The sequence below is a fragment of the Thauera sp. 63 genome, assembly GCF_000310165.2.
In the GTDB taxonomy this organism is placed as follows: domain Bacteria; phylum Pseudomonadota; class Gammaproteobacteria; order Burkholderiales; family Rhodocyclaceae; genus Thauera; species Thauera humireducens.
This window is the reverse complement of sequence record NZ_AMXC01000004.1, coordinates 169,431-224,858: the sequence shown is the minus strand read 5'-3', so window position 1 is coordinate 224,858 and position 55,428 is coordinate 169,431. Positions and strand designations below refer to the sequence as shown.

At 64.4% G+C, this 55,428-nt stretch carries 60 protein-coding genes (2 of these 60 running past the window's edge); 49 read left to right on the top strand and 11 right to left on the bottom strand.

The genetic code is table 11. The features are described 5' to 3' along the window. Nucleotides 1-353, top strand: partial view of a hypothetical protein gene (locus tag C664_RS06125; protein WP_004255176.1) — the 3' portion only. Its footprint begins 319 nt before the window's first position; only the last 353 of its 672 coding nucleotides appear in the window; its start codon lies beyond the left edge, outside the window; the stop codon is at nucleotides 351-353. 3 nt (nucleotides 354-356) lie between these two features. Then, the gene (locus C664_RS06120; protein WP_004255169.1) at nucleotides 357-779 is read left to right on the top strand and encodes a hypothetical protein; all 423 of its coding nucleotides are present in this window, start codon (nucleotides 357-359) and stop codon (nucleotides 777-779) included. A 177-nt stretch (nucleotides 780-956) separates the two neighbouring features. Here the strand turns inward: C664_RS06120 and C664_RS06115 are convergent, their stop codons facing one another. The 4 genes from C664_RS06115 to C664_RS06100 all read right to left on the bottom strand — a co-directional run bounded on the left by C664_RS06115 (nucleotide 957) and on the right by C664_RS06100 (nucleotide 5,236). Further along, the gene (locus tag C664_RS06115) at nucleotides 957-1,853 is read right to left on the bottom strand and encodes a LysR family transcriptional regulator (protein ID WP_443080598.1); all 897 of its coding nucleotides are present in this window, start codon (nucleotides 1,851-1,853) and stop codon (nucleotides 957-959) included. Between the two features lie 297 nt (nucleotides 1,854-2,150). Continuing rightward, nucleotides 2,151-2,897: an acetoacetyl-CoA reductase gene (phbB, locus tag C664_RS06110; RefSeq protein ID WP_004255163.1), complete on the bottom strand. Its 747-nt coding sequence runs from the start codon at nucleotides 2,895-2,897 to the stop codon at nucleotides 2,151-2,153. 10 nt (nucleotides 2,898-2,907) lie between these two features. Next, nucleotides 2,908-3,351 (bottom strand): phasin family protein, encoded by a 444-nt coding sequence (locus tag C664_RS06105; RefSeq protein WP_004255160.1) that lies wholly within the window; start codon nucleotides 3,349-3,351, stop codon nucleotides 2,908-2,910. Nucleotides 3,352-3,475: 124 nt separating this feature from the next. Next, a complete protein-coding gene (locus C664_RS06100) occupies nucleotides 3,476-5,236 on the bottom strand; it encodes a PHA/PHB synthase family protein (RefSeq protein WP_038011051.1) in 1,761 nt (586 codons plus the stop codon). A gap of 336 nt (nucleotides 5,237-5,572) precedes the next feature. Here C664_RS06100 and C664_RS06095 point away from each other — a divergent pair, with 336 nt between their 5' ends. The 15 genes from C664_RS06095 to C664_RS06025 all read left to right on the top strand — a co-directional run bounded on the left by C664_RS06095 (nucleotide 5,573) and on the right by C664_RS06025 (nucleotide 17,847). Next, nucleotides 5,573-6,181 (top strand): TetR/AcrR family transcriptional regulator, encoded by a 609-nt coding sequence (locus C664_RS06095; RefSeq protein ID WP_004255154.1) that lies wholly within the window; start codon nucleotides 5,573-5,575, stop codon nucleotides 6,179-6,181. Between the two features lie 187 nt (nucleotides 6,182-6,368). Beyond that, a complete protein-coding gene (locus C664_RS06090; RefSeq protein ID WP_004255152.1) occupies nucleotides 6,369-6,794 on the top strand; it encodes a hypothetical protein in 426 nt (141 codons plus the stop codon). 27 nt (nucleotides 6,795-6,821) lie between these two features. Next, nucleotides 6,822-7,859 (top strand): secretion protein HlyD, encoded by a 1,038-nt coding sequence (hlyD, locus tag C664_RS06085; protein WP_038011049.1) that lies wholly within the window; start codon nucleotides 6,822-6,824, stop codon nucleotides 7,857-7,859. Between the two features lies 1 nt (nucleotide 7,860). Beyond that, nucleotides 7,861-9,633, top strand: a complete 1,773-nt coding sequence (locus C664_RS06080; protein ID WP_004255148.1) for an ATP-binding cassette domain-containing protein — start codon at nucleotides 7,861-7,863, stop codon at nucleotides 9,631-9,633. Between the two features lie 47 nt (nucleotides 9,634-9,680). Next, complete coding sequence (locus tag C664_RS06075) at nucleotides 9,681-10,799, top strand: ABC transporter permease (RefSeq protein WP_443080597.1); 1,119 nt, start codon at nucleotides 9,681-9,683, stop codon at nucleotides 10,797-10,799. Between the two features lie 4 nt (nucleotides 10,800-10,803). After that, the gene (locus C664_RS06070) at nucleotides 10,804-11,922 is read left to right on the top strand and encodes an ABC transporter permease (protein WP_004255143.1); all 1,119 of its coding nucleotides are present in this window, start codon (nucleotides 10,804-10,806) and stop codon (nucleotides 11,920-11,922) included. Next, nucleotides 11,919-13,457, top strand: a complete 1,539-nt coding sequence (locus C664_RS06065) for an efflux transporter outer membrane subunit (RefSeq protein WP_004255142.1) — start codon at nucleotides 11,919-11,921, stop codon at nucleotides 13,455-13,457. The genes C664_RS06070 and C664_RS06065 overlap by 4 nt, the downstream gene beginning before the upstream one ends. A 20-nt stretch (nucleotides 13,458-13,477) precedes the next feature. Next, entirely contained in the window at nucleotides 13,478-13,687 is a 210-nt protein-coding gene (locus C664_RS06060) for a YgaP family membrane protein (RefSeq protein ID WP_004255140.1), read from the top strand. A gap of 7 nt (nucleotides 13,688-13,694) precedes the next feature. Then, nucleotides 13,695-14,210, top strand: coding sequence for an ATP-binding cassette domain-containing protein (locus C664_RS06055; protein WP_004255139.1), 516 nt, complete (start codon nucleotides 13,695-13,697; stop codon nucleotides 14,208-14,210). A gap of 25 nt (nucleotides 14,211-14,235) precedes the next feature. Beyond that, nucleotides 14,236-14,820, top strand: a complete 585-nt coding sequence (locus tag C664_RS06050; RefSeq protein WP_004255136.1) for a hypothetical protein — start codon at nucleotides 14,236-14,238, stop codon at nucleotides 14,818-14,820. A 78-nt stretch (nucleotides 14,821-14,898) separates the two neighbouring features. After that, a complete protein-coding gene (locus tag C664_RS06045; RefSeq protein WP_231570663.1) occupies nucleotides 14,899-15,288 on the top strand; it encodes a hypothetical protein in 390 nt (129 codons plus the stop codon). Beyond that, on the top strand, nucleotides 15,285-15,692 hold the full coding sequence (locus C664_RS06040) for a hypothetical protein (RefSeq protein WP_004255133.1): 408 nt from the start codon (nucleotides 15,285-15,287) through the stop codon (nucleotides 15,690-15,692). The genes C664_RS06045 and C664_RS06040 overlap by 4 nt, the downstream gene beginning before the upstream one ends. Further along, a complete protein-coding gene (locus tag C664_RS06035; RefSeq protein ID WP_004255131.1) occupies nucleotides 15,689-16,132 on the top strand; it encodes an LOG family protein in 444 nt (147 codons plus the stop codon). Before C664_RS06040 ends, C664_RS06035 begins: the two co-directional genes overlap by 4 nt. Beyond that, nucleotides 16,129-17,325, top strand: coding sequence for a lipid A deacylase LpxR family protein (locus tag C664_RS06030; RefSeq protein WP_004255129.1), 1,197 nt, complete (start codon nucleotides 16,129-16,131; stop codon nucleotides 17,323-17,325). The genes C664_RS06035 and C664_RS06030 overlap by 4 nt, the downstream gene beginning before the upstream one ends. 60 nt (nucleotides 17,326-17,385) lie before the next feature. Beyond that, nucleotides 17,386-17,847 (top strand): cytochrome c, encoded by a 462-nt coding sequence (locus C664_RS06025; RefSeq protein WP_023443928.1) that lies wholly within the window; start codon nucleotides 17,386-17,388, stop codon nucleotides 17,845-17,847. A 111-nt stretch (nucleotides 17,848-17,958) separates the two neighbouring features. Here C664_RS06025 and C664_RS21245 read toward each other — a convergent pair whose 3' ends face one another. Beyond that, nucleotides 17,959-18,147, bottom strand: a complete 189-nt coding sequence (locus C664_RS21245; RefSeq protein ID WP_443080596.1) for a LysR substrate-binding domain-containing protein — start codon at nucleotides 18,145-18,147, stop codon at nucleotides 17,959-17,961. A gap of 713 nt (nucleotides 18,148-18,860) precedes the next feature. On the opposite strand from C664_RS21245, the gene C664_RS06010 reads away from it, so the two are divergent. The 25 genes from C664_RS06010 (at nucleotide 18,861) to C664_RS05890 (ending at nucleotide 41,806) form a co-directional block, all read left to right on the top strand. Next, a complete protein-coding gene (locus C664_RS06010) occupies nucleotides 18,861-19,772 on the top strand; it encodes a LysR family transcriptional regulator (protein ID WP_038011046.1) in 912 nt (303 codons plus the stop codon). Nucleotides 19,773-20,326: 554 nt separating this feature from the next. After that, on the top strand, nucleotides 20,327-21,082 hold the full coding sequence (locus C664_RS06005) for a hypothetical protein (protein ID WP_004255103.1): 756 nt from the start codon (nucleotides 20,327-20,329) through the stop codon (nucleotides 21,080-21,082). Nucleotides 21,083-21,206: 124 nt separating this feature from the next. After that, nucleotides 21,207-21,425, top strand: a complete 219-nt coding sequence (locus tag C664_RS06000; protein WP_004255100.1) for an AlpA family transcriptional regulator — start codon at nucleotides 21,207-21,209, stop codon at nucleotides 21,423-21,425. 40 nt (nucleotides 21,426-21,465) lie between these two features. Continuing rightward, complete coding sequence (locus tag C664_RS05995) at nucleotides 21,466-22,332, top strand: ParA family protein (RefSeq protein WP_004255095.1); 867 nt, start codon at nucleotides 21,466-21,468, stop codon at nucleotides 22,330-22,332. Further along, nucleotides 22,316-22,552 (top strand): hypothetical protein, encoded by a 237-nt coding sequence (locus tag C664_RS05990; protein WP_004255092.1) that lies wholly within the window; start codon nucleotides 22,316-22,318, stop codon nucleotides 22,550-22,552. The genes C664_RS05995 and C664_RS05990 overlap by 17 nt, the downstream gene beginning before the upstream one ends. Continuing rightward, on the top strand, nucleotides 22,545-24,203 hold the full coding sequence (locus C664_RS05985; protein ID WP_004255089.1) for a ParB family protein: 1,659 nt from the start codon (nucleotides 22,545-22,547) through the stop codon (nucleotides 24,201-24,203). The genes C664_RS05990 and C664_RS05985 overlap by 8 nt, the downstream gene beginning before the upstream one ends. A gap of 17 nt (nucleotides 24,204-24,220) precedes the next feature. Further along, nucleotides 24,221-24,781, top strand: a complete 561-nt coding sequence (locus tag C664_RS05980) for a DUF2857 domain-containing protein (protein WP_004255086.1) — start codon at nucleotides 24,221-24,223, stop codon at nucleotides 24,779-24,781. Nucleotides 24,782-24,783: 2 nt separating this feature from the next. Next, nucleotides 24,784-25,977: an STY4528 family pathogenicity island replication protein gene (locus tag C664_RS05975; protein WP_004255084.1), complete on the top strand. Its 1,194-nt coding sequence runs from the start codon at nucleotides 24,784-24,786 to the stop codon at nucleotides 25,975-25,977. A 238-nt stretch (nucleotides 25,978-26,215) separates the two neighbouring features. Continuing rightward, nucleotides 26,216-26,968 carry an OST-HTH/LOTUS domain-containing protein gene (locus tag C664_RS05970; protein WP_004255081.1) on the top strand — a complete coding sequence of 251 codons (753 nt, stop codon included), beginning with the start codon at nucleotides 26,216-26,218 and terminating at the stop codon, nucleotides 26,966-26,968. Nucleotides 26,969-27,156: 188 nt separating this feature from the next. Continuing rightward, entirely contained in the window at nucleotides 27,157-27,945 is a 789-nt protein-coding gene (locus C664_RS05965) for a PFL_4669 family integrating conjugative element protein (RefSeq protein WP_004255078.1), read from the top strand. Further along, nucleotides 27,942-28,490: a DUF3158 family protein gene (locus C664_RS05960; protein ID WP_004255075.1), complete on the top strand. Its 549-nt coding sequence runs from the start codon at nucleotides 27,942-27,944 to the stop codon at nucleotides 28,488-28,490. Before C664_RS05965 ends, C664_RS05960 begins: the two co-directional genes overlap by 4 nt. Next, on the top strand, nucleotides 28,487-28,870 hold the full coding sequence (locus C664_RS05955) for a single-stranded DNA-binding protein (RefSeq protein WP_004255072.1): 384 nt from the start codon (nucleotides 28,487-28,489) through the stop codon (nucleotides 28,868-28,870). Before C664_RS05960 ends, C664_RS05955 begins: the two co-directional genes overlap by 4 nt. Before the next feature lie 294 nt (nucleotides 28,871-29,164). Further along, nucleotides 29,165-31,180, top strand: coding sequence for a DNA topoisomerase III (locus tag C664_RS05950; protein WP_004255068.1), 2,016 nt, complete (start codon nucleotides 29,165-29,167; stop codon nucleotides 31,178-31,180). A gap of 780 nt (nucleotides 31,181-31,960) precedes the next feature. After that, nucleotides 31,961-32,197: a hypothetical protein gene (locus tag C664_RS05945; protein ID WP_004255066.1), complete on the top strand. Its 237-nt coding sequence runs from the start codon at nucleotides 31,961-31,963 to the stop codon at nucleotides 32,195-32,197. Nucleotides 32,198-32,223: 26 nt separating this feature from the next. After that, nucleotides 32,224-32,616: a hypothetical protein gene (locus tag C664_RS05940; protein ID WP_004255064.1), complete on the top strand. Its 393-nt coding sequence runs from the start codon at nucleotides 32,224-32,226 to the stop codon at nucleotides 32,614-32,616. A gap of 250 nt (nucleotides 32,617-32,866) precedes the next feature. Next, nucleotides 32,867-33,583, top strand: a complete 717-nt coding sequence (locus C664_RS05935; RefSeq protein ID WP_004255060.1) for a DUF5983 family protein — start codon at nucleotides 32,867-32,869, stop codon at nucleotides 33,581-33,583. A gap of 290 nt (nucleotides 33,584-33,873) precedes the next feature. After that, nucleotides 33,874-34,671, top strand: a complete 798-nt coding sequence (locus C664_RS05930) for a hypothetical protein (protein ID WP_004255057.1) — start codon at nucleotides 33,874-33,876, stop codon at nucleotides 34,669-34,671. Nucleotides 34,672-34,737: 66 nt separating this feature from the next. Continuing rightward, a complete protein-coding gene (locus C664_RS05925; RefSeq protein WP_004255055.1) occupies nucleotides 34,738-35,103 on the top strand; it encodes a DUF3085 domain-containing protein in 366 nt (121 codons plus the stop codon). Between the two features lie 344 nt (nucleotides 35,104-35,447). Then, nucleotides 35,448-35,999 carry an STY4534 family ICE replication protein gene (locus tag C664_RS05920; RefSeq protein WP_004255052.1) on the top strand — a complete coding sequence of 184 codons (552 nt, stop codon included), beginning with the start codon at nucleotides 35,448-35,450 and terminating at the stop codon, nucleotides 35,997-35,999. 54 nt (nucleotides 36,000-36,053) lie between these two features. Then, the gene (locus tag C664_RS05915; protein WP_004255049.1) at nucleotides 36,054-36,665 is read left to right on the top strand and encodes a DUF3275 family protein; all 612 of its coding nucleotides are present in this window, start codon (nucleotides 36,054-36,056) and stop codon (nucleotides 36,663-36,665) included. An 89-nt stretch (nucleotides 36,666-36,754) separates the two neighbouring features. After that, nucleotides 36,755-37,120, top strand: a complete 366-nt coding sequence (locus C664_RS05910) for a hypothetical protein (RefSeq protein ID WP_004255046.1) — start codon at nucleotides 36,755-36,757, stop codon at nucleotides 37,118-37,120. Nucleotides 37,121-37,204: 84 nt separating this feature from the next. Further along, nucleotides 37,205-37,855 (top strand): hypothetical protein, encoded by a 651-nt coding sequence (locus C664_RS05905; RefSeq protein ID WP_004255041.1) that lies wholly within the window; start codon nucleotides 37,205-37,207, stop codon nucleotides 37,853-37,855. A 65-nt stretch (nucleotides 37,856-37,920) separates the two neighbouring features. Next, nucleotides 37,921-39,030: a DUF6094 domain-containing protein gene (locus tag C664_RS05900; protein ID WP_004255038.1), complete on the top strand. Its 1,110-nt coding sequence runs from the start codon at nucleotides 37,921-37,923 to the stop codon at nucleotides 39,028-39,030. 101 nt (nucleotides 39,031-39,131) lie between these two features. After that, entirely contained in the window at nucleotides 39,132-39,437 is a 306-nt protein-coding gene (locus C664_RS05895; RefSeq protein ID WP_004255035.1) for a hypothetical protein, read from the top strand. A 98-nt stretch (nucleotides 39,438-39,535) separates the two neighbouring features. Beyond that, entirely contained in the window at nucleotides 39,536-41,806 is a 2,271-nt protein-coding gene (locus C664_RS05890; RefSeq protein WP_004255030.1) for a helicase-related protein, read from the top strand. A gap of 165 nt (nucleotides 41,807-41,971) precedes the next feature. Here the strand turns inward: C664_RS05890 and C664_RS05885 are convergent, their stop codons facing one another. Genes C664_RS05885 through C664_RS05865 form a run of 5 tightly spaced genes read right to left on the bottom strand, consistent with a single transcriptional unit; the run spans nucleotide 41,972 to nucleotide 47,808 of the window. Further along, nucleotides 41,972-44,500, bottom strand: coding sequence for a toll/interleukin-1 receptor domain-containing protein (locus C664_RS05885; protein ID WP_083483056.1), 2,529 nt, complete (start codon nucleotides 44,498-44,500; stop codon nucleotides 41,972-41,974). 36 nt (nucleotides 44,501-44,536) lie between these two features. Continuing rightward, complete coding sequence (locus tag C664_RS05880; protein WP_004255013.1) at nucleotides 44,537-46,300, bottom strand: ABC-three component system protein; 1,764 nt, start codon at nucleotides 46,298-46,300, stop codon at nucleotides 44,537-44,539. Next, entirely contained in the window at nucleotides 46,297-46,542 is a 246-nt protein-coding gene (locus tag C664_RS05875; RefSeq protein WP_003294127.1) for an ABC-three component system middle component 6, read from the bottom strand. Before C664_RS05875 ends, C664_RS05880 begins: the two co-directional genes overlap by 4 nt. Further along, nucleotides 46,539-47,477 carry an ABC-three component system protein gene (locus C664_RS05870; RefSeq protein WP_228111397.1) on the bottom strand — a complete coding sequence of 313 codons (939 nt, stop codon included), beginning with the start codon at nucleotides 47,475-47,477 and terminating at the stop codon, nucleotides 46,539-46,541. The genes C664_RS05875 and C664_RS05870 overlap by 4 nt, the downstream gene beginning before the upstream one ends. Continuing rightward, nucleotides 47,443-47,808, bottom strand: a complete 366-nt coding sequence (locus C664_RS05865; protein ID WP_023124346.1) for an XRE family transcriptional regulator — start codon at nucleotides 47,806-47,808, stop codon at nucleotides 47,443-47,445. Before C664_RS05865 ends, C664_RS05870 begins: the two co-directional genes overlap by 35 nt. A 375-nt stretch (nucleotides 47,809-48,183) precedes the next feature. On the opposite strand from C664_RS05865, the gene pilL2 reads away from it, so the two are divergent. Genes pilL2 through C664_RS05830 form a run of 7 tightly spaced genes read left to right on the top strand, consistent with a single transcriptional unit; the run spans nucleotide 48,184 to nucleotide 54,106 of the window. Further along, nucleotides 48,184-48,687 (top strand): PFGI-1 class ICE element type IV pilus protein PilL2, encoded by a 504-nt coding sequence (pilL2, locus tag C664_RS05860; protein ID WP_004254976.1) that lies wholly within the window; start codon nucleotides 48,184-48,186, stop codon nucleotides 48,685-48,687. Beyond that, on the top strand, nucleotides 48,684-49,331 hold the full coding sequence (locus C664_RS05855; RefSeq protein ID WP_004254973.1) for a hypothetical protein: 648 nt from the start codon (nucleotides 48,684-48,686) through the stop codon (nucleotides 49,329-49,331). Before pilL2 ends, C664_RS05855 begins: the two co-directional genes overlap by 4 nt. A 9-nt stretch (nucleotides 49,332-49,340) precedes the next feature. Beyond that, nucleotides 49,341-50,060, top strand: coding sequence for a TIGR03759 family integrating conjugative element protein (locus C664_RS05850; RefSeq protein ID WP_004254970.1), 720 nt, complete (start codon nucleotides 49,341-49,343; stop codon nucleotides 50,058-50,060). Further along, nucleotides 50,045-50,665 (top strand): hypothetical protein, encoded by a 621-nt coding sequence (locus C664_RS05845; RefSeq protein WP_004254967.1) that lies wholly within the window; start codon nucleotides 50,045-50,047, stop codon nucleotides 50,663-50,665. Before C664_RS05850 ends, C664_RS05845 begins: the two co-directional genes overlap by 16 nt. Then, nucleotides 50,662-51,195, top strand: coding sequence for an integrating conjugative element protein (locus C664_RS05840; protein WP_004254965.1), 534 nt, complete (start codon nucleotides 50,662-50,664; stop codon nucleotides 51,193-51,195). Before C664_RS05845 ends, C664_RS05840 begins: the two co-directional genes overlap by 4 nt. Before the next feature lie 8 nt (nucleotides 51,196-51,203). After that, nucleotides 51,204-53,360 carry a type IV conjugative transfer system coupling protein TraD gene (traD, locus tag C664_RS05835; protein WP_004254963.1) on the top strand — a complete coding sequence of 719 codons (2,157 nt, stop codon included), beginning with the start codon at nucleotides 51,204-51,206 and terminating at the stop codon, nucleotides 53,358-53,360. Beyond that, nucleotides 53,357-54,106, top strand: a complete 750-nt coding sequence (locus C664_RS05830; RefSeq protein WP_004254960.1) for a TIGR03747 family integrating conjugative element membrane protein — start codon at nucleotides 53,357-53,359, stop codon at nucleotides 54,104-54,106. The genes traD and C664_RS05830 overlap by 4 nt, the downstream gene beginning before the upstream one ends. Before the next feature lie 43 nt (nucleotides 54,107-54,149). Here C664_RS05830 and C664_RS05825 read toward each other — a convergent pair whose 3' ends face one another. Beyond that, nucleotides 54,150-55,428, bottom strand: the 3' portion of a protein-coding gene (locus tag C664_RS05825; protein ID WP_004254954.1) for a type I restriction-modification system subunit M. The gene runs 356 nt beyond the window's last position; 1,279 of the gene's 1,635 nt are visible here — the last part of the coding sequence; the start codon falls outside the window, past its right edge; it ends in the stop codon at nucleotides 54,150-54,152.

Below are 55,428 nucleotides of genomic sequence, written 5' to 3'. Positions count from 1 at the left end.
GGTCGATGATCGAGCACTACGACCTTGGGGCGTTCTTCCAACGCGTCGATCGACCCTACGGCAGCCGCGGTGAGCACTATTACATGCGCCCGCGCGGCTTCGACTGGGGAAACCCCGACAACCCGGAGATCCCCGGTGCGCTCGAGCAGTGGCGAGCCGATTATCGAAAGTTGCCGCCCTACCGCCAGCTCTTGGTTGCGACGATCTTGCAGTTGTACTTCCAGAGCGAGGACACCTATTGGATGGTGCGCGTGCCGAAGAAATGGCATGCAGCCGAAGGGGTCGACATCATTCAGGCAAACGGCGCGCTGCAGGACTGGGCGCGTTTGTATGTCCTCTATCCGGGGTGGTAAGCGATGCCCCACTCCCTGTCCGGTTCAGACATTCAGCGCGTGATCCTCGCCAAAGGCTGGACGATCCGCGATGTCGCCCGCTACTGGGACGTGAGCAGACAGCGGCTCTACCAAGTGTTCAAGCAGGACGCCCCTGCCCTACTCTGGGTCTGCGCGGCCCAAGGTCTGCCCGAGGCCTCGCCCGATCTCCTGACGCTTGCCAAGTCCCGAACGAAGGAGAAGCCCGGGCACCTGCGCCCTGGCGCCAAACCTGCGAGCAGCCTGATCACCCAGGCGGCCGGCTTCTCCGTGGGCGACATCCTGATGGCGTCCGACTACATCGGAGAGATCGCTGACGAAGGCGAGGAAGGCGTGATCACCGAGATCAAGCGCGCCGGAAACTACTGGAGCTTCCTTATCCGGTTCGATCGGGGCGAGGACTGGTGAAGGGAACAGCACCCACAACCCAACCGGTTGATCAACAAAGAATTTCTTGGGGTCAGCTCCCCAAGAAGGCCTCTATTCTGGACTCAAAAATCCAAGTCGGTCAACGTGACGGACCAGATAAGTCCACCCAGAGCCGGAGACGGCTGCCAATAGCCAACGTACCTGGACCGATGCGGGTCAAGGAGCGTGCACATCGCCTTGCGGCCGGAACAACCGCCGAGCACGCTGCAAGAACCGCTTCATCGGTTCCGAGGGCTCGCTCTGACGGCGCAGCAGATAGGTCGTCAGCGTGGGCGTGATGCCCGCCAGCGGGCGTATCGCAATGTCGGGCCGCTGCCAAGTCTGCACCTGTGCACCGATGGCAAAGCCGATGCCATAACCGGCTCCCACCAGCGTGAGCATCACGCCAAGGCTTGTCACGTGGTCGGCTATCTTGGGCGTGATGGCCGCGCCGTCGAGCAGTGCCTGAATCTGGTCATGGCAGCCCGACGCCGCATCCGGGTGACACAGCACCAGCGGAAACTTCAAGGCGTCTTCCAACTTGACCTGTGCATGCGCGAGCAGCGGATGGCGTGTCGGCACGATCACCGATAGCGGATCGCTCCAAGCAGGCTCGGCGATCAGCCCTCCGTTGACCGCATCCGACAGCGCGAAGCCGACATCCAGCAGGTCATCGTGCAGGCCCTTGAGCTGCCGCGAAAACGGCAGATCGAAGACCCGAATCCCCAATTCAGGTTCTTCCTCGCGACTGCGCGCCAGTAGCGAGGCGATGCGTGGCTGGGCAAGGCTGTCGCAGATGGCGATGCGCAAATAGCTCTGGTAGCCCTGCGCTGCAGCCTTGGTAGCTTGAACCGCTTGGTCCACGGTGGCCAACACGCGCCGAGCTTCGCCCAGCAGCACCTGGCCGGCCCAAGTCAGCCGCGTCTGCCGGGCACTGCGGTCGAACAATGAGACGCCCAGCAGGCGTTCGAGGTCGCGCATTGCTCGTGATACGGGAGATTGCTCGATGCCGAGACGCTCGGCCGCGCGGGCGAGATGCAGCTCTTCCGCGACTGCAACGAAATAGCGTAGCAATCTAGGCTCCAAGGCAGCCTCCTATCGGCCCTTTCCACCAGACCTTGGTACGAGCCAGCCACCAAGCGATGGGGGTGTCGATCAGGATCAGGGTGAGGACGCCTGCTAGACGTGCGGTCAACCGGAGGGCTTGCAGATCACTATCCGTCAGCACGCAAACACCCTCGTGTCAATGCGCATGCTTCGGGTCCGAGCACCCGAGTGTGCCAAGGATGCTCTTCGGTGAATTGCAGCGACCGGGGGAGACGTTGCCCACGCGAATGGTCCAGACTTTCATGCCGCAGGCTCCTCGACTACTCAATACATATGCTGGCCGCCGTTCATCGCCACGTTGCTGCCGGTCATGAAGGCGGCGGCTTCGCTGGCGATGAAGGCGACAAGTGCCGCAATCTCGGCCGGCTGACCGAGACGGCCAATCGGAATCGCATCGATGATCTTCTGGCGCACATCCTCGCGCACCGCCATCACCATCTTGGTGGCGAAATAGCCCGGCGAGACGGTGTTGACCGTCACGCCCTTGTGCGCCACCTCCTGTGCGAGCGCCTTGGTGAATCCATGTACCCCGGCCTTGGCCGCCGAATAATTGGTCTGCCCGAACTGGCCCTTGCTGCCGTTGATCGACGAGATGTTGACGATGCGACCCCAGCCGCGCTCGACCATCGGATCGACGAACGGCTTGGTGACGTTGAACATGGAGTCCAGGTTGGTGCGCAGTACGGCATCCCACCCGGCCTTGTCGAGCTTGCGCAGCGTTGCGTCGCGGGTGATGCCGGCGTTGTTCACCAGGATATCGATCCGATGACCGTCGGCGTGGATGCGCCGCGCCAGTTCCTGCGTTGATTCGTAGTCGGATACATCCACCCCGTAGGCAGCAAATGTGTAGCCCTGTGTCGCTTGCGCTTGCTGCCACTGGCCAATCGTGATGTTGCCGGGGGTATGCGTGACGATCACGCGGTGGCCGACGTCGTGCAGGGTACGGGCGATTGCAGCGCCCAACCCCCGGTTGCCTCCCGTCACCAGCGCCGTCCGTTGCGTCGTATACATTGCCGTCCCCTCATTTCTTGGTCTTGCCTTGGGGTACGGCGCTTGGGGCGGTCCAGGGCTGCGCCCAGCGCTGGCAAAGCTGCGTGAAAGAGGCTGCGTCGCCACTGGTGCCGAATGCCTCGGAGACAGATTCCTGCCAAGTCGTAAGTGCTTGACGCAGACCATTGGCAAAGGCCGCCTGGCTCTTGGCTGCTACTTGCCCGACCGCTTGGGCATCGCCCATGCGGCCTTGGCACAGGCGCCAGAACACCTCTGACGGCAAAGTCGCGAGCGCCTGCCAGTCGGCCGCCTGTTGGAGGCCCTGGATGCGCGAGGTGGTCTCCAGCACGCCGCCAGCGCTGAGCTGTTGCATGGCTTCGAGCCAGTGATGGCTGCTCTCCTGCAGCAAGCGCGTGATCTGCAGTTGGAGCTCGGCATTGGCTTTGTAGAGATGGATTGGCAGTTCGTTGCTCATTGCAGTGCCCTTCGGTCATGGTGGGCCCCCTTTGGGGCGGGTGTGGGCCATCCCTAGTGATGTCCCTGCTGAAATGGTCTGGCCTTGTCTCGGCTTCAGTGCGTCTTGGCTTCAGTGCGTCTTGTCACCGCATTGCCACATAGGTACCAGGCGCATCACCGAGCGGCGCCTGCGTGCCTCCCATGGCAGGTGGCGATACCCGCTCCGTCGAACGTCGCGCCAGCCACTGCTGCCAGGCTGGCCACCAGGAGCCCTTGTTCAGCGGGGTTTCGGCACGCCACGTTTGCGGATCGATGTAGCGAGCGCCGGCGCTGCGGGTCGCAATCTGGTAGCTGCGCCGGGGGTGCCCCGGCTCGCTGACCACGCCGGCGTTGTGCCCGCCGCTGGTCAGTACGAAGGTCAGTTCCGCATCACTGAGCAGGTGCATTTTGTACACGGATGGCCAGGGGGCGACGTGGTCGCGCACCGTGCCGACGATGAGCATCGGCACTTCGATGTCGGCGATCGCCACCGGCCGTCCGCCGACCTGGTAGCGTCCCTCGGCCAGATCGTTGTTCAGATACAAACGCCGCAGGTACTCGCTGTGCATGCGATACGGCATGCGTGTCACGTCGGCATTCCAGGCCATCAGGTCATTGAACTCCTGCCGTTCGCCCAGCAGGTACTCGCGCACGCGGCGCGACCAGATCAGGTCGCGCGAGTTGAGCATCTGGAAAGAGGCGGCCATCTGCTTGCCGTCGAGATAGCCCTTGTCCCACATCCCGGCTTCCAGCCAGGCGAGTTGACTGTCGTCGATGAAAAGTGCAATTTCGCCCGACTCGCGGAAGTCGGTCTCCGACGCCAGCAGCGTCAAACTGTGCAGCCGTTCGTCGCCATCGCGCGCCATCGCGGCTGCGGCGATCGTCAGCAAGGTGCCGCCCAGGCAATAGCCAACCGCCTGCACCTTGCGCTCGGGCACGATGGCCGTGACCGCGTCCAGTGCATCCATGACCCCCAGCCACCGGTAATCCTCCAGGCCGAGGTCGCGATCGGCCGCGGTCGGGTTCTTCCATGAAAGGATGAACACCGTATGCCCCTGGTCGACCAGGTACTTCACCATCGAGTTGTGCGGTGACAGGTCGAGGATGTAGTACTTCATGATCCAGGAGGGCACGATCAGCACCGGCTCGGCATACACATCGGGGGTCGTGGGTGTGTACTGGATCAGCTCGATCAGGTGGTTGCGAAACACCACCTTTCCTGGCGTGACCGCCACGTCCTGGCCGACTTTGAAGCCTTCGACCCCGGCCGGTTCATCGTCAAGCGCAAGACGCTGTGCATCGTCGAGGAAGTTCATCGCGCCGCGCCACAGGTTGGCGCCGCCGCTGGTTCTGATGGCTTCCAACACTTCCGGGTTGGTCCAGATGAAATTCGATGGCGACCACATGTCCAGCCACTGCCGCCCGGCGAAAGTGACCATGTTCTCGTGATGGCGCGACACGCCGCGCACGCCGGTGGTGGCGTTGTGCCACCACTGCTGCTGCAGCAAAAAGCCCTGGTGGATCACGTTGAACGGCCATTGCTGCCAGGCCGGCGCCTCGAAGCGCCGATCCTGCTCCAATGGCTCGATGCACGTGGGGCAGCCGTGGGCACTTGCAGCGTGCGCGACGTAACGCGCCAAGCGTCGCTGCTTGTGCAATCCCTTTTCGATCAGGCTGCGCTGCTTGCCCGGTGAAAGGCTCAGGTGCAGCGCCCAGTCGTACCAAGCCAGCAAACCCGCCGCCGGTGACAACCCGCCAGTGCCGCGTGCCCGGCACGCGTTCGCAAGCGTATCCAGGACATCGGGGCGACAGACGACTTCGGACGGTGCCGGCGCGGGCTTGTCAGGTATGGCAAGGGTGTCCATCTTTGATCCTCCCATGTTGTAAGCAACTTATTACTATCATAATGCCTACGGGAAAAGATGCAAAGCCTTGCAGAACGCCTGGGGGAATTTCCGCCTTCGCTCGAACGAAATCGCTTCTTTTGTTCTGACTGGGGTGGCCGACCTGCCGACCGATTACTCATGATCCGCACGAGAAGTGGGTTCGCTTCCTGGGTCTCGTCAGCTCACTTGGCCACGACCCATGGATGGGGCGGGAACCATCCTTTCCCGTGCAGTGAACCGTATTCCCGACCTTGCGACGCGGATGTTTTGCATGTTAGGATAGTAATAAGTCACTTACTTTAAGGAGTCTGATCGGTGAGCGAACGTCCTCAACATCTGTCCGCTGAAGAGCGGCGTGCTGCCACAGTGCAAGCGGTGGTGGACTTGGCCGCGGAGCAAAACCCGGCCGAGATCACGACCACGGCCATCGCTGATCGAATGGGTTTGACGCAGGGCGCGCTGTTTCGCCACTTCCCAACCAAGGACGCGATCCTGGAGGCAACGATGACCTGGGTCGGTGAGCGTCTGCTGGTGCGCGTGGACAAGGCGGCCGAAGGCGCCGCGTCGCCTGCCGCGGCGCTCGAAGCCATGTTCATGACGCACATCGACTTCGTGGCAAAGCATCCCGGCGTGCCGCGCATGCTTTTCGGAGAACTGCAGCGCTCTGGCGAGACGCTCGCCAAGCGGATGGTGCAGACCTTGCTCCGTCAATACGAGCAGCGCCTGCGCCGCCTGATGGAAGCAGGCAAGGCGCAGGGCGACCTGGATGCGGATCTGGACGTAGATGCCGCCGCCGTGTTGTTCATCGGCACGATCCAGGGACTGGTCATGCAGTCGCTGTTGGCCGGCAAGGTCAGTCGCATCCGTCGTGATGCGCCAGCCGTGTTTGCCATCTATCTCCGTGGCATCACGCACACCCGATGAAACCCCTTCCATCTTGCCGCCACGCAGTTGCCCGGTCGGCCGAGAGGCACACCACGGTCATGCGATCGCGTTGCGTCTCCAGCGCGAATCCGCGTCATTCAACACTCAGCCCGACCGCCCGGCGGAACGCACACGCACGCCGCGACGACGGCGAAGGCCTGGGAGTTTCCCCAATCAACTAAAGGCCATGAAGATGACCACTCATCCACGACGCAGCCTCTGGAACTGGCTGATCTCCCTGCTTGCGATCGGCTTCGGCCTGCTCACTCTTCGGGAGGGCGGCGCCGTTCTGTTTGTCGACGGCGCGGCGCGCCAAGCCGCCGGCCACTATGTGCCTTTCGTGCTCTGGTTCAATTTTCTGGCCGGGTTCGCCTACATCGTCGCCGGCGTCGGCTTGTGGATGCGCCGGCGCTGGGCCGCGTGGTTGGCGATTGTCATCACGGTGGCGACCGCACTCGTGTTCCTGGCTTTCGGAGTGCATGTGGCTCTGGGTGGCGCCTGGGAGCGGCGCACGGTGGTCGCCATGACGCTGCGCACGTTGGTGTGGGCTGGCATATCGGCCATAGCCTGGCGCCGGTCAGCGGCGAATGCGCCGGTTGCACGCGAGCACTGAGCACCTTTATCCAGCGGAAACCCATCGATGACAACTCCAAACCTCCTCTCCAGAAAAACCCGTTGGGTCGTGATGGCCGTCGTCTTGCTCGCTCTTGGCGGCGCACTGGCGTTCTGGCTGTCGCGCGACCATGGACAACAAGATGCATTGCGCCTCTACGGCAACGTCGATATCCGCGAGGTGCAACTGGCCTTCCGTCAGCCCGGGCGCGTGATGCAAATGGCTTTCGACGAGGGCGATGCCGTCAGCGTGGGCGCGCGCCTGGCGGCGCTTGACGCGCAACCCTATCGGGAAGCCCTTGCGGCAGCGCAGGCCCAGGTGCAGGTGGCGCAGGCGGAACTGGCCAAGCTGCGCCGCGGCCTGCGACCGCAGGAAATCACCCAGGCGCGCGAGGCCCTCAGGCAGGCACAGGCGCTCGCCACCGAGACCGAGCGGAATTTCAAGCGCCAGAGTGGCCTGCTGACATCGGGTGCCAGCAGCCAGCGTACGGTCGATGCCGCCCGCACGGCGCGAGACCAGGCAGCCGCTGGCGTCGAAGCAGCGAAGGCGGCCCTGTCGCAAGCATCCGAAGGCTTCCGCAAGGAAGACATCGCCGCGGCAGAAGCTCGCCTTGCGGCCGCTCAGGCTGCCGCAGCGCAAGCCACGACAGCCTTGGCGGACACCGAATTGGTGGCGCCCAGTAGTGGCACCGTCATCGCACGGGTGCGCGAGCCCGGCAGCATGGTTGCAAGCCAGAGCGCGGTCTACAGCCTGAGCCTGGACAAGCCGGTTTACGTGCGCGCCTACGTGGGCGAGTCGGACTTGGGGCGCATCGCGCCCGGTACTGTGGTACGCGTCAAAAGCGATTCATCAGAGAAGGTCTATCGCGGCCAGATCGGCTTCATCTCGCCGCGCGCCGAGTTCACCCCCAAGACGGTGGAGACGACGGATTTGCGCACGGATCTGGTGTACCGCCTGCGCATCGTCATCGACGAAGCCGACAGCGACAGTGCCTTGCGCCAGGGCATGCCGGTGACGATCGAGGTCGATGCGAAAGCCGGCACCGGTATCCCGGGGGAGCGGTGAAATGCAGGCAAGCCGTGCCATCGCCGCCGTGCCTGCTGGTGCGGGCGAAGACGCTGCCGTCGTCATCGAGGGCGTGGACAAGCATTTCGGCGACATAAAGGCTCTGCGGGGCTTGAGCGCGCGCATCCACTATGGGCGGCTGACCGGTCTGGTCGGCCCGGACGGCGCCGGCAAGACGACGCTGATGCGGATTCTGACCGGCCTCCTGGTGCCGAACGCCGGCCACGTCACCTTGGCAGGCTATGACGTGGTCAAGGACAACGACGCCATTCACGTCGCCAGCGGCTACATGCCGCAACGCTTTGGACTGTACGAAGACCTGTCGGTGATGGAGAACATGCGCCTGTATGCGCAGTTGCGCGGCATGGATGCGGACCGCAACGCCGATCTGTTTGCCGAGCTGTTGGACTTCACGCGGCTCGGACCCTTCACCAAACGCCTGGCCGGCAAGCTCTCCGGCGGCATGAAGCAGAAGCTGGGCCTGGCCTGTGCGCTCATGGCGCGGCCGAAGGTGCTGCTGCTGGACGAGCCGGGCGTGGGTGTCGACCCGGTCAGCCGCCTGGACTTGTGGCGCATGGTGCAGGCGCTGACCGATGAAGGCATGGCCGTGGTCTGGTCCACCGCCTATCTCGACGAAGCCGAGCGCTGTGAGAGCGTGCTGCTGCTGAACCAAGGGCAGCTCCTGTTCGAGGGCCCGCCGCAGGAGCTGACCGCGCAGCTCGAAGGCCGCAGTTTCCGTCTGGAAGACGTCGGTGCCGAGCGCCGAGCGGTCCTGACCCAGGCACTCGACCTGCCCAGCGTGAGCGATGGCGTGATCCAGGGCGCCGGCGTGCGCGTGGTGTTGCGCGAGGGCGCTCAAGCGGAGCAGCTCCAGGCCCTGTCCGATCAGGCGCAGGTGCGACTGGCGCAGGTGCCCGCGCGCTTCGAAGACGCCTTCATCGATCTGCTCGGTGGCGGCCCCGGCGGCACTTCGACGCTGGCCGAGCGTCTGCCGCCGGTTGAGCTGGGTTCCGATATTGCCGTGTCGTGCCGAAACCTCACCAAGCGCTTCGGTGAGTTCACCGCCACCGACAACGTCAGCTTCGAGGTGCAAAAGGGCGAAATCTTCGGCCTGCTCGGCCCCAACGGCGCCGGCAAGTCCACCACCTTCAAGATGTTGTGCGGCCTGTTGAAACCCACTGCTGGCGAAGCGCATGTGGTGGGCCATGATCTGCGCCGCGCCACCGGCGCAGCCAAGAGCCGGCTCGGCTACATGGCGCAGAAGTTTTCGCTCTACGGCCTGCTCTCGGTGCAGCAGAACCTGGAATTCTCGGCCGGCGTCTACGGACTGGAAGGCAACACCCGGCGCGAGCGCATTGCCGAGATGATCGAAACCTTCGATCTGGGCGACTGGTTGTCCGCCACGCCCGATTCCCTGCCGCTGGGACATAAGCAGCGCCTGGCCTTGGCTTGTTCGCTGATGCACCGGCCGCCCGTGCTGTTCCTGGATGAGCCCACTTCGGGCGTGGACCCGATCACCCGGCGCGAATTCTGGACCCACATCAACGGACTGGCCCGCAAGGGCGTGACCATCATGGTCACCACCCACTTCATGGACGAGGCCGAATACTGCGACCGCGTGGCCATGCTCTCGCGTGCGCAACTGATCGCGCTGGATACGCCCGACGCGCTCAAACGTTCGGCGGTCAGCCCCGAACGGCCCGACCCGACGATGGAGGACGCCTTCATCCACCTGGTGGAGTCGTCAGACCGCGAGCTGGAGGCCGCCACATGAACGGCGCCACAATGCACAAAGACGGAAGTGACTCCCTGCAGACCGACTTGCGCCATTTTGATCTACGGCGCTTGATCGCCCTGGTGACCAAGGAAAGCTACCAGGCGCTGCGCGACCCCTCGACGCTGCTGATCGCGTTCGTGCTCCCGGTGGTGTTGCTGCTGCTGTTCGCCTATGCGGTGTCGCTGGATGCGAAGGATGTCCGTGTCGGCGTGGTCCTGGAGTCGCCCGGCGCATCGGCACAGTCGCTGGCCGCAGCGTTTTCGGGCACTCGCTTCCTGAATACGCACTTCGCCCATGACCGGCGCGAAGTAGCCGACCAACTGGTCTCAGGCGACCTGCGCGGCTACGTGGTGATCCCGCAGGATTTCGAGCAGCGTCTGGCCCTCCGTGGCAGCGAGCCGCTGGTGCAGATCGTCACCGATGGCTCCTACCCCAATACCGCCAACTACGTCGAGAACTACGCCCGTGGCGTGGTCCAGTCCTGGCGTGCCGGACTGGACGTCGGAGCACCGGCGCAGTCCATCATGCTGGAGCCGCGCTACTGGTTCAACCCCGAACTGGAAAGCCGACGCGCACTGATTCCCGGCGCCATCGCCATCGTCATGACCATCATCGGCACCATGCTGACTGCACTGGTGGTGGCGCGTGAATGGGAGCGCGGCACCATGGAGGCAGTGCTGTCCACGCCGGCCTCGGTGGCCGAAATCCTGATCGGCAAGCTGCTGCCGTACTTCGCGCTCGGCATGCTGTCCACGCTGGGCGCATCGGCGCTGGCGGTGTTCGTGTTCGGCGTCCCGATGCGCGGCTCCTTGCTGTCCCTGTTGCTCTTGTCGGCGGTGTTCATGGTGCCGGCGCTGGGTCAGGGTCTGCTGATCTCGTCGCTGGCACGCAACCAGTTCCTGGCCGCGCAGATCGCGCTGTTCACGGGCTTCCTGCCGGCCTTCATGTTGTCGGGCTTTCTGTACGAGATCGACGCCATGCCGGCACCGATCCGCGCCATCACCTTGGTGGTTCCGGCGCGCTACTTCGTCGATTCGCTGAAGACGGTGTTCCTGGCCGGCGACATCTGGGCCGTGTTCCTGCCCAACCTGGCGGCCATGGCGGCGATCGGGGTGCTGTTCTTCGTGATCGCCAAGCGCGCCACGCGCAAGAACTTGGAGTGACGCGATGTTGACTTCCGCATTCTCGTTCACCCGCCTGCGCGCCCAGTTCATCAAGGAAGTGCTCAGCGTCCTGCGCGATCCGCGCAGCCGCATGGTGGTGTTCGTGCCGCCGATCCTGCAGTTGCTAGTGTTCGCCTTTGCCGCGACGCTGGAAGTGCGCAACGTCGATATCGCCGTCTACGATCAGGATGCGGGGCGGTGGTCGCACGAGTTGGTACAGCGACTGGACAGCGCCCGCTTCATCACCCACGTCCGGCATGTCGACAGCCAGCAGCAGCTCCACGAGCTGATCGACCGTGGCGAGGTGATCGCCGCGCTCGCCATCCCGGTGGATTTCTCGCGCTCCATCGCTGCCGGCGAAAGTGGCCGCGCGCAGGTACTGGTCGATGGCCGGCGCAGCAACTCCGGGCAGATCACCGTGGCCTATCTGTCCACCATCGCCGCCGATGTCGGCGCCGAGGTCGTGCCCGACGCTCAGGCACCAACGCCCGTGGTCGTGCGCCACTGGTTCAACCCGAATCTGGTCTACCGCTGGTTCATCGTGCCCGGGCTGACGGGCATCCTGGCGCTGTTCAGCTCGCTCTTGATCACCTCGTTGTCGATCGCGCGCGAGCGCGAGCTGGGCACCTTCGACCAGTTGCTGGTGTCGCCCACCTCGACGCCCGAGATCATCATCTCCAAGTCGCTGCCGGCACTCGCAATTGGCACCGGGCTGGGCCTGTTCATGATCAGCGCGGGCGTCTTCCTGTTCGGCATCCCATTTACGGGCTCGTTTGCACTCCTGCTTGCCAGCCTGGTGCTGTTCATCGCCTCGGTGGTCGGCATCGGTCTGATGATTTCCGCGGTCAGCATGACGCAGCAGCAGGCCATCCTGGGGGCGTTCGCCGTCGGCGTGCCGGCGGTGCTGATGTCAGGCTTTGCGACGCCTGTGGAAAACATGCCCGTCGTTCTGCAATGGCTGGCTCAGGCCATTCCGCTGACCCATTTCCTCATCATCGTCGAAGGCAGCTTTCTCAAGGCCATGCCGCCCGGTGACATTCTCGCCAGCCTGTGGCCGCTGGCGATCATCGCCCTCGCCACGCTGACGATGGCCACCGTATTCGTCCGAGGACGCCTGCAATGAAATCCAAGACCCGCACTCCCTTTCTTCGCGCAACCGTCACCGGCCTGACCCCTGGGCGCGTGCGTCCGGTCGCGCTGGCCCTGTCGTGCGTGCTGCTGACTGCCTGCGCAACCGTGGGCCCCGACTACCGCGAGCCGCCGCCGGTCGACGTCGGCAGCGGCTGGACCTTGCCGTTGGCAAGTGAATCCCAGTCCGCAGACTTGAGCCAATGGTGGTCTGCACTGGACGATCCAGTCCTCGATCGCCTGATGGCCACAGCGCTGGCACAGAACCTGGATCTGCGCCAGGCTGCGGCACGCATCGATGAGGCACGCGCCCTGCGCGAACGTGTGGCCGGCGAGGCACTGCCCACCGCCGCCGCAGGCGCGAGCGTCAACCGGCGCCGTCAAAGCGAGAACGGCCCCTTGCCCGTAGGCTCCATCCCCGGTCTTGACGCCACGCAGACCATCTACGACGCGGGCTTCGACGCGGCCTGGGAGGCCGACTTGTTCGGGGCCAAGCGGCGCGCCCTGGAAGGCGCCAGCGCCCGCCTGCAGGCGACCGAAGCCGAGGCACAGGGCGTACGCATGCGTATCGTGGCCGAGGTCGCGCGCACCTGGTTCACCGCCGTCGGCGCCCGCTACGAGTTGCACGCACAACGCGCCACGCTGGATACGCTGCAGCAGACCTTTGAATTGGTGCGCCTGCGGCACGCGCTGGGCGACGCGTCGGCCGCCGACGTGGAGGCGGCGTACGCCCAATGGACAGCAGTCAACGCGCTCATCCCGGATATCCAGGCGCGCCAGCGCACCGCGGTGCTCAGCCTGGGCGTGCTGCTGGGCGCACCGCCGGAGCGGGAGCTGGCACTGCTTGATGGCCCCTTGACGCCGAGCACGCTGCGGGCACTGCCGGTGGGCGAGCGCGCAGATATGCTGCGCCGACGTCCTGACGTGCTGGCTGCGGAACGTCGCCTCGCAGCGAGTTCTGCCGACATCGGCGTGGCCACGGCCGAGTTGTTCCCCAAACTCTCCATCGGTGTCGGCGGCGGGTTTCAGGCGCTCAGTACGGGCGATTGGTTCGATGCATCCAGCTCGCGTTTTTCCATCCTGCCGCTGATTTCCTGGCGCCTGTTCGACGGTGGCCGTGTGCGAGCCGAAATTCGGGCACGCGAGGCGGCCGAGCGGCAGGCCGCGCTGGCCTATGAGCAGGCCGTGCTGACGGCGCTGGGCGACGCCGAGCGCGCGCTGGGCGACTACCACGGCGGGCTGGACACACTGGAACGCCGCGGCATGGCACTGGATGCCGCGCGCACAACCTACGGCCACACCAGGACGCGCTACGCGGCGGGCGACATCGCGCTGGTCGAACTGCTGGCTGCCCAGCGCAGCCTGCATGAGGCCGAAACCGCAGCCGCGCGGGCACATACCAACGCCGCCGTGCAATTGGTGGCGCTGTACAAGGCCCTTGGCGGTGGCTGGGACGTATCCACGACGGCATCGACCGCAACCCATCCGCTGCGGGGCGCTGCCGCCCCCGTCGCGTTTTCAAGCCGCTGACTCAACACAAGGAGACCGTCATGCAAATCAACGTTGGACGGCTCGACCGCATTGTGCGCGTCGTCATCGGACTGGTTCTCCTCAGTCTCCCATTGTGGCTGGACTCATCCTGGCGTTGGCTGGGACTCATTGGATTCATGCCTCTCATCACAGGGCTGGCTGGCCGCTGCCCAGGCTACCGCCTGTTCGGCCTGAGCACCTGCCCGATGCAAGAGAAGAAGCCGGAGTGAACATCCCATGAAGCTGAGTTTTCTGGGTGCGGCACGCGAAGTCACGGGCTCGTGTTTTCTGGTGGAAGCTGCCAACGCCCGCCTCCTGGTGGAATGCGGCATGGTGCAAGGCGGGCGAGAGGCACCGACGCGTAACCGCAAGCCATTCGAGTTCGATCCGGCATCCGTCGCGAATGGGGAGTCGCGCGCGAAGGCGCTGGAACTGCTTACGGCGCTCGATGTGCAACACCGGGCTCGCGCCATGCCCTCGCAACTCTCCGGTGGCGAGCAGCAACGGGTCGCCATCGCATGCGGATTGGTCAATCGCCCGCCGGTGATCCTGGCCGATGAGCGCACCGCGCCTCTCGACAGCGAGCGCGCCATGGCTGTGATCCGCATCCTCAATGACATGGCCCGGAAGTTCGAGACCGCCATCATCGTCGTCACCCATGACGAAAAGATCATCCCCACATTCAAGCGCATCTACCACATCCGCGATGGCGTGACCCATGGAGACGCCGGTGAAGGGCGGGGGTTTGAATGACCTTGCAAATAAGGGAGGAGGCACCATGACGGACGACAGCATGAATCGTTTCGAGCAGGAGCATCTCAAGCGGTGGTGGGAAACCACGCGCCACTACCTGTTCGCGGATATGAAAAGTCTGCTTGGAACCGCCGCCGCGGCCGAGGATCGATGGTCGCCTCCGCAGACGGACAGCCGCGGTGGCCGAAAAAGGTTTATTGCCAGAGTGAGAGGCCGGCTCTTGCGCTCAGTCAAGAGCGAGAGGAAAGACGACCCGCTGCGGGAACTGGAGAGCGTATTCCAGCAGCAGATCGCGTTCATCGCCAGGCACCCCGGCGTTCCCCGGCGACTGTTGTCGTGGTTGGCACAGGATGGCGACCCCAGCCTTCAGCGGCGCATCCGGATGCTCATCGCTAACTACGCCACCCGCCTAGCCCGAATCATCGCCCGCGCCAAACAGCAGGGCCTGGTCAGGGCCGACGTGCAACCAAGTGCTGAGGCAATTTCGCTTGTCAGTGTCATCCAGGAACTGGTGCTCCGGACCCCTACCGCGCCGCAGTGGAGGGGGTGGTTCTTGCGGGAGGCCGTCGAGGCCTTCGCCCTATACCGGGCGGGACTGGCTGTCTCTTAGGGGCTGAAGGCAAAAGCGAGTCATGGAGTAATGACTATGCGAGGACCCATGCAGCAGCGCGGATTTCTCATCCGGGCCATGTCCCTGATCGCGGTCGGGTTCGGTCTGCTGACCATCAAGGAAGGCGGCGCGATCCTGTTCGGTGGAGAAGCGGCGCAAGCCTCTGCCGGGAACTTCGTGCCGTTCGTGCTCTGGTTCAACTTTCTGGCCGGCTTCGCCTACGTCATCGCTGGCGCTGGACTGTGGCTGCGGCATCGCTGGGCGGTGTGGCTGGCCGTCGTCATCGCCGCAGCGACTGCATTTGCCCTTGCGGCATTCGGCGCGCACGGCTATGCCGGCGGGGCCTATGAAATGCGCACGGTCATCGCGATGAGCTTCCGAACGCTGGTGTGGGTGGCGATCGCAGCCATTTCCTGGCACGGCCTGTCGCGCGGGCAACCCGCCATATCGGCGAGAGATATGAAATGAACCTGAAGAAGCATCTCGCCACCGTGCTGTGGCTCGGTTTGGCATTGGTCGCCAGCGCCATGGCCGCGCCGCCTTCCCCAGCGCAAGATCATGACGGCGGTGTCGTCATGAGCTTCGTCACGGGGGAGGCACAGGAGGATGGAAATGTATCCGCGGCTCCGGCGATCAGTGACGCGGAATCGCAATGCGGGTCGGCTGGTGCGGCTCACTGGGCGCTGTATCAGCGTCTTAGAGATCGGAGTGTGCCTGCATCGCCGCCCAAGCCGGATTTTTCCGGCGCCGGGCTCCTCAACACCAAGGCTAGCGACGATCCGCAGGAAAAGGCCAAGGAGGTCGCGCAGGCATCAATACAGGCCAGGGGCGGAGGGCGCGGGATGGGCGACGGCCCCGTAGGAAAACCGTGAAGAGCCAAGCAGCCAACCACGGTGCTTTCGAGGTTGGCGCACGTTCGATTGGCCTCAACATCACGCTGCCCCACGAACAGGCACCCAACCCCTACATGTGCCCGGATTTGGCGTTCCGATGCCACTGTTTTGCGCTGCGCAAGATGCACTTCTTGTCGCACGCCAAGGGCTTGGTGGCCTTCCCCGGTGGCTATGGAACGCTCGATGAGCTGTTCGAGGTGCTCGCCTTGATCCAGACCGGAAAGATGCAGCGTATTCCGGTGGTGCTGGTCGGCCGTGCATTTTGGCGTCGCGTAGTTGATTTCGACCTTCTGCTCGACGAAGGCTATGTCTCTCCATCCGATCTCGACTTGTTCACCTGCGTAGACGAAGCAGAGGAAATCGTCAGTGCCCTCGAACGCTTTTACGTCACCAGCGCAGCAGGCGATGGGGCAACATGATTGGCATCGACGGGTATCGCTGGAGCCTGCGCTACACCAAGGTGCAGGCGATGCAGTGCGTCACCTTGTTGATTACGGGTGCATTGTTCAGCCCGATTTCCGCTTTCGGTTCCGAAGTCTCGCTCTCTACAAATACTTCCTCCTGCTCGCCAGAGCAATCCCTGCGCTGGCGGGGCGGCACCCTGCGTCTGGAGAACGACTTGTTCACCGGCTCCGATCGCAACTACACCAACGGTGTCGCGCTAACAGCAGTCTCACGCGATCTGCAAGGCGGGCTCCGTCCGGAGTGCCTGCCCCAGCCGATCGGTTTGTACGCTCGCTTCATCGGCTGGGCCGATCCCGGCTTCTGGGACGATGCCGGCGCCCACTCGTCATCGCAAAACCTCGTTGTGCGCTTTGGCCAAGCCATGTACACGCCCGAGAACAAGACGCGCACCGATGTGATTCCAGATGACCGACCGTACGCTGGTTTGCTCTACCTGGGTTTGGCTTGGAATCGCCGCATCCATCCGCAAGCCGCCAGTTACGAAATGCTTGACGTGCGTGAGCTGACCCTGGGCGTGATCGGCCCCTGGTCGCTGGCCGAGCAATCTCAGGATCTGGTGCATCGGGCACGCGGCATTGAGCGATTTCGCGGCTGGGACAACCAGTTGCGCAACGAGCCGGCGTTTCAGATGGCCATGGAGCGCAAGTTCAAGCCGTACACGGAGGGTGCGGTCCGCCCTGGATGGGGCAGCGACGTGATCGGCAGCTATGCCCTGCGGGTCGGAAACATCGAAACCGCCGCCAGTACCGGCGTGGAGTTTCGCGCGGGCTGGAACATACCGAACGACTTCGGCAGCTATCCGATCCGCCCTGGCGCAGAGAACCGCCCGCCCTCTGGTGTTGCCGATCTGCGCACGACAACGCCGCAGTCGGTCCTGGCGCCCAAACCTGGGGCACATGTCTTCCTGAATCTGGAGGGTAAAGCCGTCGCCTGGGACTTCTCACTCGACGGAAACATGTTCCGGCATAGCCATCACGTCAGCCGGCGGCCTTGGATCGCGCAAGCAGCTCTCGGCATCAGCAGCCAATGGATCGTTGCTGGACGTGGCGTACGGCTCGCCGTGATGCGCGTTTGGAGAACCCGCGAGTTCGACCAGCAGGCGGGCCATCACGCATTCGGATCGATCGCGCTGAGTCTGGAATTTTGAGGACACCTGCAACCAATCGTTAGACCCAAAGCATTCGTCACAACATCAATGGAGAAATTCGTGAACCAGCCCTTGAAACCCAGATCGTTTTTCACCGTCCCGCTGTCCGTGCTCTTGGCAACCTTCGCCACGGCACTCGGTGCGCAGTCCGTAGAGGCGGCAAAGCCAATGGCGCTTCGTACCATAATGGAAAGACTCGGTCGCGACATGCAAGCCGTCACGGGCGCGATCTCCAAAGAAGACTGGCCGCTGGTCGCCGAGCTAGCACCACGAATCGCCAAGCATGCCGAGCCGCCCATGTCGGAAAAGATGCGCATCCTTGCTTGGCTTGGGGCAGACGCTGGAAAGTTTCGGGGTCTTGATGGACAGGTCCATGACGCCGCGACCGCCATGGGCGAGGCTGCACAGCGGAATGACGGCCAAGCAGTCATCGCGGCTTTCTCCAAGACCCAGCAAAGCTGCCTAGCCTGCCACCAGAGTTACCGTCGCTCGTTCGTGGAAAAGTTCTATGGAAGCCGCTAGCAAGGGATGGCTACACCTGTTGACGGAAGACTAGCTTCTGTCCAATCAATATACCTCGACGCGTTTCAGGTTCCCAGGAAGCCACCCGTGCAGCGATCACGGGTTCCTGCTTTACCCGCGGCAGCACTCGTTGGATCTGACGTTCATGACTCCCGTATGCATGTGGGTCACCAGCACCAGCGGATAACGCAGCACCTCGTCCAGTGAGATACGTTTGTGCTTGAGCAGCGGATGCCATGCCGGCGCCGCGACCATGAGGGGGGCGCTCCAAAGCGCCTTAGCCACGATGTCGTCACCCACTTCACCAGACTGGGCCCTAGGTCATACAGATCGCCATGCAGCCCCTTGATTTGCTGCGACAGTGACACCTCGAACAGGCGCAACTCGACGTCGGGCTCCTCCTGCCAGCTTAACGCCAGCAAGGTCGGCAAGCGCGACGGGGTGATGCCATCGGACAGCGTAATGCGTTGCTGACCGTGAAAGCCGTTGGCCGCTCCCCTCACGCTGTCGCGGGCTTGCTGCAAGACAGTGAAGAGGCGCGGCACATGTTACAGGAATTGCTTGTCCGCCCGCGTCAGCCGCTTGCTGCGACTGCTCCGGCCGCAGTGCTTCAGCAGCGCGTTTACAGGTGGCGATCTCGAATTCGCCGAACATGCCCATCGACAGTTCATCCGGCGCGATGCCCGCTGGCGCGAACTTCAGACGCTGCGCCGCCGCCCGTGTCGACAGACCAAATCGCTCGCCCTCGGGGAGTGACGTAAGACGCCGCGACTGTCTTCCTCGGGTCGCTGCGGCCACAGAAGACTAGCCGAGGCGCGCTGGCGCGAGTGCTCTAGCTAGCCATCCGCCATGACCGCCGCCCGCGTTCAAGCAGCGTTGCAATAACTCCGGACACCATTGCCCGCGTGCTGTGAGCCGGCGACGACAGCCGCTGCAAGACATGCCGGCCTCTTCTCCGCACGCATGCGGCTCCCTACGATCATAAGGACTGGTCACGTCACGAGGGACTGCGCATGAACTTACGTCATCTTCGCTGTTTCATTGCTGTAGCCGAGGAACTGCACTTCGGTCGAGCCGCTAGGCGGCTGCATATAGAACAATCTCCCCTATCACGCACGATCCGCAAGTTGGAGACAACTCTAGGCGTGACGTTGCTCAGTCGCACGCCGCGGGGCGCAACCCTGACTTGGGCAGGGCGAGTCTTCCTCGACGACGCCCGCCGCATCATGTTGAGCGTTGAGCAGGCAGTGGCCAGCGCGAAGGCTGCTGCCTCCGGTTCTCAGGGCATTTTGCGAATCGCGCTGTCGAGAGACATAGGACGGGTGAGGCTATCAGCACTGCTTGCACTGTGCCGCGAAGAGTCGCCGCAGGTAAACATCCGGCTCTCCGAAGTACCGCTGACCGAACTCGTGCAGGGGCTGAACGCAAATCTGTTCGACGCCGGCTTTGCAATGGTCAATGAAGTGGAGGACGGGATCATTGCTGAGCCGCTGTGGGCCGACCCCTTGGTAGTGATCCTGCCCGCACGGCACCCGCTTGTAGCCTTCAAGGAAGTGCCGTTGCAGGAAGTGGTGAGCTATCCGCTGGTACTTTGTGATCCACGGGCATGCCAAGGTTGCGGTCGGCAGAGCGAACGACTGTTCCGCTCTGTCGATGTCCAACCGATCGTGGCTGAGTATGCCGCTTCTCACGGGCTGATGCTGACGTTGGTGGCCGCAGGGTACGGGCTAAGTTTTTCCACTGCCGCGCACTTGGCAACTTGCCAGCCGGCGGATGTTGTTGTCCGCCCGTTGGCCGGTCAGAGCGCATCGATAACCACCTATCTGTTACGAACCGAGGGTGGCATGACGGAGCCGTTGAAGCGGTTCATCGAACGCGCCGAACGTGTATGTCATCAGGACGCAAGCACATCACGCGCGATTTGACGCAGATCTATCGAAAGGTGCGCGGCTAGTTTTCTCGGATTGCGCGATTCATCTTTGGTCTTGCGGCTGACCCGATCTGCATGGCTCATGCGCTGTACTGATTCCAGTTTCGACGCAATTGCTGCGCCCTTCCGTACTCCGGCACTCGCCTGCGGGCTCGCCGCCGCGGTCATTTCACTGACGCGGAACGCATGAGCTTTTGCTGGTTGCAAACCGGCTCATCCTGTTGACGCATTGGCACTTTACGCCGTTGGAATTCCTACGGAAAACTTTGGCCAGGTTTCGGGTAAAGCGCGGCACCCATGCTTGACTCCAGGGGAGCGCGACCACCAAGCCGCGTGCCGATCCAAAGGCAAAGCGCCCGCATCATGGTTGAGGAGTTTCAAGCGTAGCAAGATGTAGTTCGCCCTTAGCCGGCCGTCAGCGCCGATGCAACGCTTCCTTCCACGATCCCGGCCGGTCCTGCGCTTCATCCGGATTTCTGGGCAATCGCCTCGCCCACTTGGGCGGTGCGCGTCTGCCAGAGTTCGATCCGACGATGGGACGCACGCGACATGGGGAAATCGAGTTGCCTTGCCTTTGGCGCCAGGATCTACTACCGCCCGATCGAGGCGGCCGTCCGTTGGGCGGGACTGTTGCGCTTTGAGCCGCGGATTCTGGAAACGCTCGGGCCACGTGCCATGCCTGAGCCGAACGACTTTCCGCGCTGGCCCTTGCTGCGCCTTTTCTCCGAGCGCATCTTCGACGCATTGGCACACGATGAGCTTTCTTACGGCAAGGCAGGCATGGCGCAGGAACCTCAGCGCCCCGCACTCGACGATCCTGCGTTGATCGTGCGCCACGTCGACCTGAAGGCGTGGATGTCGCATTACTACCCCGGTGAGCGGCCTCCATTCCTGTTCGACGGCATCGAGCGCGAACTGCATCCTTCGGTGAGCGTCGCCATGCTGAACGTGTTGCTAGCCGATCGCGAGGCCGCCAAGCTGCAGCTTGCCGAACTCGCACAACTACATGCGGCGCTGAAGGCACAGCACGAAGCGTTGGCGAAGGAGCATGCCAGTAGCATTCGTGAGGGCGATGCGAGTGAACCGGGCCTGCGCAGCGAATCGACTTACCTGAACATCATTGGCGGCCTGCTGACATTGCTGTTGGGCAAGTCCCCCGCGGGCTCTGCCTACTCGTCCTTCCGCAACATGGATGCGGTGATCAGTGCGCTACTGGCCCACCATGAAGGGCGGCCCGGCATCAGCGAGCGAACGCTGTGGAGCAAGCTGGCACAGGCGCGTCGCCACCTGGAGGCATCGCGCTGAGCCTGTAACAGCAGACTGCAATTGCAGTTGCGTGTTCTGCAGTTGCAGTGAATCTCGCAGCAGCAGCATATGGAATGCGAGGCACTTTCTGAACAACGCCATCGAGCGTCAAGGAGTGCCTCTCATGTCTTCGCAGACCATCGCGCCGGCCTTGCCGCCCGAGCACCGCATCCTGCGCCGCGCCGAGGTCGAAGCCAAGACCGGCTTCAAGCGCGCGCACATCTACAGCCTCATGAAGGAAGGCAAGTTCCCCAAGGCGCTGCGCCTGGGCGTGCGCGCGGTGGGCTGGGACTCGGTGGAGATCGAACAGTGGATCGCCGATCGCCTCAAAGAACGCGCCTGACGCTTCTTCTCGGTTCATGCCATTCGACGAGGAGAAGCCCATGCAGGTGGTGTCCATCATTTCGACCAAGGGCGGCGTGGGCAAGACCACGACGGCCGCCAACCTGGGCGGCTTCATCGCCGATGCCGGGCTGCGCGTGCTGCTGTTGGACCTGGACGTGCAGCCCACGCTGTCGAGCTACTTCACGCTGGACGTTCGCGCGCCCGGCGGCATCTACCAGATGCTGGCCTTCAACGAGCGGCGCATCGAGCAACTGGTGTCGCGCACCGCGATCGCGGGCCTGGACCTGGTGCTCTCCAACGACGACCGCGGCGAACTGAACACGCTGCTGCTGCACGCTCCGGATGGGCGCCTGCGACTGCGCCATCTGCTTCCCGTCTTCCGCACGCACTACGACTTGCTGCTGATCGACACCCAGGGCGCGCGCAGCGTGCTGCTGGAGATGGCGGTGCTGGCGTCCGACCTGGCGCTGTCGCCGGTGACGCCGGAAATCCTCGCGGCGCGCGAGCTGCGGCGCGGCACGCTGCAACTGATCGATGACATCGCGCCGTATCGGCACCTAGGCATCGAGCCGCCACCGCTGCGCCTGCTCATCAACCGTGTGCATCCGGTGTCGTCGAACGCGCGGCTGGTCCAGCAGGCGCTGCGACAGGTGTTCCAGGAACAGGCCGGCGTGCAGGTGCTGGGCACCGACGTGCCGGCCATCGAAGCCTATCCGCGCGCTGCGACACGAGAATTGCCGGTGCACCGGGTGGAGTACCGGCAGCCGGCTGGGCGCACGGCGCCCGCGGCGCTGGAGACCATGCGCACGCTGGCCGGCGAGCTGTTCCCCGCGTGGCGGGAGCGCTTCGCGCTGGTCACCGGCCGGGCCGATGCGGGAGGGGCCGGCCATGGCGAGCGCGCATGAACTGGCGCGCGGCCGCGAACGGCTGCGCGCGCTGATCGAGTTCGCGCTGGGCGAAGGCTGGCGCGTGGTGCGCACGTCCGGCGAGCACCTGAAATTCACGAAGCAAGGCTGCGCGTCGATCTACACCAGCTCGACGGCGAGCGACCACCGTGCTGACCGCAATGCCCGCGCGCAACTTCGCCGCGCCGACCGGCAGGCGCAGGAGAACGGCCGTGGCTGAGCTGACGCCGCAGGACATGGCTGCCAAGCTGCTGGCCACCGGCTTCGAGCGCAGCGGCCCTTCGGCCGCGACCTTGAGCGACCCCATCGCCGACACGCCGATGGTGGTGACGCTGGACCAGTTGCGGCCCTACGACCACGACCCGCGCGTGACGCGCAACCCGGCCTATGCGGAGATCAAGGCGTCCATCCGCGAACGTGGGCTGGACGCGCCCCCCGCGATCACACGCAGGCCGGGCGAGGCGCACTACATCATTCGCAACGGCGGCAACACGCGGCTGGCGATCCTGCGCGAGTTGTGGAGCGAGACCAAGGAGGAGCGCTTTTTCCGCATTGCGTGCCTGTTCCGCCCGTGGCCGGCGCGCGGCGAAATCGTGGCGCTGACCGGGCATCTGGCCGAGAACGAGCTGCGCGGCGGGCTGACCTTCATCGAGCGGGCGTTGGGCATCGAGAAGGCGCGCGAGTTCTACGAGCAGGAAAGCGGCCAGGCGCTGTCGCAGAGCGAACTCGCGCGGCGACTGACTGCCGACGGCTATCCGGTGCCGCAGTCACACATCAGCCGCATGAACGATGCGGTGCGCTATCTACTGCCGGCGATCCCGACGCTGTTGTACGGCGGATTGGGCCGGCATCAGGTGGACCGGCTCGCGGTGCTGCGCAAGGCGTGCGAGCGCACCTGGGAGCGGCGTGCGCTGGGCCGCACCGTGACTGTGGACTTCGCCACCTTGTTTCAGGACGTGCTGACGCAGTTCGACACACAGCCGGACGACTTCTCGCCGCAGCGGGTGCAGGACGAGCTGGTCGGCCAGATGGCCGAGCTGCTGGAGGCGGACTACGACACGCTGGCGCTGGAGATCAACGACAGCGAAAGCCGCCAGCGTGCGCTGACCAGCGAACCGGCGGCACCGACGCCACCGGCAGCGCCTGTCGTGCCTGCTGGTCCTCCCCCGCCGGTCTCCGCGCCTCGGCAGCCACCCGCCTCGTCTGTGCCGCGCGACACCACGCCGGTCGCGCCTTCGGCGCCAGCAGCGACACCGCTTGCATCGCCCGAAGCGCCGGAGGACCAGCACGGGCAACGCGACGAGCGCCTGCAAGGGCACATCGTGACACCGGCACCGACCACCGAGCGCCTGCAGTCCATCCAGCGGATGGTCGCGGACCAGCTCGGCGACAAGCTGCCCGACTTCGAGGCCGATGCGCTGCGTGCGATCCCCGTGCAGGTCGGCGGGCTCTATCCCATCTCGGACGTCTGGTACGTCGAGCCGGGGCTGGACGTGCCGGATCGCCTGCGCGTGCACATCGCGCAGTTCGCGCGCGAGATCGGCGAGGAAGCGGCGGTCGCCGACCACATTGAGGCCAGCGTCGGCGGCATCGGCTTCGTCTGCGCGGCCCCGGTTGTGGGCCAGGCGAAGGCGCTGCCGGCGTTCGCGCGGGCGGTGCTGACCCTGCTGCATGTGCTGAGTGCGGCTCCGCCCTCCGCGAACGGATTGGACCGCGCGCGGCTGGCCGACGAGCTGGCGGCGCTGCTGCATGGCCACGGCGGCTCGGCCACACGCCTGAGCGATGCTGCGCTGGTGAAGCTGTTCCGTCTGCTGCGCCTGGCGCGCCGGCTGCTGGATCTGGAAGTCGGCGTAGCGAGCCAGGATTCCTGAGCGCAGGAGGCTCCCGTATGTCGGCACCGCACCCGCTCAACCAGGCCGTGATCGCCCAGGCCCTGCATGACCTGCGCAACGGCCAGTTGCGCCGCTGCAAGGCCATGGGCTTCGGCGAGGAGGAGCTGGATGCGCTGAAACACCCCGAGCTCGTGAGCATGCTGGTGAATGCCACGGTGTCGTGGTGTTCGGTGTCGGTGAACCGGGAGGTATTGAAGCGGCTTCTGAGCCAGGTGCACGACGTGGAGCGGGAGATCGCCACGGTGGACCGCATGCTGCGCCTGGGGGCGAGCACGGAGATGGTCAGCAAGTTCTACGGCCTCACGCATCAGGAAGTGGCGCTGCGCCGTGACATCCTCGGGCTGCCCAAGCGCAAGGGCCGGCATCCGGTGCTTGATGAGGCGCAGGACGTGGCCTTGTGGGAGCGCTGGAAGGCCGGCGTCGCCGAGCGCCATATCGCCCTGACCGACGACATGGCGATGCTGGCGCTGACCATGGACCTGGCCGAGGCCATGACCCTGCCCATGTCGGTGATCTGGTCGGCGATACGGAACTGGATCGACCAGGGGCTGGTGTAGCCATGACCACGGGCAGCGCATCACGGCGCGATGGCCCGGTTGCGCTGTCGGCGTTGTTCGACGAGGCGCTGCGGCACCTTGAGCCGAAGGAACCGGCGCAGGGCACGGCGCCGGCCGCCGACGGTTTCCTCTACAGCGGCAACCGCCATGAGAGCGTGCCGCGCAGGCTGTTCCTCGACCGGCGCCTGACGCCGCTGGAGCGCAACGCCTGGCAGGTGTTCCGCCTGCAGCTCAACGACGACGGCGTGACCGCCTTTCCCACCTACGACCAGCTCCGCCCCTATCTGGCGTCCATGCCCTGTGCGGCGCAAGCCTCGCACGAGACCGTGGCGCGCGCCTTGACGCTGCTGCGGCTGACGCGCTGGCTCAGCCTGGCGCGGCGGCGGCGCGACCCGAAGACCGGCCGCATCCAAGGCAACCTCTACGTGCTGCACGACGAACCGCTGTCGCCCTTCGAGGCGATGCAGCTCGATGCCGACTACCTCGGCCTGGTCAGCCAGGCGCTGACCCATGCCGCCAAGGCGGTACAGATCGTGGGCATGAACACGCTCAAGGAGATTGCCGAAGACCCGCTGCTCAGCGGCCGCACATTGCCGACCCGCTTGCAGGTGCTGGCGCAGCGCATGGCGCTGCATGGCTGGACGACGCCAGGTTATCCACAGGAGGGTGCGGACCACGAATCCGAAGAAGGCCAGGAAGCCCTTCTTCGGAATGCTGCGCGCCCGTCTTCGGAATCCGAAGCAGGACCGAAACCCGCGCCGGACGGCTCTCTTCGGATTCCGAAGGAGGACCGTACAGTACGTAATGATCGTATAAATGAAGTACGTACAGTACCGCGCGCGAGGGCCTTGCAGAACCTGCGGCTACCCGAGCGTTTCCTGCGCTTGAAGGACGAGCAGCAGGCCGGCGCGCTGGTGGCGCTGCAGCAGGTGGACGAGGCGCAGAGGCAGGCCGTTCTCGACGAGTGGGCGGCACGCTGCCACAACAGCGCGGTACGCAACCCGGCCGGCTACCTGTTTGGCATCATCCAGAAGGCGATCCGCGGGGAGTTCAAGGCCTGGGCCGGAGAAAGTGCATCGGCACCGCCAGCGCCCCCGTCACCTGCGCCCTCGTCACCGCCGGCATCCCGTGCGGCTGACCCCGAGGTCGCACGAGCCTACCTGGCTCAGCTCCGAGAAGCCTTGCGTGATCGCTGATGTTGACTATCCCCAGGGGATAGCTGGAACAGACATCTTTCCGCCGCGCTCGATTGTCGCCCGCCGAATGACAGGCGAAACTGTCGCCTGTGAATCAGACGAGGACAGCCACGCACGAGCCCGGCCGACGATGGACATGACGACTTCCCCCGCCACAAACGCACTTCAACCACTACAGCAAGACGTTCAGCGCTTGCTGGGCAGATGCCTGTTGCGCCTTCAACAATACGAGCGCCTCATGAAAGCCATCGTGGCCCACCACGAGATTTCAGGCCCGGCGCATTCGCTGGAGGCCATTCGCGCAGCGCGGATTGAAGATGCCGCGACCAAGACCCTGGGCACGTTGGTCGGACAACTGTTTGGTTCGTATGTCGTCACCGATGGAAATGGCGGCGAGGAACGCGACGACGATCTTCCCGGCGACGTGATTTCCTTTCGCACGCGCGTGCAACTGAGCCTGTCTGCGCAGGACTACGCCAACACCCAGGCCGACCTCAAAGACCTGGTATCGCTGCGCAACACTCTGGTGCACCACTTCATCGATCAGCACGATCTATGGACCGTGGACGGGTGCCGCGTTGCACAGGACGAACTCGGTTCCGCCTACACGCGCATCGATCAACACTTCGAGCAGCTGCGCGGCTGGGCCGAGCACATGGATCAGGCGCGGCGCCTGGCAGCGGAGTTCGTCCAGTCGGATGTGTTCCACGACCTGGTGGTCAATGGCATCGCGCCGGACGGCACGGTGGACTGGCCGGCCGCCGGCATCGTCCGCGCGCTGCGCGAGGCCGCCGCGCAGTTGGCCGTCGAGGGCTGGACACCCATCGCCGCCGCTGGCCGCTGGATCGCGGACCGGCATCCCGAGCAGCTTCCAGCCAAGTACGGCTGCAGCAGTTGGCGGCAGGTGGTGCATGAGTGCCGCCTGTTCGAGCTTCGCTACCGTGAGGTGGAGAGGCAACGGGCCGCCTGGTACAGACCTCGCGAAGCATAGCCCCGCAACGCGGTCTCACCTCCGCGCGAGCCGCGAACACATCCGCCGAGCTATCCCCAGGGGATAGCCGGCACACACAGCCTTCCGCGCGGAACAAACCGGGCGCGCATGGGCTGCGGTTTGTTGACTGACAGCCTTCCGGCCGATGCCGATGCTGGCGACTCGCCAATTCACCGCGAGTCGCTCCCATGGCCAACGAACGCACAGAACCCCTGCAACTGAATCTCGGATCGCTGCGCAGCGCGATGTCGCTGACGCTGCACACGCACCACGCTTCGCGCATCTGGCACGGCCGCGCGCCGACCGAGGGGCGCCCAGGCATCATCGGTCTCAACGGCTTCATCGGCGCCATGAACAAGATGAAGCGCGGCGCCGAGCAGGACGACCCGTACTCGGACTGGTGGATGTTGCGGATCGAGGACAAGCTCGCCGACACCAAGACCCGTCTGCAGACCCTGCGCGACCAGGTGGATCAGGCCTTGGCCGACGTGCCAGCGGCGCTGTCGCTGGGCGAGAACATGAACGTGCAGCCGGTGAAGCTGCCGCTGTTCGTGAACGCCCAGCTCGGCTTCATGGCGGTGTATCTGCTGGCCGACTACGACGACCTGGCACGCAAACTCATCCTGGCGCACCACACGGCGCTGATCGATCGCAGCACCTTGGAGCGCTGGCTCAATGATGGTGCGCACGCGCTGCGCAGCCTGTTCTCGCTGGCCCAGCAGTACCGCTACTCGGGCACCACGCGCGACGACTTCGCGGCGAAGAACGCGGCGGCGCGAGCGGCGCTGGAGAAGTTCGGCGAGTTGCCGCAGGACGTGCTGGAAGGCACGCGCCGCTCGCGCTTCGCGCCACCGATCGCGCGGCGGACGACCAAGCCCGGCACGCCGCCTGCAGCGCCCGCCATCGAGCCCGATGCGCCGGCTCACACGGATGGCACAGCCGATGGTGCGGCGGGCGATGAGGCTGCGGGCGCATGACAGCATCGATCCCCATCAGCCACTCCACGCGCTTCGTGGCGCTGGAACAGGCGGACTTCCAGCGGCTGGAACACGCAGGCTACCTAAAAGGCCTTTTACAGCCTTTTAAGGGTAAGAGGAGTCTGGAGACCTGGGCCAGCCAGTGCGCAGCGCTGCGCGACGACGTGATTGGCCTGGCGCAGCGGCGCGTGCTGCCCCAGGCGCGCGCCTACCCCTTCAGCCTGCTCCACGTGCAACTGGCCCAGCAGGCCACTGGCGCAGGGACGACCTTCCTGCGCTGGCGCAACCTCGACCGTTCCTCCATGGGCGTGGCGTTGTGGGAGGCCCTGCTGGCCAACCCCGCGACGCCGGCCTCGCTGATCGACGAGCTGTACGCGATCGAACTGCAGCGCATCGTGCTGAACATGCAGATCAGCCTGACCCACAGCATCGCTCGCCAAGCCCTGGAATGCGCCAACAAGGCCGCGCAGGCCGAAGCGGCTTACCTGCGGCGCGTCCACGGGCATACCGCGTCCGTTCCACCCACCACCAAGGAGTCACCATGAGCACGCACTTCGTCGGCGAGGGCAACATCGGTTCTGCGCCGGACTACCGCGAATTTCCGAACGGCAACGACGAGCCGCGCCGGCTGCTTCGCCTGAACGTCTACTTCGACAACCCGATCCCGAAGAAGGACGGCGAGTACGAAGATCGCGGCGGCTTCTGGGCGCCCGTGGAGCTGTGGCACCGCGACGCCGAGCACTGGAAGACGCTGTACCAGAAAGGCATGCGGGTGCTGGTCGAGGGCCGCACTATGCGCGACGAATGGGAGGACGCCGACGAGAACGAGCGCGTGACGTTCAAGGTCGAGGCGCGGCGCGTGGGCATCCTGCCGTACCGCATCGAGTCGGTGGCGCTCAGCGCCAAGCCCGCCGGCAGACAGTAATTCGCCCATCGCCGTTCCCCCGAGGGCGGCTGTAGCAACCGTCATACGCCCGCGATGCACCAGCGAGCTATCCCCAGGGGATAGCTCCAAGGTCGTCCACGGAGTTCCAGCCGCCCTCCAGAAACGACGCTCTTGCTGTGCCAACTCCTGCGGTCTATGCGCACCGCTGCGGCAACGGACCGCCTGCCGATCACAAAGCGGTGTCTGCATCAATCGGCTTCCTTGCTGCCGGCATCTCCTGGCCCCGCCAAGCTGACGCCCATCCGATGAACCGCACATTTCCAAGGAGGCTTCATGCGCGTGTTCCTGTGCGAGAAGCCGTCCCAGGGCAAGGACATCGCCCGTGTGCTAGGCGCCGGCCAACGCGGCAACGGCTGCTACAGCGGCGCGGGTGTCGTCGTGACCTGGTGCATCGGTCATCTGGTGGAGGCGGTTCCGCCCGAAGGCTACGGCGAGCAATACAAGCGCTGGGCCGTCGAGCAACTGCCCATTCTTCCTGAGCGTTGGCGTGTCGAGCCCAAGGCGGCGACCGCAGCGCAATTCAAGGTCGTGCAGCAGCTCGTCGCCAAGGCGGGCGAGCTGGTGATTGCGACCGATGCCGACCGCGAGGGCGAGATGATCGCCCGCGAGATCATCGACCTATGCGGCTACCACGGGCCGATTCAGCGCCTGTGGCTGTCGGCGCTCAACGATGCGTCGATCCGCAAGGCACTGGGTGCACTCAAGCCGTCCGCCGAGACGCTGCCGATGTACTTCTCCGCACTCGCCCGATCGCGCGCCGACTGGCTGATCGGGATGAACCTGAGCCGCTTGTTCACGCTTCTAGGTCGGCAGGCCGGCTACACCGGCGTGCTGTCGGTGGGGCGCGTGCAGACGCCGACGCTGAAGCTGGTCGTCGATCGTGATCGCGAGATCGCGCGATTCGTCTCCATGCCGTATTGGGCCGTGGATGTGCTGCTATCCCATGCCGGCCAATCCTTCACCGCGAGCTGGATACCGCCCGAAGGCAGCACGGATGCAGCGGGTCGCTGCCTTCAGCAGCCGGTGGCCCAGCAGGCTGCGGATCGCATTCGCGCGGCACGCGATGCGCAGGTCGTGTCGGTGGACACCGAGCGCGTGCGCGAGGCACCGCCGCTGCCGTTCGACCTGGGCACGCTGCAGGAGGTGTGCTCCAAGCAGTTGGGCCTCGACGTGCAGGAGACGCTGGACATTGCCCAGGCGCTGTACGAGACGCACAAGGCGACAACGTATCCGCGCTCGGATTCGGGCTACCTGCCCGAGAGCATGCTGGCTGAGGTGCCGACCGTACTCGACAGCCTGGTCAAGACCGACCCCAGCCTGCGGCCGCTGATCGAGCGCCTGGATCGCCAACAGCGTTCGCGTGCATGGAACGACGGCAAGGTGTCGGCTCACCACGGCATCATCCCGACGCTGGAACCCGCCAACCTGTCGGCCATGAGCGAGAAGGAGCTGGCCGTCTACCGGCTGATCCGCGCCCATTACCTCGCGCAGTTCCTCCCACACCATGAGTTCGACCGCACGATGGCGCAGTTCTCGTGCGGCGGTCAGTCGCTGGCGGCCGTGGGCAAGCAGATCGCCGTCACCGGCTGGCGCGAGGTGCTGGCGACGCCGGGGCCGGACGATGCCGATGGCGAGGATGCGCAGCGCAGCCAGGTGCTGCCCGCCCTGCATGCGGGCCTGTCCTGCCCGGTCGGAAAGGTGGATCTCAAGGCGCTGAAGACGCTGCCGCCCAAACCCTACACGCAGGGCGAGCTGATCAAGGCCATGAAGACCGTCGCCAAGTTCGTGACCGACCCGCGGCTGAAACAGAAGCTGCGAGATACCACCGGCATCGGCACCGAGGCGACACGCGCCAACATCATCAGCGGTCTGATCGGTCGCGGCTACCTGGTCAAGAAAGGCCGCGCCGTCCGCGCTTCCGACGCGGCATTCACGCTCATCGACGCGGTGCCCTCGGCCATCGCCGACCCCGGCACCACGGCGGTGTGGGAGCAGGCACTCGACATGATCGAGGCCGGCCAGATGGCGCTGGACACCTTCATCGAGAAGCAGTCCGTGTGGGTCGGCCAGCTCGTGCAGCAGTACCGCGGCGCAACGCTCTCGCTCAAGCTGCCGCCGGCGCCGGCCTGCCCGCAGTGCGGCACACCGATGCAGCAGCGCACGGGCAAGAGCGGCGCGTTCTGGTCCTGCTCGCGCTACCCGGACTGCAAGGGCACGCTGCCGATCGAGTCCCCGACGGGCCGGCGCAGCGCACCGCGCAAGCGGCGCGCTGCCTCCAAGGCGTCCTGATCCTCGCTTTTCCCCTGCCGCGCCGGCCACTTCACTGGCGGCGAGGCAAACGTCCCGCACCGCGCGGGACTCCAAAGCGCGCGTCTCCTTCTGCAACGGTGTGCGCGCCCCGTCTGCCCGCCATCGGGCGACGGGGCGAGAAGGTCATTGCTCCACGAATCGCGCCCGCCGCCATTCCCTTGATCGGTGTGCCTTGCCTCGGCCACGAGGGGCTTCCTGACGCCTTGCCGCCGCGCGAGCCGTGAGGAGGCCACTTGGGCCGAGGGTATTCCGTGCCGGTGCCCGCCGGCGGAACAACGGGCTCCCTTTGTGTGTGGATGCACGCCAGAGGTTTCCGGCCCCAGCCACGAAACGGGCCGGGTGCGATTGCTGACGCAGCGAACGGCTTTGACGACGGCCCGCGCTGACGCAGCCCACAGGTGGTTTTCCTTCCTCTCCAGCCGAAGGCCCGCGTGGCCTTCGGCGCCCTGGTCCCTGCCTTGTCCCGTGACGCGGGCCTGCCCTAAAGCGGGCCGTCCACGATTCGGTTTTCCCTGCGACGGCAGCCATGCTTCGCGCCCATCCTCACGCCATGCGTTGCTGACAGTCGTCAGCGGCATGCCCTGGCAGTCTCGGTCTTCAAGACTGCAACGCGGTTCGCCGCGTTGACCGATCCAGTCCGCTTCGCATCGCCCACCGCGGACGCTCGCCGGCCTGGCGACGATGCACTTTTCTCAACCACCCGAGGGGAACCCCATCCCCTGTGGGATGCGTGCTCCCCGACCCACCAAGGAGCACGGCATGTCTGAACCTTCCGCATCTTCCTCTGCAACCGCAGTGCGCAGTGGTGCGCTGGCGCTGGCCTGGACCGGCAAGCGTCTGCCGCTACAGGTGCTGCGCAGCGCGGCCGGCCACTACATCGGCACGCAAGACGACGAAGGCCCGGTATCGCGGGAGTCCGTCGAGTATTTCCCCACCCACCTCGCAGCACAGCGCGCCCTGGATACCCATGCCTGGACGCAGCGCGCTCAGCCCTGATTCCCCACCCTTCAAGGAGTCCTCTCATGAATCTGTCTTTGCCCGAAGACGTGCTCGATCAGATGGCGCTGGAACAGGCGCACTTCGACGCTGCACCGCAGGCCTTCTTCGAGGCCTGGAAGCGCGGCGCGCAGATCGCCGGCCACGAGTGGTTCGGCGACGGCACACGCGAAGGTCTGCAGCGTGCCACCACCAAGTGGGACCTGCGGCCCAACATGCTGATGCTCAACGACGCCCTGGGCGTGCTGAGCAGCGGTCAACGCATGTTCCTGTCCGCGATGGTGAGCTTCTACAACTCCCGCGAGGGCGGCGCGATGCTCAAGCGTTGCGGCTTCGAGGGGCTGTCCGACTTCGGCGGCCTCGACCTGGAGCGGCGCAAGGTCATCGCCGACCTCACGCTGCACTACAACGGCTGGTGAGCCGCGCCTGGCAACCCACCGTCCTTTCATCCCACCCCACGAGGGACATGCGTCCCCGTTCGGGGCCATGTCCCTCCTTCTTTTCGCAGGAGCGGCCATGTCCCGAATCAGCATCTTCCACTGACCCGCACCGCCCGCCACCAGGGCGGTCCGACGCCGCGGCCGGCTGACCGGCTGCCACTTCATCCACCCGCTGGGGTTCAATCCCCGGCAGGGGATTGCCTCGGCCATCCTCTGCTGGAGGAATCCCATGTCTCATTCCAAAAACCCCTTCGTCCGCGGCTACGATGGCCTGTCCGTGCAGCGGCTGCTGGCGATTTCCTACGACGACGACTGCCCGCTGAGCTATCTGCCGCTGCACGTCTCGCAGTCGCATCTGCCGGACAGCCAGGTCGAGCGCCATGCCTGCGTCTTCTGCGACGACTTCGCGCTGATCACCGAGGGCCAGAACGTGCCGCCCGAGCTGGACGCGCAATGCCCCAGCCACGGTATCGCCCGAAACTTCGTCTACGCCGTCATGGCCGAAGAAGCCGGCCAGCCACTGCACGTCGGCGATACCTACTCCGAGGAAGCCGCGCGCGAGGTGGTCCGCCGCCTGCGCTTCGAGACCGGCTTCTACAGCCGTGCCTGGGAAATCAGCTCGGCGCACATCACCGAGGAGGCCGGCCGCTTCCTCGCCGAACTGGCGGACATCGCCACGCCGAGCGGTTTCTTGTTCGTGGCCTTCCGCATTCCCTACAGCCCGGCGGTCGGCGTGAAGCTGATCGCCACGCCCTGGACGGATGCGAACCTGCAGCATGTCGAGGGCATCACCGCCGAAGAGCTGCGGCAGGAGCACCGGGCCAAGGGCGTGCCGGAGTCCCTCGTGGAAGTGTTGCACCTGGCTGCGCTCGCCGACGTTCGCATGTTGGTGTTCGATGCCGACGCGCCCGTGCTGGACGGGCTGACGCTCTACGACGACGAGTAACCCGCAACCCATTCGAGCCCCCACGTCGGGGCTCTTCTTTTTCGCGGAACGCGGTGCCGGCGCATTGCCGATTCCCAACGGACGGTTGCCGCCATGTGCCGCACGCTGGCCGCATGTTCGCTGGCGTTGCCGGCAGCATGCCCAGGCAGTCGAGACCTTCAAGGCTGCGGCGCGGTTCGCCGTGCTGGTTGCTTCGTTCTCCGGGCGCACCCGCGTCCATCCACCTCACCCTCAAGGGACAGACCTCCCTTGCGGGCGGGAGTCCCTTGGTTGCCACAAGGAGTCTCCCCATGGATACCCAAGCCATCCGCGCACAGATGCCGACGCTCGTTGTCGGTCATGTGCCTTCCAACGTCCGTTCGTTCAAATTCAACATCTTCGACGGCCAGCCCAAGGTTTCGACGCTGGGCTTTCACATCGACCCGAAGCCTTTCGAGGGCAAGGTCATCGCCACCACCGACGAGGCCATCGTCGTCAAGACGGGACGAGCCGAGTTCGCGGTGCTCGATCGCACGCTCGTGACCGAAGTGCCCGACGAGGGCGCCAAGGTGCAGGTCGAACCCTATGTCAGACGCCGCTTCGACGGTCAGCGGGCGGACACGCCCGAGGAGCAGACCGAGTTCACCGCCGACGGCCAGCCCTACACGGTGAAGCGGTTGGTGCTCGGGTCCGCACCGGCGAAGCTGCCGATTCCCAAGCCCCGCTGCCCCGAGCTGCAAGAACTGGTCGACCAACTGGAGCAGTTGCCCGCTCCCGACGGTTTCCGGCGCGTCACCCACATGCTGGTGGATGCCGGCGCGCGGGACATCACCTGGGTCGATCCGCTGCCCGCCGACATCATCCGCACGCCACCGGCCATCGGCTTCACCGTCGCCACGATGAAGTTCCAGGGTCGCGTCACCGTGCTGTATGAGCGTGGCCTCGACCTCTACGCGGTGGAGCTGCACCGCGCCGGCGAGCTGGTCGAACGGGTCGATGAGGTGTTCTTCGACACCCTCGGTGAGACGCTGGAACGGCTGATCGACGACGGGAGCTGGAGACGCATCCGCGTGCAGTGCCTGTCGGGTCGCAAGGCTGTCCGGCACTGACCTCCCAGCAGCTTCCCGCCTTCGCGGCGGGAAGCCTCTCTTCCTGCCTCCCTGGAGATCACACCCATGACTGTTCGATTCAAAGGCACGGAGCTGCGGCCCGTGCTCGCCGAAGCGGTGGCGAATCAGTGCCGCGTCATCCTGGTCAAGGATCACGGCGTGTACTTCCTGGCCGAGCGCGGCGAGCGCCGACCCGATGGTCGCCAGAAGACCATCGCCTATGCCGCCGGCTGCAACCCGGATGTCGATGCGTTCGATGACTGGTGGGAGCTGGCGCGCGCCGAGTTCGGTGGCGACGACTTCGGCGAGTTCTTCGATCCGCAGGAGGGCGTGTTTGCGCGCATCGTGCACAGCGAGGACGACCTCGACGTGTCCGCCACCGCGACACACCTGTCGCTGCAGGCGGTTCCTTCCACGCCCAGCGGCAACTGACCGCCCATCCCTGGCCCCCGCTCCGGGGGCCTCTTTCTTCCCGGCAATGCGGACAGCCGCGAGTGCCGATTGCCGCTCGCCTGCGCGCCGTCCTGGCGCCACGCTTCCGGCCATGTTCCGCTGACGTCCGTCAGCGACATGCCCAGGCAGCCACGATCTTCAAGGCTGCGACGCGGTTCCGACCCCGTTGATCACTCCAGTTCGCACCGGCATCCATGCGCGAACGGCCATCGGGTCTCGATGGCGATGCCACCAAGCTGTTCCATCAACCCACGCGGGGGTTCCACACCTTCCCCGCCTTGGGTCGGGTGTGTCTCCGCCTCATTGTTCCCAGGAGATTCACCATGACCACTTCCACCGAAAAGTCCTACTTCGATCTGCACATCACCGGCCTCGGGTACCTCAATCGCATCCGCGAAGTGAAGCCCAAGAAAGGCGATGCGTTCCTGGCCTGCGACATCGCGGCTCTGAACGGTCCCAGCGATGACGTCTCGTATGTGCGTTTCGACACGCGCGTATCGGGATCGGAAGCGCAGCACCTGGTGCGCCGCTGCATTCAGGCGGTCGACGCTGAGAAGAAGGTGATGATCGGCTTCCGCCTGGGCGACCTGTGGACCGATACCTTCACCTACTCCAAGGGCAAGCGTGCCGGCGAGCAGGGTGTAAGCCTCAAGGCCCGCCTGCTGTTCGTCAGTTGGATCAAGGTCGACGGCAAGCTCGTCTACAAGGCCGAGCCCAAGCCGACCGAGACCGACGAGCGGGAGCCGGAAGTCCCTGTGACGTCCGACGCGCCCGCTGCGCAGCAAGCCTCGGCACCGGAGCCTTCCGAGCCCGTCGCCGATGCTGCCGACGACGCAGCCGATGCCCCCGCATTGGCCGTTGCCGAGTCGTTCTGATCCGCAAGGCCCCATCCCCGGGGCCTTGCCTTCTCTTCGTCCCAGGAGACCTTCATGATCACCATCCCCGGCCAACTGGCCATCAAGACCATCCACGGCAGGAACGGCGACTTCAACGTCGGCCGCCTGGCGACCTCGATCGGCGAGTTCGTCGTGAAGAACGCCGAACTCGATCAGTACCGCGAGGGCAAGTACGACGGTGATTTCGTCATCGTCGAGATTCGCCCCTCCACGTACAACGCCAACGGCCGCATGGTCATCGAGATCCGCGCCCATCTGGGCGGGATGACGCTGTCCAACATCGACGCCCTGAGCCGCGACGAAGCCCGCCGGCTGAGTCCGCAGGAAGTCGATCCAATCGACGAGGAAGCGCAGGCGCCCGCGCCGGCATCGCCCCCGGCCAAGCCGAAGGCGAAGCCGCGCAGTCCGCGCGATCCCCTGGTCGATACCACGCCGTTTGGCAGCGAACCGGCTCCCGTGTCCGCTGCGGCCTCGGCCGAGGCAGACGACGCGGCGCTGTTCGGTGCCTTGTGGCCCCTGGGCGAGACCGTGAAGCTCGATGCGACCGTGGATCGTCGTGTGCTGCGTCAGCAGCGCGACCGTCTCGACAAGCTGGGCTACGAGTTTGCTCCGTTGTCCCAGGACTGGCACCTCAAAGCTGCCTGATCCATCCGCCGCCTTGCGCGGCATTCCGCCACCCGCCGGGGTTCTCCCCCGACGGGGAGGGCTCCGGCCTTTTCTTCAAGGAGACCCTCATGGGCTGGACCTTAGTTCGTCAGACGCGCGATCAGTTGATCCGCGAGCTGCTCGCTCCGCAGGCGTCCGAACGCGCTTGCTGCGAAGTCATCGACCACACGCTGGACGGCGACGTTCTGTGGACCGTGGTTCGCGTCACCGCCAGGCAGGCGGGCCTCATGGGCCTCGCGGCCGGTGAGTCCGTCTGCTACATCGGCTGCCATCTGCTGGAAAGCTCGGGTGGCGATTGGGGCTACAAGTCCCTCGATGAGTCCGTGCATCCGTACTACTACTCGTGCCCGCTGCGCTATCTCGACATGGCGCCGGTGCAAAGCTCCGAGTGGCGCGAGCGGGTTCACCGCTTCCACGCGGGGCGCGCTGCCTAGCGGCACGCATCTTCCTTCACCCAACCGGGGCGAGCACTGCCCCGCGGGCTGTGGTTGCTCCTTCATTTCCAAGAGGACATCACCATGCCTGCACCTTCCTCCGCGAAACCGCTGTACAGCATCGACGAATGCCCCGATCTCATGGCCGACGGTTGCGTCGGTGACGAGCAGGGCAATCTCGTCTTTCTCTCGATCTGGGCGCGCGACACCGCCGTTCAGGAGTTCCTTGCCCGCCTGACCCTCGGCCGGGATGAACAGGGACTGGATCAGTTCCACGTCATCACCGAGCAGGGCGCATCCATCCCGGTCTTCGTCGGCAATGTCGAGAACCTGGAAAAGCGCATCACCCGCGCCTATCGGCGAACGCTGTTCGGTTCGCTGACGAATGTGTGGCTGTTCGATCGTCGCTGCGTGAAGCCAGATAAGGCCAACGCCGGCGCGCTGGCGCTTCTGCCCAGGGATTCCGCTCACCGGCTCGACCGGCTGTGGACGCTGGTGCAGGACACCTGCCCGCTGCCACTGCTCGACCACTGGCGCGACACCGTGCTGGAGCTGTTGCAGACACGGCGGATGCTGACCGGTCTTCCCTTGGCCCTAGGGCCACTGGAAGGCCATCGGCTGGCCCTCGATGTCCCGGCGCTGACGAAGGCGTTGGGCGAGCTGATCCGCAACGGCACCCTCGGCGCCACGCAGTACGAACTGGCCGCGAACGCACCGCTTCGGCGTGTGGCGTGAGCCATCCCCACGGGCATGCGCGCCGCGCGTGCCCGCCTTCCCTCATCCATCATCAGGAGAAATCCATGGCACTCATGTTTCCGCGCCTGGCGCGCAATTTCATTCGTAACGGCTACTTCCCCACCGACGAACCGACGCTGGAGCGGGCCTTGTCCGCACTGGCGCCGTCTCCCGGCTCCATGTCCATCCTCGATCCCTGCGCCGGCGAAGGCGTGGCGATTGCCGAAGCCGCCCACGCCCTCGGGCGCGAGCAGGTCCAGGCCTTCGTCGTCGAGTACGACGCCGAGCGTGCCCGCCACGCACGGCAACTGGTCGATCGCTGCATCCACGGTGACCTGATGGACACGCTGATCTCGCGCCAGTCATTCGGGCTGCTGTGGCTGAACCCGCCGTATGGCGACCTGAGCAAGGACGTGAACGGCAACATCGGCTATCAAGGCCAGGGCCGTGCGCGGCTGGAAAAGCTGTTCTATCAGCGCGCGCTGCCGCTGCTGCAGTACGGTGGTGTGCTGATCTTCATCGTGCCGCACTACGTGCTCGACGCCGAGCTGGTCGGATGGCTGACGCGCCACTTCGCCGACCTGCGCATCTACCGTGCGGTGGAAACGCAGTTCAAGCAGGTGGTGATCTTCGGTCGCAGGATTCGTCAGCGCGACCAGGCATCGGAATCGGCCAAAGCCGTGCGCGGTCTGCTGCTGCAGATCGGACAGGGTGACGCCGAAGCCGAGGAACTGCCGCTCGAATGGCCGTTCCTGCCGTACACCGTCCCTGCCAGCCCGGCCGAGCCGGAGCACTTCTATCGCGTGACGATGGAGCCCGAGCAGTTCGCCGATGAAGTCGGCCGGCTGCAAGGACTCTGGCCGGCGCTCGATACCCACCTGGGCGCCGCGCAGCAATCGCTGCGTCCGCCCGCGCGGGCCTTGTCGCACTGGCATCTCGCCCTGGCTCTGGCCGCAGGCGCGATCTCCGGCGTGGTGAAGTCCAAGAGCGGGCGCGTGCTCGTCGTCAAAGGTGATACCCACAAGGAGAAGACCCTCCAGACGGAGTACACCGAACGCGACGACGGCTCCGTGGCCGAGACGCGCATCCTCACCGACAAGTTCGTGCCGGTCATTCGTGCATGGGATTTGACGCTGGGCTCGCCCACGTGGGGCGAAGTGCTGACCATTCGCTGATCGCTGTTCCCTGACGGTTCGTCGTCGCTTTCATCCACCCACCGGGGTCACGTTGCCCCGATGGGGTGCCGTGGCCCCTTCTTCCAGAAGGAGATACCACCATGGCACTCGCAGTCCTCAACCTCGCGTCACAAGCACGCTTTTCGCCCGGGCAGGTGATCATGACCGCCGGCGTCGACGAACTGGTCCGACAGGGCCGGCTCAACCCCACGCCGTACCTGCGCCGCCATCTTCATGGCGATTGGGGCGACCTGAGCGACAGCGATCGGCGGCAGAACGACGCCGCGCTGAAGTCCGGCGAGGATCGTCTGTTCTCGTCCTACCAGGTCACGCCGAACCTGAAGCTCTGGATCATCACCGAATGGGATCGCAGCGTCACCACGCTGCTGCTGCCCAGCGAGTATTGATCCACTTCGACGGCCTTGCGCCGTTACATTCTTCCCACCCCGGGGCATGCCATCGCCCCGTGGGGGAGGTGCATGCCCCATTGCTCTGGAGCATCACCATGTCCCTCGATCTTGAAACCGGTCCCGAAACCGCTGTGCAGGGCGACCTGCTCGAAGCGGTCGCTTCCCCCCTCACGCTCAGCCTGCAGGACTTCGTATCGGAGTTCGGCGACGAGCTGCTCGATTCGCTCAACCGCGCCAATCCGCCGGTCTACACCGGCCGGCCGCGGGCGCATCGGCAGATCGTCCTCGCGGGCCTCAAGCGCAAGCTGTTCCCCGCGCAGGCCGATGTGGTCCATGCCGCCACCGAGCTGCTGATCGATCGCGGCGAACGCGCAGCGATCGTCAATGGCGAGATGGGCTGCGGCAAGACGACCGTCGGCATTGCCACGGCCGCCGTGCTCAACGCCGAAGGCTACCGCCGCACCCTGGTGCTCTCGCCACCCCACCTGGTCTACAAGTGGCGGCGCGAAATCCAGGAGACGGTGGCCGGCGCCAAGGTCTGGGTGCTCAATGGCCCGGACACGCTGGTCAAGCTGCTGAAACTGCGCGAGCAGTTGGGCGTGCCGGCGCAGGGCCAGGAGTTCTTCGTTCTGGGCCGTGTGCGGATGCGGATGGGGTTCCACTGGAGACCCGTCTTCACTCGCCGGCGCACGCTTCACGGTGACGTGGCGGCGTGCCCGGACTGCCGTCACATCATCACCGACCTCGACGGCGAGCCGATCAACCCGGTCGAACTCGAAGCCGAGGAGTCCCGCCGCAAGTGCAGTCACTGCCGTGCACCGCTGTGGTCGTTGATCCGTCCCAGAGGTCTGTCCGCTAGCGACCAGTCCTCCGCCGTCCTCAAGGCACTGAAGCGCATTCCGACCATCGGGGAAGTCACCGCGCAGAAGTTGATGCAGAAGTTCGGTGACGCCTTCCTCGCGTCGATGCTCGGGGACAACATCCACGAGTTCATCAACCTGATGGACGACCGCGGCGAGCTGGTCTTCTCGGATCGGCAAGCACACCGGATGGAGCGCGCGATGGCCAATATGGAGTTCGGCTTCGGTGAGGGCGGCTATCAGCCGTCCGAGTTCATCAAGAGGCAGCTTCCGCAAGGCACGTTCGACCTGCTCATCGCCGACGAGGCGCACGAGTACAAGAACGGCGGCTCCGCCCAGGGCCAGGCCATGGGGGTGTTGGCGGCGAAGGCGCGCAAGACGCTGCTGCTAACCGGCACGCTGATGGGCGGCTACGGCGACGACCTGTTCCACCTGCTGTTCCGAGCCCTGCCGGGGCGGATGATCGAAGACGGCTACCGGCCGACGAAGAGCGGCAGCATGACGTCGGCCGCGATGGCGTTCATGCGCGATCACGGTGTCTTGAAGGACATCTATTCCGAGAGCACTGGCAAGGCGCACAAGACGGCCAAGGGCACCAAGGTATCGGTGCGCACGGTCAAGGCGCCGGGCTTCGGTCCGAAGGGCGTGCTGCGTTGCGTTCTGCCGTTCACGGTCTTCCTCAAGTTGAAGGACATCGGCGGCAATGTGCTGCCGCCCTACGACGAGGAATTTCGCGAAGTCGCGATGGACACGGCGCAAGCCGCGGCCTACCGCGATCTGGCGGGTCGGCTGACCCAGGAGCTGAAGCAGGCCCTGGCGAAGCGCGACACGACGCTGCTCGGTGTGGTCCTCAACGTGCTGCTGGCCTGGCCGGACTGCTGCTTCCGGTCGGAAACGGTGGTGCATCCGCGCACGCGCAACACCTTGGCGTTCGTGCCGGCTCAGTTCAACGAGCTGGAGGTGATGCCCAAGGAACGCGAGCTGATCGAGATCTGCAAGCAAGAGAAGGCAGAAGGTCGCAAGACCCTGGTCTATTCGGTCTACACCGGCACGCGCGACACCACGTCGCGTTTGAAGGTGCTGCTGGAGCAGGAAGGCTTCAAGGTGGCGGTACTGCGCGCGAGCGTGGATGCCTCCCGCCGGGAAGACTGGATCGCCGAGCAGCTCGACCGTGGCATCGACGTGCTCATCACCAATCCCGAGCTGGTGAAAACCGGCCTGGACCTGCTGGAGTTCCCGACCATCGTGTTCCTCCAGTCCGGCTACAACGTGTATTCGTTGCAGCAGGCCGCCCGGCGCTCCTGGCGCATCGGCCAGAAGCAGCCGGTGCGCGTGATCTACCTGGGCTACGCCGATTCCTCGCAGATGACCTGCCTGGGGTTGATGGCCAGGAAGATCATGGTGTCGCAGAGCACGTCGGGCGATGTGCCCGAATCCGGACTCGATGTCCTGAACCAGGACGGCGACTCGGTGGAGGTGGCACTGGCACGGCAGTTGGTGCATTGAGCGGTGCTGGACTTGGCGGCCCCTTCGGGGCCGCTTTTCTTGTCTGGGTTCCTTTGGTGTTCGCACGGCGTACCGTCCTTGCCGCAGCGCAATAATAGTAGGTGCACACGGCGCAGATTTCTGAGCAATATGAACCCGCCGCGAGTGACCGTGAGCGCCAACCCATTATTCAGATTGAGATATCATTGAGCCGATTAACCGCATGTTACGCTCAAGCTCTGCCGCCGATTGATACTCGATCAGCTGAGTTCGTTCGGCGTCTTCTTCGACCGTCAGTCCACTCTGCGCTTGCTTGCGGTTCAGTATCGCCAGTCGAAGGCCTCGGTGAACGGGCGTACTTGTGTCGCGAAGCCGACTCCAGAGTCCTTCAGCGGCTTCGACCTCACCAAATCGGATTTCGTATTTGCACCGTAGCCCAACCTGAGCGTCGTGGTTGATGGCACCAAATCGTTTCTGAAGTCGCCCGAGCGTGGTCAAAGCGCCTTCGCACTCTCCTGCCTCGATCTCGCAGTTCGCTAAATTGGCGAGAACCTCAAAGGGAGGGTGGGCTATCTTTTGGTCAGCGATACGGGCGAAGCGTAGTGCATCCTCAGGGCTCCCGTTTGCTTGTTCGAAGGTAGAGCGGCGATGCTCAGCGAATCCACTTGAATCAATGCGGTCAAGGATCTCAAGGGCGCGCTCAGCAGTAGGGAGATCGCCAAGTCTAAGCGCAATCGTGCATTTCAAATCAACTACATATGGGTTATGCGGAGACTGCTGCTCGGCCTGACGAATATACTCTTCGGCGGCTGGAAGATCCCCCGTTTCAAAAAAGCAGCTTGCCAGTTCCCGGTGGATGGCGACGCCTCGGCGGCCATTGGCGAGACTCTTCTTGTAAGCCTCGATCGCTTCAGGATACTCTCGCTTCCGTCGCGCGGCGAAGCCCCACACGTAGTACGCCTCCTTAAGTTCACCGAGGCGAAGCAGCTCGCTGATATGCTCCTCTGCTTCATCATATCGCTCTTTCCGAATGAGAGCTTGCGCGACATAGCGTCGTACATCAACGCTATCGGGCCGCACGTCCAAGGCAGACGAACCGTACTTGATAGCGAGGTCGTAGTCTTGATCGTGATAGCTCCTAGTTGCTACGTTGATCAGATCTGCGGCAAATCCAATCGCGAATCGAGAGTCAGCCTGGCTTCCTGCAAGGAGGTTGGCTCGGAAGATCGTTTGCCCGAGATCAAGTCGTGCGTCATCGTCAGGCTCATCTGCCAGGTACGCTTCAAGAAGCTCGGCCACTTTCCTGGTATCGACGCGAAGTCCGCCAAATGCTCTGTATGCTGCATCACGGATGGGCTCTGAGATGCGATAGTGCATTCCGGCAGGCATAACAAACGCGAGGTCAAGTAAGAAGTTCAGATCATCGCTTGTATCGTGTGACGTTTGCGCGCAGTACGCCACAATGACCTGAAGTGGGAGAGGGCTGAAGCTTGATAGGATCTGCAGGATCGTCTGCATGCTCGGTGTTAGCGATCTGTTCTCCTTTAAGTGCCGGAGAAACTGTTCGGCATTAAAATTCACCAATGCACGTTGATCAGTTACGACTTGCGGGATTCCGCGAAGCCGAGCCTCATCAAGAATAAATCGTACAGCGGGAGGATAGCCACGAGCGTAGGTTGCGATTGCCGTAAGCGCGGTTCGATCGAATACCAAGCCGACGTCGCGTCCGGCAATACGCAACAGATTCTGCGTTGATGTTTGATCAAGTTCGGGGACGCGCACGGACGGGCACGGGTTTTCGGCAGGTCGATACAGCCTCCTGCTTGAAACGATCATGGCGTCAGTATCCCGATCAGACGAAATCGCGTTGTACAGCGCATCGAACTCGGGTCTCATCACGCCATTCTCGGCGGCTAGGGCGCCTTCGTCGACAAATATCGGCAACGTCCCCGCTTGGCAGGCCTGACGCAACAGAGAGGTTATCTCGTCGACCAAGTTCCCCTTCGCTTTTTGCTCTTGCTGCTTCAGAAAAGCCACCAAGTCGGAGATACCCCCTGGTGAAATCGCTTCGGCGACGCGGATCGATGTCTCAGGCAAGAGATCGCCCGCGTGGAGGTTAATTGGCAATATTGAGGAAAAGGATAGGTTGTCGCGTGCAATCGCTTGGACAAGCGAGCGTCTGCCGATACCCTTTAGGCCGTAAACGATTAGAGGCGGGCGGAAATTGGGATCTGTGAAGCCTGATATGGTTTCGAGCGATTGCTCGATCTCAGCCCTACGTCCGACAAAGTATCTCGGAATGCGCTCTCCAAGACGTTGACTGATGATACGCCGGATGTCGGTGGCGATCAGACCCGGCGATGCCTCTTTCCTGATGAGCGTTGCCCGCATCCATTCAGGAAGGGCGTCGTGGGTTAGCTCCTGATCAACGATATAGGTTGTCACCTTACTGAGTGCATTCTTGATGAGCGCTTCGGAAGCGAGTTCTATTTCTAATTTAACCCAATCTCGTTGGAGCGAGGCCCGGCTTGCAAACAGAATAAATACATCTGATCGATCGATGCCTTTGATGATGGCATCACGGAATTCATCGCCAACCGAAAACTCGAACTCGTCGTAAATGACGGCTGCGCGCCCGAGATTGCGCGCAACTTCTCTCACTATATGTTTGTCAACATGTCCGTGAGATAGAAAGGCTCTTGGGAACTTTGTCATTTTTTAATCTTAGTATATTTGGCTGCATGGCGGACGCTACTCGAAGCGCAAACCAAACAACCCTCCAGTATCGGTCGCATCAGTCAGCTTCGTGTCCATGACATGAGCGCGAATATCGAAGCCCGGCTTGAACCCCTCACGTGGCAGCACGTCCGAGTTCATCGTGACGATGTATTGAAAACCAGCCGCCTCCGCCCGTTCAGCACCAAGTTGCAATGCCTTTGCGACCTGACGCTCATCGACGCCGTCGAACAGATGACTGTCGTGAATCAGGAAGCCGGGGCCGCGCCCATTCTTCAAACTGATCTCAGTCAACATGAGATCGAAGCAGAAAATCTGCATGTTGGTGATGCCCTTGCTTCGCTGTCCATCGATATGGACCTCGAATTGCGGACCACCTCCAGTTTCGGAAATCGTCAGGCTACCGGCCTTTTCGTACAGGGATTCCGATAGCGACTCAAACGCAAGGATCGCTTCGCGGGTGATGTCGCTACGTTCATGGATGTCGTCGCGGAGCGCCTTGGTCAGATTGGCTCGCTTGATATCGAGTTCGGCCTTTGTGCTTTCTATCCGCTCGGCGGTTTCAAGCCGTTGGCGCAATCCTTCGACCTCGGCCTCGGCCCTTCCGGCTTCCTCACGCAAGGACACATAATGCTCAAGTGCCCCGCCGGAACGCAGGACTCCCATGATCTGCCGGCGCCGACGGTCGCGCTCGGAGATCCTCTGATCCCGCTCGACAACCCGTGCCTCTGCCGAGGCGATCTCGGCATTCAAATGCGCGCGCCGGTTTTCGATGATGGCCCGATGGAAGAGTTCGACCTCATCAAAACGCCGCCGTACCATATCGGGCAGGACGACACCGGCTTCGGCATAGAGCTTCGTTACATCACCCAGATCCGGCGCGTCTTCGTCGGCCAACGATGCTCGAAGCTGTTGCAGGAGATTGCCATCGATCACGTTCTCTACGTTCAGGCTGTCGATGTCGCGCGTGATCTCATTGGCTTCCTGCTCAAGTGCCTTGTATTCAGGCACAACCTCAAACGTTTCGAGCTGGCTGCGGAGTCGTTTGGCGTGGGCCTCGGCGATAGTTAGCCGTGTCCGAAGATCGGCGGCCTTACCGAAGAAGCGGCCGAGGTCGCCGCTGCGGGCAGCCTTCCGTAATTCCTGCGCGACCTTTTCCTGCGCCCTCAGTTCCTGGAACCGGCCAGGAATGCTCCAATCGAGACCGAGCAAATAGCAGATCGAGACCTGCTGGTCCCAGCTTTGCTGCATCGTCGAATGCTGCATCGGCTGCTGGAAACCGCCGCCATTTTGCCGCCTGACAAAGTAGGAGAAGAGCGAACGGAACGACGGCTGGAAGCGCTCGACCTCATCGCCGGCCGAGATGGGCAAGCCAAACCAGAGATGCCCGAGATTGGCCTTCCAATTTTCGTTGGATAGTTCGAACAATCCGGCGCGCTGATCAAATTGCGGCGCGATCGGCCACGATTCCACAGCCCCGTTGACGAGGATGCGGCTAGGCTTGGTGCCACTGCGGGCGGCCGATACGGTCTCGCCGGCGATGTCGACGGTGACGTCGAAGGTCCAAGGTGCCAGCGCCTCCGAGCGGAAAATGTTCTCCTTGCGCACATCGGCTCCGAACAGGAAATGCACCAGTTCGATAAAGCTGGTCTTACCTGCACCGTTTCTCGACTGTCGGTCGTTCGCACCTTCGCTCTTGTCGGCGAGCAGGACGTTCAAGCCGGGCTGGAAGTTCAGCGCCTTGAAGGAAGCGAGATCGCTTCCAAAGCGTCGGATCATGGCCGAGTCCTCCGCACCAAGCCGCGATCGAACTCAAGCGCGCCGATCATGTAGAGCAGGTCCAGCGACAGGACGAACCACTGGTAGTCAATTGGGGCATTGGGCGCGTGCAGGGAGCGACGGCCACGCACCTCGTCCCATAGCCGCGACATAGTCAGCGGCCGCTTAAGGATGTCGAGGACTTCTGCACCGACGCCAATGAGTGCGCGGTCGGAACGAACATGCTTCGTCGGCAGAATCATGACGCCTCCACGGAAGCAATCGGGTCTTCGAAGATGTCGCAGCTATCGAAGAAATACGCGAGAACCGCTAGAGCTGCGCCCTGACGCTTGGGCTCGCCATTGAATCCGGCATAGTCCTGAAGATGCCTGAAGATCGTGTCGGCCGGCAGGTCAAGCGCCTTCAACTCCGCATAACGCAGACGGAAGGCTTCGGCGATGCGCTCACCGAGATCGGGGCGCGGGCTCTTGCGGAAGAAGGCATCGGCGAGAGCAGATTTGCGACGACCAATTCGCAGAAAGAGACCGGACTCATCCGAGAGCGCATTCTTCTCCAGCTTCTCTGACGAGGGCGGTGTCAGGGGTGGATCACCCGGATTAGGTTCCTGCCGTTGAAGCGCCTCGATAATTGGCACCAGATCAGACATGACAAGCCGGTCCACAATGGCGATTGAGGCGGCGGGGCCAAAGAGGGCCTGAAGGGCAGACAGATCAAGGCCCATGGCGAGCGTGAGCAGTTCTGGCTCGGACCAAGTCGCGATCTTGAGCGGCGCGTAGGCATTGCGAAGGCCATCGAGATGCTGAACGGCGTTAGGCGGCAGGCCACGGCCATCATTGTGGACGAGCACCCATTCCTGCATGTTGTCGGCCCAATGCACGCGGGCGCCATGGAAATCCCCATTGATCTTCGCGATAAGCTCGGTTTCCTTCATCGCCTCGGGCGCATAGCACTGGAACACCGAGCCCGTGCTAATCCGAAGTCCATCGCATTTCAGATCCCCATAAAGACCATAGGGGCGAACCTCCTCGAAATCGGGGCCGAAGGCGTAGCCCGCCAGACGCACGAACCAGTCCTGAAAAGCGGTACCCTTCTGGGTATGGAACGCCAAACGGAACCGATCGACGTAGATGGATCGCTGCAGTTCATCCATGGCGCCGCCTTGGCGACGATTCGTCATTTTTTCTCCGGGTCGACAGCTTTGCCGCCATGACAGCCGAAACTGTACCGAGATGATGGATGCGCAGCACCGGCCGTTCTGGCAGCTTGACAGTCAATTCCAGCTCCCCCCCGATGGCTTCGACATAGCTGCGTAACGTCGAGAGATACATGTCGGTTTGCTTCTCGATCTTGGATACCGATGGCTGTTTGATGTTCAGAGCAGATGCGATGTCGGCTTGCCCCTTGCCGGCGAGTTGCCGCAACTCTCGCAAACCTTCGACCTCGTGCGAAACCATAGGCTTGGGCGGCTCGTTCGGATCGCCTGATCCGCGGTTACGAGTAAAAGCCATCAAATTTCCCCATATTCAGAATCGAGGTACCAGCGATACAGAACCGCCACGACCCAGCCATGCAATCGACTCCAGCTCGGCCGGAGAAATATAGCCCGAAAGCTATATTGCAGTCAAAGAAAGAGGCTGATTCAAGTAGGCAATCCACTCTGGCTGCCTCAAATCGTCATCTATTGCTAATCATTAAATAGCGCGCATCATCTGGTTGGTTAGAAAGAAGATGGTTGAGCGCCGGTTCCCTTTCTTTGCTGCCTTCGACTTCTCACGCATCGAAGGTGTCGGCTCCGCTACAGGAGCCGAATCATGCATCGATCTTCACCTTTCCACCCCATTGTTCACCGACTGGCTACTGTCGGTCTACTTTCGGCTGGGGCTATGTTGGCGGCCGGCTGCGCCACCACGGAACAGCCGCAAGGACAGGCAGGGATCATCGAAAGCGCTGCGGACGAGCCTGCTCCGGGCCTGATCCTGATCGCCCGCTACGGCCGCTACACGCTGATCGAGCTGGTACCCGACGCCGCGCAGCGTGACCTGCTGCAGCAGGTCATCGACATCTCCATCCCCACCACGGCGGACGCAACTGTGGGCGATGCCATGCGCCACGTGTTGCTGCGCTCCGGCTACCGGCGCTGCGATGCGGCCGAAGCCGCCACCCTCTACGCGCTGCCGCTGCCTGCCGCACACCTGCGCCTGGGTCCGCTGATGCTGCGCGATGCCTTGCTGACCCTTGCCGGCCCCGCCTGGGAGCTGTCGGTCGATGACTCGACCCGCCAGGTCTGCTTCAGCCGGCACGGTGCTCCCGCCTTCCTTTCCGCCAACCCGCCCGGCACCGCCACGCCCGCGCCGGACGCCGACCGGCCCGAGGAGATGCAGCCATGACCTTTCCCCAAGCGCCATCCGAGCGCAATTCCCGCACGCGTTGGCTCAAGGTCGCCGCGGCCTTCTGGCTGCTGCTCATCAGTGCTGTAGCACTCATCAACAGCGTCGGCCTGTCGCGGCTCGCCGAACAGACCCAGAGCAGCGCACAGGATGCGCAGGTCAATGCGCTGGGCCTGCGCGTGGCCGATCTCGAACAACGGGCCGATGCGGACAAGCGCCGGCCGGCGCCGATCAGCCAGGCCGAATTCACCACCGCGCGGCAGGCGTTGGACGAACGGATGACGCGCCTCGAAGAGGCCGATGAGGCGAGGACCCTGGCCATCGACCTGCAGACGCTGCAGGCGCGCGTGAATGGAATCGAAACCCGCCTGGAGAAGACCCGGCAGGTGGCATCCGCTGCTCGCCCGCGCGTTCCGGTTGTGACGAAGCCCAAGGTGCCGGAGCCGCCGTTCCGGGTGCTCGGCGTGGAACTGCGTGGCGGCGAGCGTTTTCTGTCGATCACCTCCACCGCCGCGGCCTCGCTCGCGGGCGCCCGGCTGCTGCGCGAGGGCGATGCCGAGGGGGGCTGGCAACTGCAGTCCATCGAGACGCAGGCGGGCGTGTTCCAGGTGAACGGTCAGACGCAGCGCGTTGCGGTGCCGTAGGGGGTCGCCATGAACCTGCGGCCGTTGTTCGCTGCCGTCGTCCTGTTCGCCGCTTTCGGCGCATCCGCCCAGCCGGCCCCGGTGACGAACTCGCGCATGGTGCCCGCCCAGGTGCAGCCGGGCGCCGAGGCCGCGCTCGACGAGAGGCAGGCACGGGAATGGGGGCTTCAGCCCGAGGAGTGGGCACGTTACCGACAACTGATGCAGGGGCCGCTCGGGGTCTATTCGCCCCAGCTCGATCCGCTCACGGCGCTGGGCATCGAGGCCCGCAGCGAGGTGGAGCGCAGGCGCTACGCGGAGTTGCAGGTGCAGGCCGAGGCCCGGCGCGTCGGCAAGACGCTGGCCTACCAGCGGGCCTACGACGCGGCGTGGCAGCGCCTGTTTCCCGGCCAGCCGCGCGTGAGCCTGCCCGGCGCCAAGGCGCAGGGTGCCGGCAACACCGGCTCCGGGCGCCTGGCGGTCTTCGTCAAGGCCGACTGCGCACCGTGCGCGCAGCGCGTGCAGCAGTTGCAGGCGGCCGGCACGGCCTTCGATCTCTACATGGTCGGCAGCCGTCAGGACGACGCGCGCATCCGGCAGTGGGCCACCCGGGCGGGCATCGACCCGGCCAGGGTGCGCGCCCGCACCATCACGCTCAATCACGATGCCGGGCGCTGGCTGTCGCTCGGCCTGCCCGGCGAGCTGCCGGCCGTGGTGCGCGAGGTGAACGGCCAATGGCAGCGGCAATAGGTACTCCGGGCCGGGAGTGTCGGCCATCCCGCGTCGCCATCCGCTGCGCCAACGCCGCGCTGCTGCTCGCCACCGGCGGCTGGGCGTTGGCCGCCCTGGCGCGGGAAGTGCCGCCGCCGGCCTATCAACTGGCGGCGCATCGTGCAGACGTGCCGGCGGCGGTGCTGTACGCGGTGGCCTTGCAGGAGAGCGGCGCCATGCTGCGCGGGCGCCTGATCCCCTGGCCGTGGACGCTCAACGTCGCCGGCTCGCCACAGCGCTATGCCACCCGCGCCGCGGCCTGCGCGGGGCTGCGCCGGGCGCTCGCCCGCACGCCGGCCAATCGCATCGACGCCGGCCTCGGCCAGGTCAATCTCGGCTACCACACGCATCGCTACACGCAGCCCTGCGAGCTGCTGGACCCGTACCGCAATCTCGCCATCGCCGCGGAAATCCTGCGCGAACAGCACACGCCGGGCGAGGACTGGCTGCTTGCCATCGGCCGCTACCACCGGCCCGCCGGCGGGGCACCCGCGGCGCGCTACCGGCGCAGTGTGCGTCGGCACCTGACCCGCGTGATCGATCCCGGCGTTCCCGTTCCAACCCTTCAGGTCACCACGCCATGAACCACATCGTCCTCATCGCCGCCATCGGGCTGCTGTCCACGACCGCCGTCTTCGCCCAGACCGTCTCCGCGCCGCTGATCGTCGTCGAAGACCGCGGCGGCACCTCCGCGCTGCCGTACTACCAGTCCCTGAATCCCCAGCCGGATCAGGCCACACCGCCGGCCTCGATGCCGGCCCCTCGCGTGGGCAATTCGGCCGACGCCGAAGCCGCCATGCTGCCGGTGCGCTCGACGCAACTGTCGCCGGGCGAGGTGCAGCGCCGCGTCATCCGGACGCCGGGCCTGACGGCGCTGTTCCTGATCGGCGACGACGAGCGTTCGCGCGCCTTGCTGCGGCAGCGGCAGGCGGCGCTGCGAGAGCTGCAGGCCGTGGGCTTGGTGGTCAACGTGGAGTCGATGGCCGCGCTGACGGCGCTGCGTAGGCTGGCTCCCGGCCTGACCCTCTCGCCGGCCTCCGGCGACGACCTGGCCCAGCGTCTGGGCCTGCGCCACTACCCGGTGCTCATCACGTCCACCGGCGTCGAGCAGTAGGTGCGCAAATGGCCCAACCGCATGCGGTCGAGGTTCTGCTGCGGCCAGCGGTGGAGCTTCATACCGTGGCGGTCTGCACCGGCGCCGCGATTCTGTGCCTGGTGGCACCGTGGTCGCTCGGGCTGAACCCGCTGCTCGGCCTGGGCGCGGCGCTGGCCTTCCTGACCTTCGGCGCGATTCGCCTGCGCGATGCCTGGGCGATCCTGCGCTATCGCCGCAACATCCGCCGCCTGCCGCGCTACGTGATGACCAGCCGCGACGTGCCGGTGAGTCAGCAACGGCTGTTCGTCGGCCGGGGCTTTCGCTGGGAGCAGCGACACACGCACCGGCTGATGCAGACCTACCGGCCGGAGTTCCGCCGCTATGTCGAGCCGACGGCGATCTACCGGGCCGCCCGGCGGCTGGAGGAGCGGCTTGAGTTCGCGCCGTTTCCCGTTTCGAAGGTGGCACGCGCGCTGGCCTGGGACAGCCCGCTCAACCCGGCGCGGCCGCTGCCGCCGGTCGGCGGACTGCCGCGCCTGCATGGCATCGAACCGGCCGAGTTCGACGTCACCCTGCCGCTGGGCGAGCGCGTCGGCCACACCCTGGTGCTGGGCACCACGCGCGTGGGCAAGACGCGGCTGGCCGAGTTGTTCATCACGCAAGACATCCGCCGCAAGGTCCGCGGCGAGCATGAGGTGGTGATCGTCTTCGACCCCAAGGGCGATGCGGACCTGTTGAAGCGCATGTACGTCGAGGCCAAGCGCGCCGGGCGCGAAGGCGAGTTCTACGTCTTCCATTTGGGCTGGCCGGACATCTCGGCGCGCTACAACGCTGTAGGCCGGTTCGGGCGGATCTCCGAGGTGGCCACGCGCATCGCCGGACAGCTCTCGGGCGAAGGCAACAGCGCCGCCTTCCGCGAATTCGCCTGGCGCTTCGTCAACATCATCGCGCGCGCCCTGGTCGAGCTGGGGCAGCGGCCGGACTACCTGCTGATCCAGCGCCACGTCATCAACATCGACGCGCTGTTCATCGAGTACGCCCAGCACTACTTCGCCAAGAACGAGCCGAAGGCCTGGGAGGTCATCGTCCAGCTCGAAGCGAAGCTGAACGACAAGAACATCCCGCGCAACATGATCGGGCGCGAGAAGCGCGTGGTGGCCCTCGAACAGTACCTGTCCCAGGTGCGCGTCTATGACCCGGTGCTCGATGGCCTGCGCAGCGCCGTGCGCTACGACCGGACGTACTTCGACAAGATCGTCGCTTCGCTGCTGCCGCTGCTGGAGAAGCTCACCACCGGCAAGATCGCGCAACTGCTCGCACCGAACTATTCCGACCTGTCCGACCCACGACCGATCTTCGACTGGATGCAGGTCATCCGCAAACGCGCGGTGGTCTACGTGGGGCTGGATGCGCTGTCCGACGCTGAAGTCGCGGCGGCGGTGGGCAACTCGATGTTCAGCGATCTGGTCTCGGTCGCTGGCCACATCTACAAGTTCGGCATCGACGACGGGCTGCCCGGCGCCGCGGCGGGCGCCAAGATTCCGATCAACGTCCACGCCGACGAATTCAATGAACTCATGGGCGACGAGTTCATCCCGATGGTCAACAAGGGCGGCGGTGCCGGCGTACAGGTGATGGCCTACACGCAGACCTTGAGCGACATCGAGGCGCGCATCGGCAACCGCGCCAAGGCCGGCCAGGTGGTCGGCAACTTCAACAACCTGTTCATGCTGCGCGTGCGCGAGACCGCCACCGCCGAACTGCTGACGCGACAACTACCCAAGGTCGAGGTGTATGCCACGGCACTGATGAGCGGCGCCACCGACAGCTCCGACCCGCATGGCAATACTGCATTCACATCCAACACCCAGGACCGCATCAGCACGACCAGCGTGCCATTGATCGAGCCTGCGCATGTGGTGGCGCTGCCCAAGGGGCAATGCTTCGCGCTGATCGAGGGCGGCAACCTCTGGAAAGTCCGCATGCCGCTGCCGGCACCGGACCCCGACGAAGCCATGCCGAAGGATCTGCAGGAGCTGGCCGGCTACATGCGGCAGCACTACGTCGAGGCAGGAGACTGGTGGGAGAACCAAGGCCTCCCCGGCCTGCAGGACAAGGCGCTGCCCGACGACCTGCTGGACGACTTCAAGCAGATGGCCGCCGCTGAAGAGGCCGAAGCATGAGCGATCCGGTCGTCGCGGCCCAGCGCCAGCAGCAACGACAGCAGGGGCTTATCGCCAGCCTGGTCACGTTGCCGTTCCGCTTCTTCGGCGTGCTGTGCGGCGCGCTGCTGCTGTGCATCCTGATCGAATGCGTCGGCATGCACTTCTTCTGGCCCGAGCAGGGCTGGCGCCACGCACAGGGCATGCTGCACTACGAGCTGGATCAGCTTTCCACGCATTTCACGCGCAGCGCGCTGGTGCAGGAGCCGGGGCGCACCGCGCACCGGCTGGTCGAGCAAGGCTACGACTGGCTGTTCGTGAAAAGCGGCCTGCTGGACTGGATACGCGACGCCTCGGCGCAGGCCAGCGCCGGCAGCCATCGCCCGACCAAGGATTTCCGCCACTACATCGGCTTGGTCTACGTGAACGTGGAGAGCTACCTGATCGCGGCGGCCTACACGACGCTGGTCTTCCTCGTGCGGCTGCTGGTGCTGTGCTTGACCCTGCCGCTGTTCCTGATGGCCGCCTTCGTCGGGCTGGTGGACGGCCTGGTGCGCCGGGACATCCGCCGCTTCGGCGCGGGACGCGAATCGGGGTTCATCTATCACCGCGCCAGGGCCAGCCTGATCCCGCTGGCCGTGCTGCCGTGGGTGACTTACCTGGCACTGCCGGTCAGCGTGAACCCGCTGCTGATCCTGCTGCCCAGCGCCGCATTGCTCGGCGTGGCGATGTGCATTGCAGCGGCGACGTTCAAGAAGTACCTGTAGTGCAACCGGTAAGTGGCTCCACGGCGCGAATACGGCTTGCACACTATTTCGGCAATGACATCGACGTGCCATAAGGTAGCAAGGGCAGCCCTAGCTCCTTGAGGAATTCGTTGTGCCGCTCGGTAGCCGTCTTGATTTTTTGATCCAACAAAACCAGTTCTGAATGCACCTGCGCGACGTCGATCTCCTCCTCGGCTTCTGCCGTACTCACGTAGCGCGAAATGTTGAGGTTGAAATCGTTCTTCTCGATCTCCTCCATGCTTACACGGCGCGCGTAGCGATGCTCTTCCTTGCGGAACTGGTACGTGTCGATGATCTTGTCGATGTGCTCGGGCAAGAGCTGGTTCTGCCGCTTGCCCTTCTCGAAATGCTCGGCCGCGTTGATGAACAGCACGTCGTCCGGCTTCTTGCACTTCTTCAGCACCAGGATGCACACCGGTATGCCGGTGGAGAAGAACAGGTTGGACGGCAAGCCGATCACCGTGTCGATGTGACCGTCCTTGAGCAGCTTGGTGCGGATGCGCGCTTCCGCGCCGCCACGGAACAGCACGCCGTGCGGCAGGATGATGGCCATTACCCCGTCCTGCTTGAGGAAGTGAAAGCCGTGCAGCAGGAAGGCAAAGTCGGCCGCCGACTTCGGAGCCAGGCCGTGGTTCTTGAAGCGCACGTCCTCGCCGAGCGCATCGGTCGGTTCCCAGCGATAGCTGAAGGGCGGATTGGCCACCACGGCGTCGAATTTCGGCATCTTGGCCGGGTTGGTTTCCCGCAGCATGTCCCACTCGTTGAGCAGGGTGTCGCCATGGAAAATCTCGAACTCCGAATCCTTCACTCCGTGCAGCAGCATGTTCATGCGTGCCAGGTTGTAGGTGGTGATGTTCTTTTCCTGGCCGTGGATCTTGCCGATGCCATGCGGCCCCATGCGGTGGCGTACATTGAGCAATAGCGAGCCTGAGCCACAGGCAAAGTCCAGCACACTGTCCAGATGCGGGCGCCGGCCTGTCGCTGGCTCCTGCCCGTCCAGCGTGACGATGGCCGAGAGGATGCTGGAAATCGGCTGCGGCGTGTAGAACTCGCCGGCCTTCTTGCCTGAGCCCGCGGCGAACTCGCCGATCAGGTACTCATAGGCATCGCCCAGGGTGTCGCTGTTGGTGGAAAACTGCGTCAGCCCCTTGGCGATCTCGGCGATGATCTTGCACAACCGAGCATTGCGGTCGGGGTAGGTCTTGCCGAGCTTGTCCGAAGCCAGGTTGATCTCCGAGAACAGGCCCCGAAAGGTACTGGCGAACGACTCGTTCTCGATGTAGGCGAAGCCGTTTTGCAAG

Excerpts from the sequence above, each read along its gene's own strand:
- C664_RS05925 (WP_004255055.1), top strand. The coding sequence starts at position 34,738 with ATGACTGTTCGATTCAAAGGCACGGAGCTGCGGCCCGTGCTCGCCGAA.
- C664_RS06030 (WP_004255129.1), top strand. The coding sequence starts at position 16,129 with ATGATTGGCATCGACGGGTATCGCTGGAGCCTGCGCTACACCAAGGTG.
- C664_RS06065 (WP_004255142.1), top strand. The coding sequence starts at position 11,919 with ATGAAATCCAAGACCCGCACTCCCTTTCTTCGCGCAACCGTCACCGGC.
- C664_RS05935 (WP_004255060.1), top strand. The coding sequence starts at position 32,867 with ATGTCTCATTCCAAAAACCCCTTCGTCCGCGGCTACGATGGCCTGTCC.
- C664_RS05855 (WP_004254973.1), top strand. The coding sequence starts at position 48,684 with ATGACCTTTCCCCAAGCGCCATCCGAGCGCAATTCCCGCACGCGTTGG.
- C664_RS05830 (WP_004254960.1), top strand. The coding sequence starts at position 53,357 with ATGAGCGATCCGGTCGTCGCGGCCCAGCGCCAGCAGCAACGACAGCAG.
- C664_RS06050 (WP_004255136.1), top strand. The coding sequence starts at position 14,236 with ATGACGGACGACAGCATGAATCGTTTCGAGCAGGAGCATCTCAAGCGG.
- C664_RS06080 (WP_004255148.1), top strand. The coding sequence starts at position 7,861 with ATGCAGGCAAGCCGTGCCATCGCCGCCGTGCCTGCTGGTGCGGGCGAA.
- C664_RS06070 (WP_004255143.1), top strand. The coding sequence starts at position 10,804 with ATGTTGACTTCCGCATTCTCGTTCACCCGCCTGCGCGCCCAGTTCATC.
- C664_RS05915 (WP_004255049.1), top strand. The coding sequence starts at position 36,054 with ATGATCACCATCCCCGGCCAACTGGCCATCAAGACCATCCACGGCAGG.
- C664_RS05865 (WP_023124346.1), bottom strand. The coding sequence starts at position 47,808 with ATGGCTTTTACTCGTAACCGCGGATCAGGCGATCCGAACGAGCCGCCC.
- C664_RS05955 (WP_004255072.1), top strand. The coding sequence starts at position 28,487 with ATGAGCACGCACTTCGTCGGCGAGGGCAACATCGGTTCTGCGCCGGAC.
- C664_RS05875 (WP_003294127.1), bottom strand. The coding sequence starts at position 46,542 with ATGATTCTGCCGACGAAGCATGTTCGTTCCGACCGCGCACTCATTGGC.
- C664_RS06040 (WP_004255133.1), top strand. The coding sequence starts at position 15,285 with ATGAACCTGAAGAAGCATCTCGCCACCGTGCTGTGGCTCGGTTTGGCA.
- C664_RS06000 (WP_004255100.1), top strand. The coding sequence starts at position 21,207 with ATGTCTTCGCAGACCATCGCGCCGGCCTTGCCGCCCGAGCACCGCATC.
- C664_RS05950 (WP_004255068.1), top strand. The coding sequence starts at position 29,165 with ATGCGCGTGTTCCTGTGCGAGAAGCCGTCCCAGGGCAAGGACATCGCC.
- traD (WP_004254963.1), top strand. The coding sequence starts at position 51,204 with ATGGCCCAACCGCATGCGGTCGAGGTTCTGCTGCGGCCAGCGGTGGAG.
- C664_RS05905 (WP_004255041.1), top strand. The coding sequence starts at position 37,205 with ATGCCTGCACCTTCCTCCGCGAAACCGCTGTACAGCATCGACGAATGC.
- phbB (WP_004255163.1), bottom strand. The coding sequence starts at position 2,897 with ATGTATACGACGCAACGGACGGCGCTGGTGACGGGAGGCAACCGGGGG.
- C664_RS05970 (WP_004255081.1), top strand. The coding sequence starts at position 26,216 with ATGAAAGCCATCGTGGCCCACCACGAGATTTCAGGCCCGGCGCATTCG.
- C664_RS05940 (WP_004255064.1), top strand. The coding sequence starts at position 32,224 with ATGAATCTGTCTTTGCCCGAAGACGTGCTCGATCAGATGGCGCTGGAA.
- C664_RS05900 (WP_004255038.1), top strand. The coding sequence starts at position 37,921 with ATGGCACTCATGTTTCCGCGCCTGGCGCGCAATTTCATTCGTAACGGC.
- C664_RS05945 (WP_004255066.1), top strand. The coding sequence starts at position 31,961 with ATGTCTGAACCTTCCGCATCTTCCTCTGCAACCGCAGTGCGCAGTGGT.
- C664_RS06105 (WP_004255160.1), bottom strand. The coding sequence starts at position 3,351 with ATGAGCAACGAACTGCCAATCCATCTCTACAAAGCCAATGCCGAGCTC.
- C664_RS05965 (WP_004255078.1), top strand. The coding sequence starts at position 27,157 with ATGGCCAACGAACGCACAGAACCCCTGCAACTGAATCTCGGATCGCTG.
- C664_RS05980 (WP_004255086.1), top strand. The coding sequence starts at position 24,221 with ATGTCGGCACCGCACCCGCTCAACCAGGCCGTGATCGCCCAGGCCCTG.
- C664_RS05850 (WP_004254970.1), top strand. The coding sequence starts at position 49,341 with ATGAACCTGCGGCCGTTGTTCGCTGCCGTCGTCCTGTTCGCCGCTTTC.
- C664_RS06100 (WP_038011051.1), bottom strand. The coding sequence starts at position 5,236 with ATGGACACCCTTGCCATACCTGACAAGCCCGCGCCGGCACCGTCCGAA.
- C664_RS05960 (WP_004255075.1), top strand. The coding sequence starts at position 27,942 with ATGACAGCATCGATCCCCATCAGCCACTCCACGCGCTTCGTGGCGCTG.
- C664_RS06120 (WP_004255169.1), top strand. The coding sequence starts at position 357 with ATGCCCCACTCCCTGTCCGGTTCAGACATTCAGCGCGTGATCCTCGCC.
- C664_RS05930 (WP_004255057.1), top strand. The coding sequence starts at position 33,874 with ATGGATACCCAAGCCATCCGCGCACAGATGCCGACGCTCGTTGTCGGT.
- pilL2 (WP_004254976.1), top strand. The coding sequence starts at position 48,184 with ATGTTGGCGGCCGGCTGCGCCACCACGGAACAGCCGCAAGGACAGGCA.
- C664_RS06060 (WP_004255140.1), top strand. The coding sequence starts at position 13,478 with ATGCAAATCAACGTTGGACGGCTCGACCGCATTGTGCGCGTCGTCATC.
- C664_RS06010 (WP_038011046.1), top strand. The coding sequence starts at position 18,861 with ATGAACTTACGTCATCTTCGCTGTTTCATTGCTGTAGCCGAGGAACTG.
- C664_RS05880 (WP_004255013.1), bottom strand. The coding sequence starts at position 46,300 with ATGATCCGACGCTTTGGAAGCGATCTCGCTTCCTTCAAGGCGCTGAAC.
- C664_RS05920 (WP_004255052.1), top strand. The coding sequence starts at position 35,448 with ATGACCACTTCCACCGAAAAGTCCTACTTCGATCTGCACATCACCGGC.
- C664_RS05995 (WP_004255095.1), top strand. The coding sequence starts at position 21,466 with ATGCAGGTGGTGTCCATCATTTCGACCAAGGGCGGCGTGGGCAAGACC.
- C664_RS06090 (WP_004255152.1), top strand. The coding sequence starts at position 6,369 with ATGAAGATGACCACTCATCCACGACGCAGCCTCTGGAACTGGCTGATC.
- C664_RS05990 (WP_004255092.1), top strand. The coding sequence starts at position 22,316 with ATGGCGAGCGCGCATGAACTGGCGCGCGGCCGCGAACGGCTGCGCGCG.
- C664_RS05845 (WP_004254967.1), top strand. The coding sequence starts at position 50,045 with ATGGCAGCGGCAATAGGTACTCCGGGCCGGGAGTGTCGGCCATCCCGC.
- C664_RS05840 (WP_004254965.1), top strand. The coding sequence starts at position 50,662 with ATGAACCACATCGTCCTCATCGCCGCCATCGGGCTGCTGTCCACGACC.
- C664_RS05890 (WP_004255030.1), top strand. The coding sequence starts at position 39,536 with ATGTCCCTCGATCTTGAAACCGGTCCCGAAACCGCTGTGCAGGGCGAC.
- C664_RS06005 (WP_004255103.1), top strand. The coding sequence starts at position 20,327 with ATGGGGAAATCGAGTTGCCTTGCCTTTGGCGCCAGGATCTACTACCGC.
- C664_RS05895 (WP_004255035.1), top strand. The coding sequence starts at position 39,132 with ATGGCACTCGCAGTCCTCAACCTCGCGTCACAAGCACGCTTTTCGCCC.
- C664_RS06045 (WP_231570663.1), top strand. The coding sequence starts at position 14,899 with ATGTCCCTGATCGCGGTCGGGTTCGGTCTGCTGACCATCAAGGAAGGC.
- C664_RS05885 (WP_083483056.1), bottom strand. The coding sequence starts at position 44,500 with ATGACAAAGTTCCCAAGAGCCTTTCTATCTCACGGACATGTTGACAAA.
- C664_RS05975 (WP_004255084.1), top strand. The coding sequence starts at position 24,784 with ATGACCACGGGCAGCGCATCACGGCGCGATGGCCCGGTTGCGCTGTCG.
- C664_RS05870 (WP_228111397.1), bottom strand. The coding sequence starts at position 47,477 with ATGACGAATCGTCGCCAAGGCGGCGCCATGGATGAACTGCAGCGATCC.
- C664_RS05910 (WP_004255046.1), top strand. The coding sequence starts at position 36,755 with ATGGGCTGGACCTTAGTTCGTCAGACGCGCGATCAGTTGATCCGCGAG.
- hlyD (WP_038011049.1), top strand. The coding sequence starts at position 6,822 with ATGACAACTCCAAACCTCCTCTCCAGAAAAACCCGTTGGGTCGTGATG.
- C664_RS06055 (WP_004255139.1), top strand. The coding sequence starts at position 13,695 with ATGAAGCTGAGTTTTCTGGGTGCGGCACGCGAAGTCACGGGCTCGTGT.